This is a genomic window from Streptomyces sp. NPDC033178 (genome assembly GCF_055577685.1).
Genome location: NZ_JBVIPT010000003.1, coordinates 519,045 through 576,715, shown reverse-complemented (window position 1 = coordinate 576,715; position 57,671 = coordinate 519,045). Strand labels below are relative to the sequence as shown.

The following is a 57,671-nucleotide window of genomic DNA, read 5'->3' as shown; positions in this document are numbered from 1 at the left end:
CCTGGCACATGCTCTCCGACGCGCTGCACTCCTTCGGCCCGACGCTCGACGAGCCGACGCTCAAGGTGATCGCACACGGCACGCTGACGCCCGCGCACGCGGTCGCCTTCTGCGGCTACGTGAAGATCGTGCGCAGCCGGTTCGGCATCGAGGCCATCATGAAGGGCGAGGCCCGCTGGCCGAACCGACTGGAGGACCGCGACCTCCTGTACTACCTCGCGGAGTCCTTCCGGGGCCGCCTCGTCAAGGAACTCCCCGCCAGCAGGGAACACGCCTCGGCGAGCGGCCGCCAGACCGCCTACCGCGCCAAGTCCCTGCTCGTGCAGCTCGCCGAGATCTCCGTCGAGGTCGCCCAGAGCGTCATCGCCGCGGACGAGGACGGCAACCCGGTACTGCCCGCCTGGTTCCTGGTGGAGGCGGCCCGCGACATGCCGCGGCTGGTGGAGGCGCGACGGTGAGCGCGCAGAGCGGGACAGCGGGCGCGTCGCGCGGGGCGGTGAGTGCTCCGCGCGGGCCGGGGAGCATGCCGAGCGGGACTGGGACCGGGCGCGCGCCGGCGCCGGGCGGGAAGGCGGTCGCCGGGTCCGGCCCGGCGGTGACGCGGGCAGCGCGTTCGTCCGGCCAGTCACCGCGGCCCGCGCCCCGTCGCCGCATCTCGGCGTCTGCCCCGTCTGCCCCGTCTGCCCCGTCTGCCCCGTCTGCCCGACGGGAGGAGGCCCCGCGATGAGCCGTACGCGCAATCAGGAGCAGCCCAAGAAGAAGGACCTGGCCGCCGAGGCGTTCGCCGAGGGGATGCGGCTCGTGCGGGCCAATCGCGCGCTGGCCGCCATCGGGTTCAGCACCTGCCGCCAGGAGGACTGCGAGGAGGCGCCGGAGGACGGACTCGTGCGCGTCGACTCCGACGGTGTGCTGCACGTCCACCCGGGGCGCCGGGCCGACCCCGTCGAGTGGGCCTGGGCGGTCGCGCACGGCGCGCTGCATCTCGGTTTCGGCCATGTCACGGCGGCGACCGGCCTGCGCGCCCAGCCGGACCGGTTCGACGTCGCCGCCCGCTGCGTCGTCGTCAACCGTTTCCTGCTCGGCTTCCCGATCGGCCGGACCCCCGCGGACCTGCCGATGTCGTATCCCGACGGCGACGAGGAGCAGCTCGCCGCGCGCTGGCGCCGAGACGGCATCCCGCCCATGTACGAGCGCTGCGGCACGGCGGGCGCCGAGCCGGACCAGCTGCTGGTGCCCTGGGACAGCTGGCTCGGCGGCCGGCCGCCGGACTGGCAGCTCGCCTTCGCCCACGCGCTGACCCGCACGGTGGCCACCGCGATGGACATGGCGGGCGGCCGCCGCGACTCGATGCGCGGCGGTCTCACCCCGCTGCAGCCCTGGGAGCGGGCACTGAGCTGGTTCGTCTCCTCCTACCCCCTCCTCGGCGGCATCGCGGCGGGCATCACGATCGTCGCGGACGCCGAACTCGCCCGCGCGCACGGCATCTCCGTCGCCGCGGTCGACGCCGGAGCCGCCGAGATCTACATCAACCCGCTGCGCCAACTCGACGACGAGGAATGGCGGTTCGTCCTCGCCCACGAGATGCTGCACGCCGCGCTGCGCCACGGCGACCGCTGCGGCGCCCGCGACCCGTACCTCTTCAACGTCGCCTGCGACTACGTCATCAACGCCTGGCTGGTCGAGATGCAGGTCGGCACGATGCCCGAAGGGCTGCTGTACGACCAGGAGTTGAAGGACCTCTCCGCCGAGGAGGTCTACGACCGGATCGCCACCGACCTGCGCCGCATGCGACGGCTCGCCACCCTGCGCGGCAAGGGCGTCGGCGACATCCTCGGCGGCCCGCTCGGCTCACCGCGCGACTACGTCGACCTCGACGAGTTCTACCGCCGTGGCCTCGGCAACGGTCTCGACCTGCACCAGCAGCAGAGCCGCGGCTTCCTGCCCGGCGGACTGGTCGAGGAGATCCGCGCGCTCAACCACCCGCCGCTGCCCTGGGACGCCCAACTCGCCCGCTGGTTCGACGAGTTCGTGCCGCGCCCCGAGCCCGTACGGACGTACGCGCGCCCCGCCCGCCGCCAGGCGGCCACCCCCGACATCCCGCGCGCCGGACGCTACTTCCCGCCCGAGGAGATCGCCCGCTGCACCTTCGGCGTCGTCCTCGACACCTCCGGCTCCATGGACCGCACCCTCCTCGGCAAGGCACTGGGCGCCATCGCTTCGTACGCCGAGGCCCGTGACGTTCCGGCCGCCAGGGTCGTCTTCTGCGACGCGGCCCCGCACGACGCGGGCTTCCTCCCCGTCACGGAGATCGCGGGCCGGGTACGGGTCCACGGCCGCGGCGGCACCATCCTCCAGCCCGGCATCGATCTGCTGCAACGCGCCGAGGACTTCCCGCCGGGCGCCCCGATCCTGGTCATCACGGACGGCTGGTGCGACGTCCTGCGCGTCCGGCGCGAGCACGCCTACCTGATCCCGCAGGGTTCGTCCCTGCCGTTCACCGCACGTGGGCCCGTCTTTCGCGTGCGCTGAGCCCGAGTGTGATCGGATAGTGCTACGGACCCCAAAACCGGGACCTGATCGAAAGGGATTCATCGTGGCAACCACGCGCTCCGCACACACCGTCTGGGAAGGCAACCTGCTTGAGGGCAATGGAGTTGTCAGCTTCGACTCCTCCGGCGCCATCGCCGAGCAGCCCGTGACTTGGGCGTCGCGCTCCCAGGACGCGAACGGTAAGACCAGCCCCGAAGAGCTGATCGCCGCCGCGCACTCCAGCTGCTTCTCCATGGCGTTCTCGCACGCCCTGGCCGGGGCCGGCACACCGGCCACCAAGCTCACCACCTCCGCCGACGTCACCTTCCAGCCGGGCGAGGGCATCACGGGCATCCACCTCACGGTGGAGGGCACGGTGCCGGGCATCGAGGAGGACGCGTTCGTCGCGGCCGCCGAGGACGCCAAGAAGAACTGCCCGGTCAGCCAGGCGCTCACCGGCACGACGATCACGCTGTCGGCCAAGCTCGCCTGACCTGTGATTTTCTGCCTGGTCGGTCGTCTGAGGCGACCGGTCGTCCGAGGCGACTCGGATCGGCTGCCGGGCAAGCTGCTTCACCAACAGGAGCTTGCCCGGCGGCCGGACCAGGACCCGGCGCCGGACCAGAACCCAGCGGCCGGACCAGGACCAGACCGACTGCGAGCACGACCTCGAACGGGGATGCCGCCGGGCACCTCAGTGGTCCGCGTCGTCCTGTGTTCGACCGCCCTTCACCCGGGCTCCCTAATGTGCGGGCCATGAAGAGACTTTCGATCACGGCCGGCGTTGTCGCGCTGACCGTCGGACTCGCGTCGCCCGCCGTGGCCGACCGCGACTCCGAGGACCACGGTCGGGCCACCACGGCCTTCGGCCAGGCCGAGCTGACCGGTTTCGCCTCGCTCCCGGCCGAGACGTTCGTCCCGAACAGCGAGCCGTCCGGCTCGGCCATCGGGGCGGGCCCGTTCAACGGCATCACCGGCCCGTTCGCCGACCAGCCGGTCCAGGGCTTCAGCGGCGCCGTCAACCGCCACGACGGCAGCTACGACGTGCTGTCCGACAACGGCTACGGCGGCAAGGCCAACAGCGCCGACTTCCTGCTGCGCGTGCACCGCGTCAAGCCGGACACGAGGACCGGCAAGGTCAAGGTCCTGGGCGGCTTCGACCTCAGCGACCCGTACCGCAAGGTGCCGTTCCCGCTCACCCGGGCCGACCGGGTGCTGACCGGCGCCGACTTCGACGTCGAGTCCATCGTGCGGGCGTACGACGGCTCGTACTGGCTGGGCGACGAGTTCGGCCCGTTCCTGCTGCACTTCTCGCCGACCGGCAAGCTCCTCGAAGCCCCGATCCCGCTCGACGGAGTGCGGGCGCCGGAGAACCCGTACCTGAACGGCGCCCAGCCCACCATCGGTGGCAGCAAGGGCTTCGAGGGCATGGTCCGCTCGGTCGACGGCCGTCGGCTCTACCCGCTCCTCGAAGGCACGGTCAACGGCGACACCCCCGGTGACCTGCGCTTCAGCGAGTTCGACCTGAAGAGCCGCGACTACACCGGGAAGCGTTTCACCTACCGCCTGGAGTCGCCCGCCAACGCCATCGGTGACGCCATCGCCGTCGACAGGAACCGCTTCCTGGTCATCGAGCGCGACGGCGGCCAGGGCGCCGACGCCAAGTTCAAGCGGATCTACCTCGCCGACACCCGAGACCGCAACGGCGACGGGGTCATGGACAAGACCCTCGTGGCCGACCTGATGAACATCGCGAACCCGAAGGGCCTCGGCGGCTTCGGCGAGACCTTCACCTTCCCGTTCACCACGATCGAGGACGTGGTCCTCCTCGACAACCGGACGCTGGCCGTCCTGAACGACAACAACTTCCCGTTCTCCTCCGGCCGTACGCCGGGCAAGGCGGACAACAACGAGTTCATCACCATCCGGCTCTCGCAGAGCCTCAAGGCGGACAAGCGGGCCCTCCGCTAGGGGCGCGGCCCTGCCGCTCCCGCCCGCCGCGGCCCGAATCACTTCGGGCCGCGGCTTCGTCATGTCCGGGAGTCGTTGTCCGGGTCGTCGTCCCGGGTCGTCGTCCGGGCCGTAGTCCGGGATCGTCCGCTTCCGTCCGGGGTACCCGCCCCATTGACAGGGAGGCACTCAAGTTTTGTGATGGTAGGTGTTAGGGCCCGGGCGGAAGGGGACGGACATGGCACGTGCGGTCGGGATCGACCTCGGTACCACCAACTCGGTGGTGGCTGTTCTGGAAGGGGGTGAGCCCACGGTCGTCGCCAACTCCGAGGGCGCGCGCACCACCCCCTCGGTGGTGGCCTTCGCCAAGAACAACGAGGTCCTGGTGGGTGAGGTCGCCAAACGGCAGGCCGTGACGAACGTCGAGCGCACCGCGCGCTCCGTCAAACGCCATATGGGCGACCCGAGTTGGCGGTTCCCCGACAGCGGCACGGTCGACGGCACCCGCTACCGCGCGCAGGAACTGTCCGCGCGCGTGCTCCAGAAACTGAAGCGGGACGCCGAGGCGTATCTCGGCGAGGACGTCACCGACGCGGTGATCACCGTGCCCGCCTACTTCGACGACACCCAGCGCCAGGCCACCAAGGAGGCCGGCGAGATCGCGGGCCTCAAGGTCCTGCGGATCATCAACGAACCGACGGCCGCGGCCCTCGCGTACGGACTCGACCGCGGCGAGGAGCAGACCGTCCTCGTCTTCGACCTGGGCGGCGGCACCTTCGACGTCTCGCTCCTGGAGATCGGCGACGGCGTCATCGAGGTCAAGGCCACCAACGGCGACACCCAGCTGGGCGGCGACGACTGGGACCACCGGATCGTGGAGCACCTCGTCAAACGCTTCAAGGGTTCGTACGGCATCGACCTCGGCCAGGACAAGATGGCGCTCCAGCGGCTGCGCGAGGGTGCGGAGAAGGCCAAGATCGAGCTGTCCTCGTCCACTGAGACGACCATCAACCTGCCCTACATCACGGCCTCCGCCGAGGGCCCGCTGCACCTCGACGAGAAACTGACGCGCGCCCAGTTCCAGGAGCTCACCGCCGACCTGCTCGACCGCTGCAAGAACCCCTTCCACCAGGCGGTCAAGGACGCGGGTGTGAAGCTCTCGGTGGTCGACCACGTCATCCTCGTCGGCGGCTCCACCCGGATGCCCGCGGTGACCGAGCTGGTGAAGGAGCTCACCGGCAAGGACCCGCACAAGGGCGTCAACCCGGACGAGGTCGTGGCCCTCGGCGCGGCCCTCCAGGCGGGTGTCATCCGCGGCGACGTGAAGGACGTCCTGCTCCTCGACGTCACCCCGCTGTCCCTGGGCATCGAGACCAAGGGCGGCATCATGACCAAGCTCATCGAGCGCAACACGACCATTCCCACGAGGCGTTCGGAGATCTTCACCACCGCCACGGACAACCAGCCGTCCGTCGGCATCCAGGTCTTCCAGGGCGAGCGTGAAATCGCCGCCTACAACAAGAAGTTGGGCGTCTTCGACCTCACCGGGCTGCCTCCCTCGCCCCGCGGGGTCCCGCAGATCGAGGTCGCCTTCGACATCGACGCCAACGGCATCATGCACGTCTCGGCGAAGGACCTCGCCACCGGCCGCGAACAGAAGATGACCGTCACGGGCGGCTCGGCGCTGCCCAAGGACGACATCGACCGCATGATGCGCGAGGCCGAGCAGTACGCCGACGAGGACCGAGGGCGCCGGGAGGCCGCGGAGACCCGCAACCAGGCCGAGCAACTCGTGTACCAGACCGAGAAGTTCATCCGCGAGAACGAGGAACGAGTCCCGGCCGACACGAAGACCGAGGTCGAGTCCGCGATCACCGAACTCAAGGCCCTCCTGGAGCAACGGGAGGCCACGGACACGAACACCCTGCGCACCGGCGTCGAGAAACTCGCCACCGTCAGCCAGAAGATGGGCCAGGCCATGTACGCCCAGGCCCAGCAGCCACCCCCACAGGACCAGCCGCCCACCGAACAGCCCCCACCGGGCGACGAGGAGGGCGTGGTCGACGCGGAGATCGTCGACGACGAGAAGGACCCCACGGAGGGCAAGCCCGGCAACACCGCAAAGGACAACCCGACTTGATGGGCCTCCGCCACTGAGGGACACCTCAGTGGCGCCCCTCCAGGGGCGCGGGGAACTGCGCACCCAGCCGACGACGGCCGTCAGCCAACAATCAACAGCAGCCCCCACCCACCCAGGGGCGCGGGGAACTGCGCACTCAACCCACGGCGGCCGTCACCCAACAAACAACAGCAAGTCCCACACCCTAGAAATCAGCCCGCCGCGCCCGGATCAACTCCGCGGTCCGCCGCGCGCCGGCCGCCCCGGTCGTCATATGGTCCAGCACCTCCAGATGCGCGGCCACCTCGTTGCGAGAGTCGAGATACAGCGCCCCGGTCAGATACTCGGTGTAGACCATGTCCGGAAGCTCCGGCTCCGCGAAGCGGAACAGCACGAACGGCGCGTACGTCCCCGGATGCGGACCGGACGCGAACTCGGCGATCTGCAGCGTGACATGGTCGTTCTCGACGGCCTCCAGCAGATGGTCGAGCTGCTCGGCCATCACCTCGGAACGGATGCTGACCGGCCGCCGCAGGACCGTTTCCTCCATGATCACCCAGAGGTGCGGCGGGTTCTCCCCGGTCAGCAGCTTCTGCCGGGCCATCCGCAGGGACACATGGCGCTCGATCTCCTCGGGCCCGGTCTGCCCGACCGTGCCCGCCTCCAGGACCGCGCGCGCATAGTCCTCGGTCTGCAGCAGCCCGGGCACGAAGTGCGGCTCGTACGACCGGATGATCGAGGCCGCGCCCTCCAGGCTCACATGCATGCTGAACCAGTCCGGCAGGACGTCGTGGAAGCGCTGCCACCAGCCTGGCTGGTTCGCCTCCTCGGTCAGCCGGACGAACGCCGCGATCTCGTCGTCGGGCACGCCGTACGTCGACAGGAGCACCTGGACGTACGGGATCTTCAGCGAGACCTCGGCCATCTCCATGCGGCGGATGGTCGCGCCCGTGACCCGCAGGATCCGCGCGGCCTCGTCCCGTCTCAGACCGGACGCCTCGCGCAACTCCTGCAGCCGTCTTCCCAGCACCACCTGCCCCACGGTCGGCGCAGGACGCCTTTCACTCACGCCACGCCTCCCCAAGCGCCGAGCATGGCGAGAAGTGTGCCATGTTCCCGCTCAACCCTCACCCGATCCGGAGCGTTGTCATTACCTCAGCGGTAATCGACCGCCACCCGGGGCGCACGCCATGGTGGGTGTACCGGTTTCCGGGGCGGCGCACTCCGGTCCGGAAACCGGGTCCCACTGTTCCGCCACGACCTCGACGGAGGGTGATCAGCCATGTCCGCAACCCAGTTCGCCGCCCTGGCCCGCACCACCGAGCCGCAGACCATGCTCCGCCGCTTCCTGGCGCTCGACGCGGTGGTGACCAGCGTGAACGGCGTCGCCTACCTCGTCGCGTCCGGACCGCTGGGGCGGCTGCTCGATGTCGGCCCGGGCCTGCTGCTCGCACTCGGCCTGGTTCTCACGGTGTACGCGGCGGGCGTCGCCTGGCTGGCCTCGCGCCGGCAGCCGCCGGTCCTCCCGGTACGGGCCGTGATCGAGATCAACCTCGCCTGGGCGGTGCTGAGTTGCGTCGCGCTCGCCGTGTGGCTGTCGCCGAGCACCGCGGGGGCGGTGTGGATTCCCTTGCAGGCACTGACCGTTGCGGGATTCGCCCTGGCGCAGTACGTGGCGCTGCGAGCGCTGACCGGACCTCAGGACATCAGCGACTGAAGGTACTTGACCGTCGCGGGGTCGGCCGGGAGCAGTGTCTCGATGGCCAGCTCGGCGACGGTCACGTCCATGGGAGTGTTGAACGTCGAGATGGACGAGATGAAGGACAGCACCCGACCGTCGTGCTCGATCTGCATCGGCAGGGCGAAATAGGGGACGGTCTCACCGGGCCCCTCGCCGCTCCCGCTCCCGGAAGAGCCCTCCGAGGAGCCCTCCGCGGGATACGGATACGCCGCCACCTCCTCGTACAGCGCACGCAGCGGCTCGGAACGGCGCAGGGCGATGTCCCGCTCCATCTGGGCCAGCAGATGGCCGCGCCACTCCCGCAGATTGCGGATCCTCGGCGCCAGACCCTCCGGGTGCAGCGTCAGCCGCATCGCGTTCAGCGGCGGGGCGAGCAGGTGCTCGGGAACGGCGTCGAGCAGCATCGCGATGCCCCGGTTGGCGGCGACCACGTTGTACGTCGCGTCCACCACGAACGCCGGATAGGGCTCGTAGCCCTGGATCAGCCGCTCCACGCCCTCGCGCAACGCGTCCAGTGCCGGATCGTCGAGCGGGGTCTCGGGGTAGCGGGGCGCGTAACCGGCTGCCAGCAGAAGGGCGTTGCGGTCCCGCACGGGTACGTCCAGGTGCTCGGCCAGCCGCAGCACCATCTCCTCGCTCGGCCGGGAGCGGCCCGTCTCGACGAAGCTGATGTGCCGCGCCGACGACCCGGCCCGCAGGGCCAGCTCCAGCTGGCTGACCCGGCGCTGCTCCCGCCAGCCGCGCAGCAGCGGGCCCACGCCTTTGTCGACCGCTGCGGCACCGACGGCCGCCGAGGCGGACAGGGCGGTGGACGCGCCCGTGGATGTGACAGCGGAGGCGCCGGTGGACGTGGCAGCGGACGGGGAGGCGGACGCGGCGGCGGTCATGCACCGACCGTAGTCGATTCGCCGCCCGGGAGTCGATGAGCCGCCCGACGGCCGAATGCCCACCCCGCCCTTGCGCCGGACGGGCCTGACCAGGGACGGGACGGCCGGACTGTGGCAGGCTGAAGAGATCCGGACGTCACGGAAGGAGCGCGATCATGCCCCTTGCACCGCTGTCGCAGAAGGAGATCGAGGACCGGCTCGCGGAGCTGCCCGGCTGGTCCCTGGACGGAGATCGGATCGCCCGCTCCTACCAGCTCGGCTCGCACTTCGCGGCCGCCGCGCTGGTCGTGCACATCGCCCAGGTGCAGGACGAGCTGGACCACCACTCCGATCTCACGCTCGGTTACCACACCGTCTCCCTCACCGTGAACACGCACAGCGTGGGCGGAGCCGTCACCGAGCTGGACTTCGACCTGGCCCGACGGGTCGAGGAGCTCTCCGCCGGGCACGGCGCACATTGAGCCCGCTGGTGTTCGACTACGACAAGGAAGCCGAGCGGTACGACGTGTCCCGCGGCGGCGAACCCCGTGCCGCCGCGGCCGCGAGCGCCGTACTCGGACTGATCCCCGAGGGCACGGGCAACCTCCTCGACATCGCCTGCGGCACCGGCATCGTGACGCGACAGTTCGCGGCGGCCGGTCTCGACGTGGCGGGCGTCGACGCGGCGTACGGCATGCTGCGGCGGGCCGCCGAGCGCGTGCCCGGTCGCGTGGTTCTCGCGGACACCCGCCAACTCCCTTTTCCCGACGCCTCGTTCGGCGCGGTCACGGCCGTCTGGCTGCTGCACCTGCTGGACGACGCGGAGCGGGTCGTCGCGGAGGTGGCCCGGGTGCTGCGGCCCGGCGGTGTCTTCGTCACGACCGTCGACAAGGCCGCCTCGCACGACGTTCGCAGCGACATCGACGCCGTGATGGCCCCGCGCCCGCGCCGCGCGGCCCGTGACCGCGACGACCTCGTGGGGTCCTTCGCCGACCGGCACGCCCTGATCCCGGCGGGCCGGGCGTGCTTCCGCGGCCACGGCCAGGGCCGGGCGCCGGCACGGGCGGCCGCCGACGTACGGCGTGGCTGGTACACGTTGCTGCCCCCGGGTGCGCCCCTCACGGAGAAACTCGCGCAACGTCTGGAACAGCTCCCGGACCAGCATGTCCCGCGCCCCGACCCGAAGTTCAAGCTGCGGGCGTTCAGGAAACCGGTTCCGGCGTCGAGCCCGCCCGGTTCCGGCGCGTGAAGTCCATGACCCAGTTGGTCACCCACGTCTTCTCGCCGTCCACGGAGAACGCCTGCTCCCAGCGGGCTGTGGTCGATGAGATCCCCGACCACACGTACCGCACCCGCACGTCCTTGCCGTCGTGCGTGTCGTCGCCGTAGAACTCGCCCCGCCCGTCCGTGAATCGGCCGATCACGGGCGGGAACAGCCGGCCGTTGCGACTGCTGGACCAGTTCAGCGACCACTGCCCGGTCTCCCGGTCACGCAGCCGCAGGGTCAGCCCCTTCCACCCCTGGCCGGGCACGTCCATCTCGTCGATGTTGCCGGCCCCGTCGAACAGGCTCCAGCAACGGTTCGTGGCCGGGAACTCCTCCCAGTCGCTCCCGGCGTCCAGGAAGTCGGTGCGGCGGCGGTGGGCCACGTCCCACTCGCCGACGAAGAAGTCGAAGTCGTGCGGCGTGCTCATGAACGGTCTCCCGTCGTGCCCTCGGGCAGGCAGTCGGCCATGTAGGCGTCGAGGTCGGGGGCGTCGGGCGCGAGCATGTGCCGCACCCAGGCGTCGCGTTCGTGCAGGATCGGCGGCAGCTCCCAGACACAGCCGATCCACGGCAGGTCGGGGGCGATGAAGTGCGTCGGGTCGCGATCCGGGCAGCCGAGCACCGGCTGGCCCGCCGAGGCACCCTTGAAGTGCAGGACGTTGTCCCACACCCAGCTGTACACGTTCAGGTAGGCGCCGTCGTCGGAGCCCCGGTGCAGCACGACGAACGTGGCCGGCGGCGTGCCGTCCGCTTCCGGCAGCAGCTTCGGCAGCATCGCGTACGCCGCCTCCTGGACGTCGGGGGCGATACCCGCCGGGTCGGCGGTCACGTGGTAGCGCTTGATCCGCCGCCCGGCCACCTCGATGGGCGGCGGCACGGTCAGCAGCTTCTCCGCGAAGTTCCCGGAGGTATGCGAGGTACTGGAGGTGTCGGAGGTATTGGAAGTCTCGGAAGCCTTGGAGGTCATGAGAGGACGTTAGGGCCGCTTCACTGACACCTTCTGTCAGTGAAGCCTGACATTCTGGAGAGGTGAAATCAGCCCGACTCGTCTCGATCCTCCTGCTCCTCCAGACCCGGGGCCGGATGACCGCCGCCGACCTCGCCGAGGAGCTGGAGGTCTCGGTGCGCACGGTCTACCGGGACGTCGAGGCACTGAGCGCCGCCGGCATCCCGCTGTACGGCGACGCCGGGCACGCGGGCGGCTACCGCCTGCTCGACGGCTACCGCACCCGCCTCACCGGCCTCACCGCGGGCGAGGCGGAGGCCCTGTTCCTCGCGGGCGCGCCCGGACCCGCCGCCGAGCTCGGGCTCGGCCCGGTCCTCGCCGCCGCCCAGCTCAAGGTGCGCGCCGCCCTCCCACGCGAGCTGCGCGAGCACGCCGACCGCATCAGCGGCCGCTTCCACCTCGACACGCCCGGCTGGTACGCCGACACCGACAGCGAGGGAGCCCCGTACCTCCCCGCCGTCGCGGACGCCGTCTGGAACAGCCGCGTCCTGAACGTCCTGTACCGCCGCTGGCGCGAGCCCACCGACGTGGAGCGCCGCCTCGAACCGTACGGCCTCGTCCTCAAGGCGGGCCGCTGGTACGTCGTCGCGGGCCCCGGACCGCGAACGTTCCGCGTCGACCAGGTCCTCGAACTGGCCGCGTCCGGCGAGGAGTTCACCCGCCCCGACGACTTCGACCTCGCCGCGTACTGGACGTCGTACCAGAGGGACTTCCACGACCGGCTGTACCGGGCCGAGGCGGTGGTCCGGCTCGCCCCGGGTGTCCGTCTCACCGGACCGGGGGGCGAGGCGGTACGGGCCAACGGCCGTACGGACCCGGGGGGTTGGACCGTGGCCACCGTCCCCATCGAGTCCGTCGACCACGCTCACGGCGAGTTCCTCCGCCTCGGTACGGACGTCGAGGTGCTGGAACCGGCCGAGTTGCGTGAACGGATCGCGGGGACGGTGGCCGTACTCACCCTGCGGTACGACAACGAGTGCCGGTGCCGGTCACCGCTCGCCGGGCGTCGCCGTTCAGATCCCGAACCGCAGAACGCGGGACAGCAGGTCGAGCGTCTCGTCCGCCCAGGCGAGGATCTTGAGGCCTGACCTCAGGTTCCCCGGTGGGTGGTTGATCAGTGTGTCGCGGCGCACGAGCCGCTCGAAGTCGACGAGGACGGGGTCCTGGCGTGGTGTCTGACCGTCGGGGCTGAAGAACGGCACTCCCGCGAGGCGCATGACGTTGATGACCTCCTGGGCGATGATGCCGTAACCGACGGTGGTGGGGTGGACGCCGTCCAGGGAGAACAGACCGCCGGCCGTGCGGCGCTCACCGTCGCCGGCGAGGAAGTGCGTGCTGGGCGGCGGCTGGAGCGCCTGCAGTGTGGGCGGCAGCGGGTACGGCGTCCACCAGGACGGGCGAGCCTGCTGGTCCTCGATGTAGCGCTTGGAGCCGAGCCGGTCGAGCAGGCCGGCGGTGTCCAGGAGGTACCAGTCCTTGCCGGCCTTCCTGGCCTTCCGGACAACGTCGGTGATGGCGTAGTTGTAGTGGTCGATCGCCCCGTCGATCTCGCGCGCCTGTTCCCCGGTGAGGTGGGGGTCCCGCGTCGGGTCGAAGTCGCGGTCGCTGATCCACGGGCGGGTGTAGTACGGGTAGTAGGGCGAACCGAGTTCGATCTTCGAGGAGACACCCCGGGTGACCGGCGCGATGGTCACGTGCGGGACCGTGCACCAGATCACGTGGCGTGCCTTGACCTTGCGCATCTGGGCGGCGACTCGGTTCAGTTCGGCCTTGAAGTGCGTGGGCCGCCAGACGGTGAAAGTGCCCTTCTTGGCCAGGTCCCGGTACTCGCCGTCCGTGCTCCAGACCAGTTTCAGATCCACCACCGAGCTCAGCGCGTTGTTGGCGCCGAGGAACACGATCAGCGTCTCGATGCCGTGGCCCGGGTCCGTGTCGCCGGTCTCGTCGCCGAGATGAGCGGCCGCGGTCAACTGGGTGAGCGTGTCGGGAGCCGCGGGCGGGGCGGGCAGTACGCGCAGCGCGGCACGGTCGTCGCCGTGCTCCACGACCTGGCCCAGCAACTGGTCCTTGGGAGCGTCGATTCGCCCGGCGCACACGGCGTGGGACTTCTCGAGTGCGTCCCGCAGGTCCCAGCCGAAGACCGCGAGGTTGTGGTTGACGGCGGTGGCCGCGGGTACGACGCTGCCCGGTCCGCGCTCCCAGTAGTCCTCCGCCTTGTCCATGGAGCGCCGGGCGTGCAGCAGCGCGGGGGCCACCTCCCACCAGTTCACGTCCTGTCCGAAGCGGGCCTCCAGATCGCGCAGGAACAGTTCGATGTTGAACGGGAGCCCGCCGTAACCGGCGTAGGTCGGGTACCGGAATTTGTCCGCCCACCCCAACTCGTGTGCGACAACGGCCGGATACGACAGATCGGTGTTGAAGATCGCGCCGCTCTGGAAACCGTGGGTGAGCGAGTCACCGACGGTGACCAGCCGGTGCCGGGGCTCACCCTCCCATTGGGTGGCTACCTCGATCCCCAGTCCGGGGTCCTTCTCGGGCTCCCGCGGGATCGGTTGCCCGTCGGTCTCGCTCATGCTGTTCCCTCGGTCGGTCGGTACGAGTGGTGTGTGGTGTAACCGAGTCCGACCAGGTGGGAAACGGTCCGAATCACAAATACGCCCGAAATGCGAAGCATTGAGGTGAGCGGCACCAGCTCTTCGCCCTACTCCGGCATCCCGCCGGCCCACCCCCGGCAACTCACCCCGCACCGGTGGCAACTGAGGAAGCAGAACCCGTCTGTCCTCTCAGGAGGTATCCACCGTGCAGAACCCACGCCGGCACCACAGACGCAAGATCCTCACCACTCTGGTGGCCGCCGTTCTCGCCGCCGCAGGTCTCACCGCACTCACTGCCGGCCCGGCGCAGGCCGCCACAGCGCGCCAGGTCGAGAAGCTGGACCGGGGTGTGGTCAGTGTCCACACCGACGCCGGCAACCTCGTCACCTGGCGCTGGCTCGGCACCGACCCGAACGACGTGTCGTTCAACGTCTACCGGGCGGGTACGAAGGTCAACCCGGCCCCGGTCACCGGCTCGACGAACTACTTCCACGCGGGCGCGCCGGCCCAGGCCGACTACACGGTCCGCGCGGTCGTGGGCGGCGTCGAGCAGGGCGACTCGGTGCACGCGATCCAGTTCCGTACCGGATACAAGGACGTGCCCATCACCCCGCCCGCCGGTGGCACCACCCCGGACGGTGTCGCGTACACCTACGAGGCCAACGATGCCTCGGCCGGCGATCTCGACGGCGACGGCGCACTCGACTTCGTCCTGAAGTGGCAGCCGACGAACGCCAAGGACAACTCCCAGTCCGGCTACACCGGCAACACGATCATCGACGGCGTCAAGCTCGACGGCACCCGGCTGTGGCGCATCGACCTGGGCCGGAACATCCGCTCGGGCGCGCACTACACGCAGTTCCAGGTGTACGACTACGACGGCGACGGCAAGGCCGAGGTGGCCGCGAAGACCGCCGACGCCACGGTCGACGGAACGGGCGCGGTCATCGGCAGCTCCTCCGCCGACCACCGCAACTCCAGCGGATACGTCCTCGCCGGGCCCGAGTACCTGACCATGTTCAACGGCCAGACGGGCAGGGCGATGCAGAGCGTCGACTACGTCCCGGCCCGCGGCACGGTCTCGTCGTGGGGTGACTCGTACGGCAACCGTGTGGACCGGTTCCTCGCCGGTACCGCCTATCTGGACGGCGCCCGGCCCTCGCTCATCATGGCCCGGGGCTACTACACGCGTTCGGTGATCGCGGCCTGGGACTGGCGCAACGGGGCGTTCACGCGGCGCTGGACGTTCGACACCAACTCCTCGACCAACAGCGGCAAGGGCTTCGACGGCCAGGGTTCGCACAGTCTGTCCGTCGGGGACGTCGACAACGACGGCAAGGACGAGATCGTCTACGGGGCGATGGCCGTCGACGACAACGGCAACGGCCTGTGGACCACCAGGACCGGGCACGGCGACGCCCAGCACCTGGGCGACCTCGACCCGGGCACGTCAGGACTGGAGTACTTCAAGGTCTCCGAATCCACCTCCCAGCCGGCCGAGTTGTACATCAACCCCGCCAACGGCGCGGTCCGCTGGCAGCTCGCCGCCTGCTGCGACAACGGCCGGGGAGTGGCCGGGGACATCTACGCCGGCAACGACGGCGCCGAGATGTGGTCCGCCTCCGACACGAACATCCGCGACGAGTCCGGCGCCACCAAGGGCCGCGAGCCGTCCTCCGTCAACTTCCTGTCCTGGTGGGATGGGGACACTACCCGCGAACTCCTCGACGGCACCCGCATCGACAAGTACGGCACGTCCGGCGAGACCCGCCTGCTGACCGGCGCCTCGGTCCACTCCAACAACGGCACCAAGGCGACCCCGGCGCTGTCCGGCGACCTCTTCGGCGACTGGCGTGAGGAGGTCGTCTGGGCGACCGGGGACAACACGGCCCTGCGCATCTACTCCACCCCGAACGAGACCACCACGAAGATCACGACCCTCCTCCACGACACGATGTACCGCACGGGCATCGCGTGGCAGAACACCGCCTACAACCAGCCCCCACACCCGAGCTTCTTCATCGGCAACGGCATGCCGACGGCCCCCAGGCCGCCGGTGTACACGCCGTGACCTGCTGAAACGGGTTCCAGGGTGAGACGAAGGGGCGGCCGTCCGAGCTCATGGGACGGCCGCCGAACTCGCGTACGGCCGTCAGCCGACCTTCTTCCACGTCTTGCATCCGGTGGACTGGAACGCCCCGTCGCTGCCGGCGATGGTGATCGTGGTGGGGCCCTCGACGTTGCCGTTGGTGATGATGTCCTCGAAGTCGCCCGACGTGCCCTTCAGCCGCGCCCAGTAGCAGTTCGGGATCACCGAATCCTCGGCGCCCGCCGTCTTGTACGTGCCTGCCTTGATGTCGTCCCCGACGACGAAGGTCCCGTCGCCGGGGATGGTGGCGACCTTCGGCTCGGGCTTCTTCGACGGCTTCGCCGTGACGGTCTTCGTTTCGGTGACCGTTTCGGTGACCGTGACCTCCGGTGCCGGTTCGGCGTCGGCTTTCAGCTCGGCCGCGCCGGCGGTCACGGTGACGGTCGGCCGCGCGGAGACGTTCTTGCCCGAGTCCTCCCCGCCGGACGCTCCGATGCCGGCCCCGACGAGCAACACGACGACTGCCGCGGGGATCACGACGCGCTTGCGCGCCCAGCCCGGACGGGGAGGCACGGGCGGCTGCTGGGGCGGCGGGCCCCACTGCGGCTGCGGAGGCGTGGGCGGCGGCGGTCCGAAAGACATGGTTCCCCCCGGGGTTGTGGAGGAATGACCGTAACGGGATTAGTGAAGAAAGTGTGAGAGATGCGCGTGAATGGTGACTTGGTTGTGATGTGAACAATTCATGTCCCAGGCGTTGAGCACACAAGGAGGGCGCGGGCCTTGTCGGTCCCGCGCCCTCCCGTGCGTCCGGCCCGGGTGGCAGATTCGTCCGGCCCGGTTGTCAGGACACCGTGCAGGACTGGTCGCCGAGCTTGAATGCCGTCGGTTTCCCGTTCGTCCCCGACCAGCTCCCCGTGAATCCGAAGCTCACCGACGAGCCGGATGCCACGTTCGCGTTCCAGCCCAGGTTCTTCATCGTGACCGCCGCCGCGGACTGGGTGTGCTCCGCGTTCCACGCCTGGGTGACGCTCTGGCCGTTGGGGAAGGACCAGCCAAGTGCCCAGCCGTTCCATGGGGTTGAGCCGGTGTTGTCGAGCTGCACGTCTGCCTGGAAACCGCCCGACCACTGATTCGTGATCTTGTACGTCACCGCGCAGGCGCCGGTCGGTGTCGGGTCCGTGCCGCCGCCCCCACCTCCGCCGTCCGCGTCCGACGAGTCGCCGTAGATGACACCCCGGCCGTTCGTCGACACGTACACACGCCCGTAGACGCGCGGATCACCCGTGATGGCCGCGCCTGTCCAACCCCACTGGTGCGCGTCGTCGTTGATGCGTGTCCAGGTCGCGCCCTTGTCCGTGGAGCGGAAGATGCCGCGTACGCCGCCGATCTTCGCGCTCGTGTAGAGCGTCTGGTAGGAGGCGCCGGCCGCAGCCTTGCCGAAGCCGATCGTGTCGGCCTGCTCGACGCCCGACAGCTTGGTGAAGGTCGCGCCGCCGTCCGTGGAGTGCCACAGCCCGTACGCGCCGTCGCTCGCCCCGCCCGCCAGCCACACGTCACCCTTCGTACCGGGCAGCGCCTTGAACCGTACGCTGTCGCCGCTCGGCAGCCCGGTAGCGGACGAGGCCGTGAAGGAGACCCCGCCGTCCGAACTGACGTAGAACCTGCCCGACTTGAAGCCGTAGAAGGTCTTCGGGTCGACGCGGTCCGACTCGACGATCGCACCGGCCGGAATGCCGGTCGACGCCGACCACGAGGTGCCGAAGCCCGTCGCGTGGTGCACGCCCGCGCCCTCCGGACTCCACACGAACCGGCTGCCGTCGGACGCCGCCGCGACCGTGCCGCCGCCGCTCACCCCCGAAGGGTCGGTCCCCGCGAACCAGTTGGCGCCGTTGTCCGTGGAGAACGCCACATGCGGACCCGAGTCGAGATTGCCGGCCCGCACCACCGTGCCCGGGTTGGACTCCGCGAAGTCGAGGCTCGTCGTCGTGGTGAAGTTCGGCGAAGTGAACATCATCGAGGGGACCTTGGTGAGGTCCGTGTGCCGGAAGCCGCCGATGTCGCCCAGTGCGCTGAGGAGTTGGGCCCCGCCGGACGGGGGAGCGGCCAGGTCGTTCACGGCCGTCTCCTCCAGACCCTGCACCATCGGCTTGATGGTGAACTGGCCGCCGCTGTCCCACTGGCCCAGGTTCTCGGTGCCGTAGACCGTCGCGCCCGTCCCGTACATCATCCGGGCCGAGTTGAACGGGTCGATCTCCAACGCCTCGGTCATCCAGCCGAGTTTGGGAGTCTGCTCGGGCGGCGACGGATTGGCGCCCCAGCTCAGCCACGGCGAGGACGAGACGTCCATCGTGTAGCGGTTCGAGCGGTTGGGGTACGAGGTGTAGTCCCAGGCCTTCGTCCAGGTGCCGCCGCTGTCCGTGGAGCGGAAGATTTGTGTGTCGGGCCACCAGGAGCTGTACGCCGTCGCCATGACCGTGCCCGGTTTCTGCCGGTCGACCGTCAGCCCGCTGAAGCCGTAGTAGGTGTCGGCCTCCGCGACCGGGCTGATGTTCGTCCAGGTGCCGGTGGCCGTCGCGTACCGCCACAGCTGCCCCTTGCCGCCGTCGTACGGCCCGCCCTTGTCGCTGTAGGCCAGGTAGAGGTATCCGTTCGTCGCGTCCAGGACCCCCTTGTGGGCCAGGTATCCCGTGGGCTGCCCGGCCAGGCGGGACCAGGTCGCGCCCGCGTCGGTGGAGCGGTAGACGGCGTTGTCCTTGTCGGCGACACCGACGTAGAGGGTCCCGGTGGCATTGGTGCCCGTGCCGGTCGACTCGTCGAAGGTCACCCAGGCGATGCCCTGGTTGTCGGAGGCGTACCCGCTCGTGTCGGTCGGATCCTGCACGTAGTTGCCGACGTTCGGGAAGTTCGTCACCTGCGACCAGGAGGCGCCCGAGTCCGTGGACCGCCACAGTCCCTTGCCACTCGGGGCGCCCAGATACAGCACGCTGTTCCTGTGGGGGTCGACAGCGAGCCGTTCACCCATGCCGCGCCCGGGCATGTTGCCGCCCAGCTTGAACGGCAGATCGGCCTTCTGCCAGGTCGCGCCACGGTCGGACGACCTGAGCACGGCCCCGTTCCCCGGATCCCAGCTGTTCGTGTACGTCCCGACGGCCGCGTACACCTTGCTCGGCTCGACCGCGTCCGAGGCCAGGCTCACGACGCCGGTGTGGCCCCAGCGGTCCCAGCCCACCGAGTCGAGCAGCGGGGTCCAGCTCTTCGACGACTCCTGCCAGCGGTAGGCACCGCCGATGTCGGTCCGGGCGTACGCGAGGTTCTTCTCGGACCGGTTGAAGACGATGCCGGGAACGAACCCGCCGCCGTCGATGCGCGCGTTCTTCCAGGTGTACGTGTCGGCCGCGATGGACGCCGAAGGCGCGGCCTTCTCGACGGGCTGCGCGGCCAGCGCGGGTGGCACACCCGCGAGCAGCCCGGCCGCGAGCCCGAGCACGGCGGTCAGGACGGGGGTTCTTCGCACGGTGACCCTCTCCTTGCACGTGGGGGGATGAGTACGCGAAAGGCGTGCGGACCGGACGGCCCCCGGTGAGCTCGGGGACCGTCCGACCCGGCGCACGCGAAGCTCGACGGGGCTATTCGAGGAGCTCCGCGTACGAGCCCATGGCAAGGGCGATGTCCGCCTGGGCCCAGAACCGGTGATACGTGAACGAGGGCGCGGCCCCGCCCGCCAGATACGCCTCGATCTTCGACCAGGCCGGATCGTCCTCGTAGAACGAGCGGATCGAGTCGAAGGTCGACGACGAGTTGATCGGGTCGCCGTTCGGCATGCTGCCGGTCCAGCCACTCGGGACGTACACGCCGTCGTCGAAGCGGTTGTAGTCGGCGCGGGTCTCCGGGACCGCGATGCCCAGCGCGTCCTGGTTGTTCTTCCACATGCCGTCGAGCAGCGCCTTCGCCGTGGTTCCGGCCTGCGTGTCACCGGAGCGGTCGGCGTAGTACGTCAGGGTCTTGGCGTACGCGGCCGCCACGCCGACGTCGTCCGTGTAGTCGGCGACGGTGACGTGAAGTCCCGTATTTGCACCGGGACTTGACGCGTTCCAGGTGTCGGGCCTGCCTGACCACCGGAGCGTGTTGGGGATGCGGAAGGAGCCGTCCGGGTTGACCGTGGTGTTGGCCAGCGCCCAGTCGACCCACTTGTCGAGGACGACCTTGGCATCGGCGTCACCCGTCTGCTGGTAGTACTCGGCGACCCGCTCCATCGACCATGCCTGGAAGCCGAACCACTGGTTGGACGGCGGGTCGTGGTAGACGGGCTTCTCGTCGTAGAACATGCCGTAGAAGGTCGGCGTACCGGAGGGCGGCGTCGCGTAGCGCCCCTGCCAGCTGTTGGTCGCGCCGCCCGCGATAGCCCCCTCGCTGGACTGCAGCCAGCGGTAGAACTCCAGCTGCCGGTCGAGGGACTTGGCCCAGTCCGCCTGCCCTGTCGCCGACTTGGGCTTCAGGTCGGCGTACGAGCTGAGCGCGTACGCCGCCAGGGGGTTCTGGTAGCCGCCGTGGGTGTGGCTGGAGCCGATGCGCCAGGCCCAGCCCGCTGAGGTGTCGGTGGCGCCGCCCCACGCGTAGTACCAGTTCAGCAGGTAGTGCGAGGCGTCCTTGCCGGTGCCGGCCGGGCAGGTGGACGGTCCCACGCAGTTGCCGATTTTCTTGAAGTACTTGTCGTACATGGAGTAGCGGAGGTAGTCGCCCATCTTCGCGGCCTTGCCGACGGTCGCCGTGACGGCGGAGCCGTTGCCCTGCTGCTTGGCCCAGATGTCGGCCCAGTACGCGGCCTGCACGGCGCGTGCGTCGGCGTCGGGGGCGTTGGTGAACTTCCACTGTTTGGCGTACGAGGCGTCCTTGGTGAACAGGTCCAAGTACCCGTTCGTACCGCCGTACTTGAAGGCGTCGCACGTCGGCTGCGGCACGGTCTCCCACACCGACTCCTGCGATCCGCGCTGGAAGGTGTTGATGTACGAGGGACCGGTGTCCGTCGGACCCGCCTCGCACTTGCCGGGCGAATTGCCGTACCCGTAGACGTTGTCGACGTCCTGCAGCCAGTGCATGCCGTAGATGTCGTCCGTGCCGTACGCGCTCTTCAGTTCGGCGGCGATCGGATCGGAGCCGACCGACACACCGCTGTCGAGCTGCGCCGGATACTCGTTCGGGGTGTCGTGCTCGGGCGCGTACGTCGCCGGCTTTGCAGCGTTGTAGAAGGAGTTCGTCGGCTGGTCGGCCTTCGTGGGGATCATGAACTTCTCCATGATCTCCCAGGCACCGTTGAACCTGGACCAGTCGCCCGTCACCTTGCCGTACATGGCCTGGAGCCAGAGCAGATAGCTGTACGCCTCCGACGTCGTCTCATGGCCGTGGTCGGGCGCCTCGACGATCAGCGTCTCCACCGAGTGGTACGGGATGCCCTCCGGGGAGAAGTAGCCGTTCGCCGGGTTGGTGATCTTCCCGTAGAGCTCAAGGAAACGGGCGTCGTACTCCTTCGACGCGGCGAGCTGGGTGACGGTGACCGCGCCCTTCGCGTGCCCGGTGGCCGTCGACTCGAAGGTCGCCGAACCGGTGCCCGAGGCGGCGGCCGTGACGGTCACCTTCTGGGCGGTGTTCCAGTTCGACGGCGTGAAGGTGAGCGATGCCCCGCCGGTGACGGACAGGCCTGTGTTGCCGCTCGCGCGAGCGGTCGCCACGGTCACGTTCGCCGACGGCTGGGTCGAGAGCTTCACGTCGTACGTGCCCGACTTGCCCTGCTGGACGCCGAGTTGGGTCGGCGAGACCACCACGGCGGGACCCGAGGCGACCGTGATGCCGACCGGTGTGGACTCCGCCGACGCGCCCAGGCTGTCGTACGCCTTCGCGAGCAGCGAATGACTGCCCACGGTCAAGCCAGAGGCCGAGAGCGTGTACGGCGAGCTGGTGTCGGTGCCCAGCAGCGTCGTGTCGTCGTAGAACTCGACCTTGCTGATCGTGGCGTTGTCCGCGGCCGCGGCGGTCGCGGCGAGCGGTACGGCATCGCCCTGGGAGTAGACGGCGCCCGCGGCGGGGCTGGTCAGCACGGTGATCGGCGGCTGGTGGGCGCCGGTGCAGGCCGTGCCGTTGATCGCGAAGGACGTGGGCGCGGCGTTGGTGCCGCTGTACGTGAACTGGGCGCCGGTCGTCACCGCGGCACCCACCCCGATCGTCCCGTTCCAGGACGCGTTCCTCGTGGTGACCGTCCTGCCGGACTGCGACCACGTACCGCTCCAGCCGCTGCTGAGCTGCTGGTTGCCCGCGTAGTCGTACGTCAGGGTCCAGCCGCTGATGGCCTCCGTGCCGCGGTTGGTGAGGGTGAGCTCGGCGGTGAAGCCGGAGCCCCAGTCGTTCGTCTTGTAGTCGACGCTGCACTGGACGGCCGCCGCCTGAGCGGGGGTCACGCCGGTCGCCAGTGTGGTCAACGGAAGGGCGAGGGCCGCCACCACGGCGGTCCACATCCGCCGCGCGAGGCGGCGTCTGGGTCTGGGTGCCATGTTCTGGTTCCTCTCCATGCGGCTCGGAGATGGGGGGAGGGGCAACAAGCCTTGAACCAGTGGGAGCGCTCCCATAGTGGGGATGAGGGTCGAAGGGGTCAAGGTGCTTGAAGAGTCGAAATGATTCGATAGATCAAGAGTGCAACTCCTCTGTCCTTTACCAACACTTGGCGCTACCTTCTTCGGCACCAGTGGGAGCGGTTCCATCAGTCGACACGTCCGTCACGACGTGTCAGAGCTGCAAGGAGTCGCTCATGCGACACCCCCCGCGTTCATCTCTTTTAGTGGCCGGCGCTGCGGATCTCTGTCATGGACACCGCATGCGTGTCGGTCGCTGCACGGCTTCGGGAGTCGCGCCCGCCTGCCCGGTGGAGTGCTCCGAGCTCACCCTCATCCCCCATGACGACGGCATTCCCGCGCCGTCGTACGGCATCGGGCTGCGCGAACGTCCGCGCTCCCTAGACGGATAGGACACCCCGCACATGAGCCGTACCAGAACAGCAATCCTCGCGGCGGTGGCGCTGGTCGCCGGCACCGCGGGCGCCGCCGTCGCGGCGATCCCCCCGGATGCCGGCGTGGCCGCCATTCCCTGCACCGTCGACTACAAGGTGCAGAACCAGTGGGACTCCGGCTACACCGCCGCGGTCACCGTCACCAACAACAGCGCGGCCAAGTCGAGTTGGGCCGTGAAGTGGTCGTACGCCGGAAACCAGAAGGTCACCAGCGGCTGGAACGCGAAGCTCAGCCAGAGCGGCACCGCCGTCACCGCGGCCAACGAGAGCTACAACGGCACGCTGGGGACCGGGAGTTCGGTCAGCTTCGGCTTCAACGGCACCTACAGCGGCACCAACGCGCTGCCCACCACGTTCACCCTGGACGGCGTGACCTGCAACGTCGACGACGGTGGCAGCGGCCCCGGACCCACGGACCCGCCGGCCCCGGGCGCCAAGGTCGACAACCCGTACGCGGGCGCCAAGGTGTACGTGAACCCGGAGTGGAAGGCCAAGGCCACCGCGGAAACCGGAGGCAGCCGGATCGCCAACCAGCCGACCGGCGTGTGGCTCGACCGGATCGCCGCCATCAACGGTGTGAACGGCGGCATGGGCCTGCGCGCCCACCTGGACGCGGCGCTGGCGCAGAAGGGTTCCGACGAGCTGGTCGTCCAGCTGGTCATCTACAACCTGCCGGGCCGTGACTGCGCGGCCCTCGCCTCCAACGGCGAACTCGGCCCGACGGAGATCGACAAGTACAAGACCCAGTACATCGACCCGATCGCGGCCATCCTCAAGGACACCAAGTACGCGGGTCTGCGGATCGTCACGACCGTCGAGATCGACTCGCTGCCGAATCTGGTCACGAACGTCTCGCCGCGCGTCACCGCCACCGCCAACTGCGACACGATGAAGGCGAACGGCAACTACGTGAAGGGCGTCGGCTACGCGCTGAACAAGCTCGGCGACGCGCCCAACGTCTACAACTACGTGGACGCCGGACACCACGGCTGGCTCGGCTGGGACGACAACTTCGCGCCCTCAGCCGCCCTGTTCAAGGAGGCGGCCACCGCCGAGGGCGCGACCGTCGCCGATGTGCACGGCTTCATCGTGAACACCGCCAACTACAGCGCCCTCAAGGAGAACCACTTCACGATCAACGACTCCGTGGGTGGCGCGTCGGTCCGTACGTCGAAGTGGATCGACTGGAACCGGTACGTCGACGAGCAGTCGTACGCGCAGGCCATGCGCAACCAACTGGTCTCGATCGGCTTCCCGTCCGGGATCGGCATGCTGATCGACACCTCCCGCAACGGCTGGGGCGGCACGGCCAGGCCCACCGGTCCCGGGGCGACGACCAACGTCGACACGTACGTCGACGGGGGCCGTTACGACCGGCGTATCCACCTCGGCAACTGGTGCAACCAGTCGGGCGCCGGTCTCGGCGAACGGCCGCAGGCCTCACCGGCGACCGGCATCGACGCGTACGTGTGGATGAAGCCGCCGGGTGAGTCGGACGGGTCGAGCACCGCCATTCCCAACGACGAGGGCAAGGGCTTCGACCGGATGTGCGACCCGACGTACACCGGCAACCCGCGGAACAACAACAACATGTCGGGCGCGCTGCCGAACGCGCCGTTGTCGGGGCACTGGTTCTCGGCGCAGTTCCAGGAGCTCATGAAGAACGCGTATCCGGCGTTGTGACCTTGCGCTGAGCGCGGGGTCGCGTTGCGCGGTTCCCCGCGCCCCTGTCGGGGCGTGGGGAACTCTTTGCTGTTCTGGCAAGGCGAGTGGCTGTTCTGGGGAGGTGGTAGCACGCTGTCCGTATCCCGGACGAGAGGCTTGGAACCATGGCACACGACCACGGGCAGCACGACGAACAGGGTCACGGTCACACGCACACCCACATCGACTTCGCCGAGATGCTTCCGATGCTGGAGCAGGAGGCCGAGCTGTTCACGCCGCTCTACGCGGAGGCGGCGGGCTGGCTGCGGGAGCGGCAGCCGGAACCCGAGATGATCGTCGACGCGGGCAGCGGTCCCGGTGTCATCTCCTGTCTGCTCGCCGATACGTTTCCCAAGGCGCGGGTCGTCGCCGTGGACGGTGCCGGGCCCCTCCTGGAGGCGGCCCGCGCCCGTGCGGCCCGCCTCGGGATCGCTGACCGCTTCGGCACGCTGGAGGCCGAACTCGGCGACGGACTGGGCGACTTGGAATACCCGGCCGACCTTCTCTGGGCCAGCCGGTCCCTGCACCACGTCGGCGACCAGCGGGCCGCCCTCGCCGGGTTCGCCGAGCGGCTCGCGCCCGGCGGGGTCCTCGCGCTGCTGGAGGGCGGCCTGCCCTCGCGCTACCTTCCGCGCGACATCGGTATCGGGCGGCCCGGTCTGCAGTCCCGGCTGGACGCGGTCGAGCAGGAGTGGTTCACACGGATGCGCCGTGAGCTGCCGGGGGCGGCCGAGGAGACCGAGGACTGGGCCGGACTGCTGACGGCCGTCGGGTTGCGGCACGCGGCGACCCGTACGTTCCTGCTCGATCTGCCCGCGCCGCTGTCGGAGGAGGGGCGCGCCTTTGTCGCGACCAGCCTCGGCCATCGCCGGACCGGGCTCGCGGAGGGCCTTGAGGCCGATGACCTCGCCGTGCTCGACCGGCTTCTCGACGCGGACGACAAGGCGAGCGTGTACCACCGGCCGGATGTGTTCCTGCTCGCCGCGATGACCGTGTATGTCGGGGTGAAGGCCTAGCGCTTCGCGCGGCGCGCACTCGCCTGGGTGTGTTGACATCGAGTGCTCTCCAAGTGATGGACTCCGGGCACTTCGTGACGGACACGACACGGACACGGCTTGGGGGAACGTATGAGTGACTCACCAGTGGCGCTGATCACCGGCGGCGGCAGCGGGATCGGTGCGGCGGTGGCGCGTCAGCTGCTCGACGCCGGGCACCGGGTGACGGTGACGGGGCGCGGGGAGGATCGGCTGCGCGGGTTCGCCGAACAACTTGGCAAGCCCGAGGGGCTGTTGACGATCAGGGGTGACGCGGCCGACTACGACCATGTCCAGGCGGCCGTCGAGGCGACGGTGAAGGAGTTCGGCCGGCTCGACACCGTCGTCGCCAACGCCGGGTACGCCACGCACGACACCGTCGCCGAGGGCGATCCGGCCGGGTGGCGGGACATGGTGCTGACCAATGTGCTCGGTCCAGCGCTGCTCATCCGGGCGTCGATCGACCAGTTGAAGGAGACGCGGGGGCGGATCGTGCTCGTCGGCAGCGTCGCGGGCCATATCCACGGGCCCGGCAACATCTACGGGGCGACGAAGTGGGCCGTGACCGGCCTCGCCGAGAACACCCGGCGGCAGGTCACCGAGTACGGCGTGGGGGTGACCCTGATCTCGCCCGGCCGGGTGGAGACACCGTTCTGGGACAGCTACGGCAGCCTGCCGCCCGGGCATCTGCTCACCTCGGACCAGCTCGCCGAGTCGGTCGTCTGGGCGATCCGGCAGCCGAGCGGGGTGGACGTGAACACCGTCGTCGTACGGCCGATCGGCCAGCCGGTCTGAGCAGCGGCTCCACGCCGGTCTGAGCAGTCGCGCCGGGCCGGTCCGAGTCGGGGGGGCATGAGAGGCCGGTCCGGCCGCGGCGGGATTCGCGGTCGGACCGGCCTCCGTCAGCTCACCGGTTCGTCAAGCTCGCCGACCCGCCGACCCGCCGACCCGACGACTGGCCAACCCGCCGACCCGCCGGTTCGTCGCTTCTCGGTCGTGCTCGTCTCAGTTGTCTTCAAGGAACTGCTCCGCGAGCGCCTCGCCGAGGGACGCCGCCGCTTCCTGGTCCTCGATGGGGGAGATCCGGGAGTCGGTGAAGACGATGTACGTGACTCCCGAGGCCGCGCCGCCGGTCGCAGGGTCGGGATTGATACCGAGGGCCCGCGCGGTGGCGTACGAGGCCTCGCCGATGATCTTCGTGGGGCCGGTGTCACCGACGACCGCGTACTGGACCTCGTCGCCGTGGATCACCGCCGCCACGCTGCCGCCCCTGATGCCGGAGCTCGTGTAGTTCCAGATGCCGCTGGGGCCGGGCACCACGATGTAGGGGAGCTCCTCGGAGTTGAGCGGTCTGCCGTCGGACTGGTGGAAGGCCGTCTGGTCCTGGAACCACGGATCGGTGCGCTTGTTGCACTCGGTGGTGACCTGGCCGTCGCAGTCGATGTCCATGTCGGCCTTCCAGAAGACCGCGCCGTTCATGCCGCACACGGGGACGGTGGCCGGTGCCCCCACGTCGAGGCTGTACCTGCCGTTCGAGATCTGCGAGCAGGACGTCATCTCGGCGAGCAGGTCGGAGGCGGTGACCGTACCCCCCGGAGCCTGTACGGGGGCGGCGCCCGCCGGGAGGGCCGCGGCGGCGAGCAGCGCGGTGCCGGCGGCTGCGGCGGCGAGGGTCAGTGTTCGAGTGCGCACTGTGGGAGGACCCTTCTGGGCCTTGGGGACGTCACGCGGCGGGGCGACGTGCATCCGACGTGTAGGGGGACATCGACGGGGACGAGGGGGACATCGACGGGCATATGTGTGTTCGCTGAACGGGTACTCGGGCGAGCCTGACCGATCCCCCTCCCGTCGGCGAGGATGCCGCGCCTTGTCTCACCCGCCCGCCGCATCCACGACACCGTGTCGGCAGAGCCCCCGCCCGCCCGCGGCCCGGCGGCCAGGAGACCGGGATGCAAGGAAGCCCCGACCACACGACGAAGCCGCCGCCCGAGCATGTCGGGCGACGGCTTCCGGTGCCGCGGGTCCTGCGACCGTACGGTCAGTCGTTGACGTTCGCCGGGTCCGAGCCGACCCGGCGGTCCTCGTTGAGCGCGCTGATCGCGGCGATGTCCTCGGTGTCGAGGGAGAAGTCGAAGACGTCGATGTTCTCCTTGATCCGGGACGGGGTCACGGACTTGGGGATCACCACGTTCCCGAGCTGGAGGTGCCAGCGCAGGACGATCTGGGCCGGCGTGCGGTTGTGCTTCTGGGCGATGGCCACGATCGCCGGGACCTCCAGCAGGCCCTTGCCCGAACCGAGCGGGGACCAGGCCTCCGTGGCGATGCCCTGCTCCGCGTGGTACTCGCGGGACGCGTGCTGCTGGAGGTGCGGGTGCAGCTCGATCTGGTTGACCGCCGGAATGACGGACGTCGCCTCGATCAGCTTCTCCAGGTGCTCCGGAAGGAAGTTGGAGACACCGATCGACTTGGCGCGGCCGTCCGCGTAGAGCTTCTCGAAGGCCTTGAACGTGTCGATGTACTTCCCCTTGGCCGGCATCGGCCAGTGGATGAGGTACAGGTCGACGTAGTCGAGGCCGAGCTTCTCCAGGGACGCGTCGAAGGCGCGCAGCGTCGAGTCGTATCCCTGGTCGGCGTTCCAGAGCTTGGTGGTGACGAAGAGGTCCTTGCGGGCGACGCCGGAGGAGGCGAGGCCCCTGCCGGTGCCCTTTTCGTTGCCGTAGATCGCCGCAGTGTCGATGCTGCGGTACCCGGCCTCCAGCGCGGTGGCGACCGCCCGCTCCGCCTCGTCGTCCGGCACCTGCCAGACACCGAAGCCCAGCTGGGGCATCTCGACGCCGTTGTTCAGGATGATCGGGGGGACCTTGCTCACGAGCTCTCGATCCTTCAGTCGTCGGGTGGTACTCCCATCGTCAACGATCACGGGCCGTCGTGCATTCCTGTCCCGCTTTCCGGCCCTGTGCGTGCGCCGAGCGAATCGGAGATTGGCCGGAAACCTACCCGGGTTCGCAGGTCCGAACCATTGACCGCGTCCTGTCGGTACGGGGACTCTTCTGCATGTTGGTGAACGGGGTGCACGTATGTGAACTCAGAAACCCGACGACGAGAATGAGAGACCCATGACCCCCACACGAAGGAACCTGCTCGGCGCGGCACTGGGCGGCGTGGCCGCCGCGGCCGTCGGTCCACCCGCCCTCGCGGCCCCCGCCGCGTCCTGGCAGCTGAAGTGGTCCCCGTCGGCGCGCACCAACGGGCTCGGCGCCTTCGAGACCCTGGAGGACGACCGCGCGGACTCGCACCCGGCGGCCTCCCCGCACATCTTCGCCACGGGCGACAACTGGCGGTTCAACATGCACACCGTCGACCGCGACACGTCGACGGACCGTCAGCGACACGAGGTCACAGGCCTGCGCAACGGCTCCGGCAGCAACTACCTCAAGTGGACCGAGGGCCAGACCTGGCGGGTGACGTACTCGATGTACATCCCCAGCTCCCTGAAGGCGACCACCACCTTCACCCACATCATGCAGATGAAGCAGCCGGGCACCGGCAGCTCGCCGATCGTCGTGCAGTCGCTCCGGCGAGTGGGCGGCGTGCAGACCATCGAGTTGAAGCTGTTCGAGGAGGACATCCTCGTCGGCCGCACGAACCTCGAACCCCTGCACAACAAGTGGATCGACGTCGACTTCCAGATCAAGGTCGGCAACGGCTCGGCCGGTTCCGTCCGCTGGATCCTGAAGAACGGCTCGACGACGGTCGTCGACGCGTCACGTACGGGCGTGGACACGTTTCTGGCCGACCGCGTACGCCCCAAGTGGGGCATCTACCGCTCCCTCGGCGACACCTCCGGCTCCCTCCAGGACTGCTATCTCCTGCTCTCGAACATGCGGGGCTACCAGCTGGTGTGAGCCGCTGGTGTGATCCGCTCGCGCGGGCCGATCGGGTCGGTGGCTCGTGTGGGTGGGTGGCCGGGGGGCGGGTGCGGGCCGTCAGTTCGTGGTCGTGCCCAGGTACGCGTCCCGGACCCGCCGGTCGGCGTGCACTTCGGCGGGGGTGCCCTCGGCGAGGACGTGGCCCAGGTCCAGTACGACGACCCGGGCCGACAGTTCCATGACGAAGGCGACGTTGTGCTCGACGAGGAGGACGGCACAGCCTTCCTCGTCGGAGAGCCGGCGTACGACGGACGACAGTTGACGGCGTTCGTCGGCCGTCATCCCGGACGCGGGCTCGTCCAGCAGCAGCACCCTGGGCGGGTCCGCGACCGCCCGCGCCAGCTCGACCATGCGGGCCCGGCCCACCGGCAGGGCGCCGGCGTAGGCGTCACCGAGGTCGTCGAGCCCGCAGGCGCGCAGGACGGTGGCCGCCCGGGCGCGGCGGTCCCGCTCGTAGGTACGCCGTGTCGGGGACGCCAGCAGATCGGCCGCGAGTCCGCCTCCGCCGCCGCGCCACTCCTGGGCCACGACCAGGTTGTCGGCCACGGTGAGCTGGCCGAACAGCTGCTGCCGCTGGAAGGTGCGGCGCATACCGTGGCGGGCGCGCCATACGGGGGAGCGTCGGGTGACGTCCGATCCGTCTAGATGGACCCGGCCCTCGTCGGGGCGCCGGATGCCGGAGAGCACGTCGAAGAGCGTCGTCTTTCCGGCACCGTTGGGGCCGATGAGCCCGCAGATCTCCCCGGGACGGAGAGTGAGGCTCACGTCGTCGAGCGCCCGGACACCGCCGAAGCGGACGCCGATGCTGGTGGCCTGGAGGGCGGGGGACACGGGGTGCTCGGGGCGTACGGGGGGCACGGGGGTGCTGCTCATGGCCGGACCCCTCCCCGTGTCTGGGACGGGATGGTCGGATTCACGGGGGACGCGGGGCCTGGATCGGAACCGGAACCGGAATCGGGATCGGGGGTGGGGCCGGGGCTGGGTTCGGGGCTGGCCTCGGCTTCGGGACCCGGGGTTGGACCGGCTTCGGGACCCGGGGTTGGACCGGCCTCGGAACCCGGGGCGGGACCGGCTTCGGGACCCGTACCCGCTTCGGGCCCGGCCGCCAGGCCCAGATACGCCTCCGTCAGCCGGGCCGTCTCCACGGATGCCCGAGGGCCGCACCACGTCACCCGCCCCTGCGCGAGGTACGCGACGGTGTCCGCGACCCCCAGCGCCTCGGTCGCCTTCTCCTCGACCAGGAGCAACGCCGTTCCGGTGTCGCGGAGTTCGGTGAGGAGGCGGAACACCTCCTCGACGATGCGCGGGGCGAGGCCCAGGGACGGTTCGTCCGCGATCAGGACCTTCGGGGGGCGTTGGAGGAGCGGCGCGAGGGCGAGCATCTGCTGTTCGCCGCCGGAGAGGGAGCCGGCGGGCACGCCACGTCGTCCGGCGAGGCCGGGGAACCGCTCGTACACGGCCTCACGCTGGTCCTTCTCCCGTAGATACAGGGCGAGGTTCTCCTCGATGGTGAGCGCCGGGAAGATGCCTCGCCCCTCCGGTGCCAGGACCACCCCGGCGCGCGACCGGCGTACGGCTCCCTCGCGGGTGGCGTCGCGCCCGGCCACGTACACCTGGCCGCCGAGCGGACCGACCAGGCCCGCCGCGACACGGCATGTCGTCGATTTCCCGGCACCGTTCGGGCCGAGGAGCGCGACGATCTCGCCGGGGTGTACGGCCAGGTCCACCCCGTGCAGGACGGGCGCGCCGTCGTATCCGGCACGGACGGCGCGGAGTTCGAGGGCGGGCGTCGCTTCGGTGGGGGAGGCGGGCGCCGCCGACGGGGCGCCGGCCTCGGCGACGCCGGCTGGACTCCTCTTCGGCTCCGCCCTCGTACCCATCGATGTCTTCCGCTCCGCCCTCGAACCCATCGATGTCTCTGCACCGGCCTCGGCCGGGCCCCCACGCGCCAACCGCCTCCGATGCACCCGCACCGACACCGCCGCGCAGTACCCGTCCGGGTCGTTCGCCAGTGCCAGGCCCGCGAGGCCGAAGAGGATCACCGGGAGGTGGACGGACTCGGTGACGTAGTCGGAGACGAGGTGCGGTACGAGGGCGTAGACGAGCCCGGCCACGACCGCGAACTGGGGGCGGCGCAGGCCCGCCGCGACGACCACCGCGAGCCAGATCAGTCCCGTCATCGCGGTGAAGTCGGTAGCGGTGACACGGGTGTTGTAGGAGGCGTACATCACGCCTCCGAAGCCCGCGAGCCCGGCCGACAGGGTGAACAGGACCAGTTTGGTCCGGACGACCGACACCCCGGAGGCCACCGCCGCCGCGGGCGCCGAGCGCACCGCGAGCATGGCCCGCCCGGACGGCGAGCCGCGCAGCGCGCTGAGCGCGGCGACGGCGGCGGTGACCAGCACGAGCAGCGCGACACCGAACGCCCGGTCGTCGTTCAGATCCACCGGACCGAAGACCGGCCGGGGGATCGACCACCCCGTGTCGCCGTTCCTCAACCAGCCGATCTGGAACAGGACTTGGTCCGCCAGGAAGGCGAGCGCGAGGGTCGCGAGGGCGAGCGATCGGCCGCCGAGCCGCAGCGCCGGAAGGGCCACCAGGGCACCGAGCACGGCCGCCGCGCACGTCCCCACGGCGGCCGCGGCCACGAAGGGCCAGCCATGACTCATCAGCAGCCCCGCCACCAGCGCCGCCCCGGTCACGAACGTCGCCTGCGCCAGCGACACCATCGCGCCGAGCCCGGTCACCACCGTGAAGGACACGAACACCAGGGACAGGGCGAGCCCTTGGGCGAGGATGCCGCTCCAGAACGGGGTCGTCACCGTGTAGAAGGCCACGGCGATCAGCACGGCGGCCGCCGCCCACGGTCCCCACCGCCGAAGCCGGGAACGGCCCGCCAGATAGTCGACCGGCGGCGCGTCCACGGCCGCCGTCCCCGCCGTACGGCTGCGTCTGGTCAGCAGGAGCAGACCGGCGAAGAGGATCAGGAACGGTACGGCGGTGCGGAAGCCGGTGATCCGCTCGGCGAAGTTCGCGTACCCGGCGACCAGGTTCTGCAGCACCCCGAGCCCGAGCCCGCCCGCGAACGCCAACGGGACGGAGACGAAGCGGCCGAGCACCGCCGCCGTCGCCGAGACGAAGAGGAAGAGCGTGAAGTCGTGGGCCGACAGGCCGAGCAGAGGGGTGGCAAGGACACCCGCCAGGCCCGCGAGCCCCGACGACAGCATCCACGCGATCGACGACAGCCGGTCCGCGCTCAGCCCGCGCAGCTCCACCAGCGAACGGTCGTCGACGGCCGCCCGGAGCTTCAGCCCCAGCGGGGTGTGCCGCATCAGGACCCAGAGTCCGACGGCAACCACCGCGGTCGCGACCCAGGTGATCAACTGGTCCGAGTCGATCCCCACACCGTCCGTCAGCTGCCAGGACTTCGCCGGACTCGGCCCGACACCGGGCAGCCCGAACTGGTTCTCGGCCGGTTTCACCGACGCGCCCGCGTCCTCCAGCAGCTCGACGATCCACAGCCCGAGCGCGGGCAGCGCCACCAACAGCCCGATGGTGGCGACGATCTGGGCCGTCTCGCCCACCCGCGCCAGCTTGCGGAACATCAGCCGGTCGAGTCCCCAGCCCAGCGCGGGTGCCGCCACACAGACCAGCAGCACGGCTGTCGGTACGGCGGGCCAGCCGAAGCCCGAGTGGAGTTCGTAGAAGGCGAGCGCGCAGAGATAGGCGGTCGCGCCGTGGGCGAAGTTGAAGAGGCCAGAGGCCGAGTAGGAGAGCACGAGACCGGTGGCGAGCAGCGCGTACAGCGCACCGGACACCAGTCCGCTCAGTACGAATCCGAGAAGGTCCGCCATGCCGAGTCCCCCAATCCCCAAATCCCCGAGTCGTCAAGTCGCCTTCGGCCGCGCCCACTTGAAGTCGTGCCTACGTGAAGTAGCGCCTACGTGAAGTAGCGCCTACTTGAAGGGGATCGGCGGATAGCACCTGAAGGGCGACGAGACGACGTACTTCCCGTCCTTGAGCTGGACGAGCGCCCCGCAGCCGAACGACTCCCTCTGCCCCTTGGGCTCCGCCCGGTCGCCGACCATCGTGCCGGTGTCCGTGAATCCGTCCGCCGCCTTCTGGAAGGACGCCACCGTCAGGTCCTTGCCGGCCTTCTCGGCGATGGCGAGGAAGAGGTCGGCCGACATGTAGCCGGTCATCATGTGCATGTTCAGAGGCACGTTCTTTCCGGCGGCCTTCCTGATGTCCTCCCTGAACTGCGTCATCGCCGGGCTGTCCTGCTCGAACGGCTGGAACGACAGCAGGACGTGCACCCCGTCGAGCGCCTTCTTCGTCGCGCTCTTCGCGAGCAGCCCGGGGTCGTAGTCGGTCGGATCGGTGAGCAGTCCGGAGTACCCCGTGCGCTTGATCGCCGTGAACAGGCCGATGTTGTACGGGGTCTGCATCACCGAGACGATCGCGTCCGGAGCCTTGCCGCGGTTGCTCCGCAGGATCTCCTTCGTGTACGCCGACCAGTCGTTCGGCACGGAGGTCGCGGGCACCGACGGCTTCGCGAACGCCACCTTGAATCCCGCCGACGCGAAGCTCTGCTTGTACGTGCGGATGGCGAACGTCCCGGCGTCGCTGTCGTTGGCGAGGATCGCCACGCTCTTGCCCGCCGAACCGCCCAGCACCTTCTTCAGGCCCTCGGGCCAGGTCTGCGAGATGGTGCCGCCGGGCATCGGCACCATGCAGCCGCCGAAACCGTAGATGTACGTGGGCCCGCAGAAGGACGGCAGTGTGCCCCAGCCGAAGGTGGGAACCTTCTGCTTCTGCAGGAAGTCCGCGCCGGAGAACGTCGTCGAACTCATCGGCGCGATCGCGAACACCTTGTCCTGCTGGACGAGTTTGCGGGCCGCCGTGAGGTTCTTGGCCGGATCCTGGCCGTCGTCCTCGGCGCCCAGGTAGTCGATCTTCCGCCCGTTCACACCGCCTTCGGCGTTGGCGCGGTCGAAGCGGGCCCTGGCCCCGAGGTCGGTGTCCTTCTTCGAGTACCCGCTGGCAGTGGTCATCGAGACGATGCCGCCCACCTTGACGGAGGTGTCGGAGACTCCGCGTACGGAATCCCCGGCCTCCGAACTCCCTGTGGTGGAAGCGGAGTTGCAGGCACTCGCCAGGAGCAGGGCGGTTGCGGCCGCAGTGGCGGCGATGGTTCGGATCGGTCGCGACACGGTCGGGTCCCCCTCCGTCGGGTGACCGAAATAATCCGTGCGATCTGACGATGCGTCAATATCTGACGCATCGGTATGTGATGAGCCGTCAGGTCTGCTTGCTTGTCGACCGCGGGTTCGTTGTGGCTGGTCGCGCCCCGCGGCGGAGCCGCACGATGTCACAGCCCCGCGCCCCTTCAGGGGCGCGCTACGCGCGGTAGAGCGCCTCGACCTCCGCGCCGTACGCGTTCTCGATCGCCTTGCGCTTCAGCTTCAGGGAGGGTGTCAGCAACCCGTGTTCCTCGGTGAACTGGTGGGCCAGTATCCGGAACGTGCGGATCGACTCGGCCTGGGAGACGAGGGTGTTCGCGGCGACGACGGCACGCCGCACCTCGGTCTCCAGGTCGGGGTCCCGGACCAGCTCCGACGGCGTCAGCTGGGGCTTGTCCCGCATCTGCAGCCAGTGTTCGACGGCCTCTCCGTCGAGCGTGACGAGCGCCGCGATGTACGGGCGGTCGTTGCCGACGACTATGCACTGCGCGACCAGTGGATGGTCGCGCACCCGCTCCTCCAGGATCCCCGGCGAGACGCTCTTGCCGCCGGAGGTAACCAGGATCTCCTTCTTGCGCCCGGTGATGGTGAGATAGCCGTCCTCGTCGAGCGCGCCCAGGTCACCGGTGGCGAGCCAGCCGTCGTGCAGCGCCGCGTCGGTGGCCTTCGGGTCGTTGAGATAGCCCTGGAAGACGTTGGAGCCGCTCAGCCAGATCTCGCCGTCGTCCGCGATGTGCACGGTCGTGCCCGGGATGGGCTGCCCGACGGTGCCGTACCGGGTGCGCTCGGGCGGGTTGGCGGTCGCGGCCGCCGTGGACTCGGTGAGCCCGTATCCCTCGTAGATCTGCACGCCGGCGCCCGCGAAGAACAGGCCGAGCCGCCGGTCCATCGCCGAGCCGCCGGACATCGCGTGCTTGACGCGACCGCCCATCGCGGCACGGATCTTGGAGTAGACGAGCTTGTCGAACAGCTGGTGCTGCATCCGGAGCGCCGCCGAGGGCCCGGGGCCGATGCCCCACGCCTTCGCCTCCGCCGCGTCCGCGTAGCGCACGGCGACCTCGACGGCCTTCTCGAACGGGCCCGCCCTGCCCTCCCGCTCCGCCTTCCTGCGCGCTGCGTTGAAGACCTTCTCGAAGATGTACGGCACCGCGAGGAAGAACGTCGGCTGGAAAGCGGCCAGATCTGGCAGCAGGGCCGCCGCGTTGAGCTGCGGCTGATGGCCGAATTTGACCCGCCCGCGGATCGCCGCGACCTGCACCATGCGCCCGAAGACGTGCGCGAGCGGCAGGAACAGCAGGGTGGCCGCCTGGTCGCCGCGCTTGGAGTGGAACAGCGGCTCCCAGCGCTCGGTGACCGTGTCCGACTCGAACATGAAGTTCGCGTGGGAGAGGACACAGCCCTTGGGGCGGCCGGTCGTTCCGGACGTGTAGATGATCGTCGCCGTCGACTCGGGCGTGACCGCCCGCCGGTGCCGGTGCACCACCTCGTCGTCGATGTGGCCACCGGCCTCGTACAGCTCCTGCACCGCGCCCGTGTCCAGCTGCCACAGCTTGTGCAGTGTCGGCAGCCGGTCGATGACCGTGGCGATGGTCATCGCGTGGTCCTCGTGCTCCACCATCGCGGCCGACACCTGCGCGTCGTGCAGCATCCAGAAGACCTGCTCGGCCGACGAGGTGGGGTAGATGGGCACGACCTGCGCGCCGATCGACCACAGCGCGAAGTCGAAGAGCGTCCACTCGTAGCGGGTACGGGACATGATCGCGACCCGGTCGCCGAACCGGATGCCGTGCGCCAGCAAACCCTTGGCCAGCGCCAGGACCTCGTCGCGGAACTCGGCGGACGTCACATCGCGCCACTGGCCCTGGTCGTCCTTGCGGCCGAGTGCGATGTAGAGCGGATCCTCCTGGGCATGTTCGAACACGGCATCGGCCAGACCGCCCACCGGCGGTGCCGACGCCAGGGGAGGGTTGGTGAACTCGCGCAATCCCCGCTCCTTGTGGTGCTCCACAGCGCCGTGAAAGCTACCCCACCATGCCCCGCGGCGGGAGGGGCGCCGAATCGGTGTGACGGCGGGTGTGTGCACTGGTCAACCGTTGAAATACGGCCACAAGGGGGGAGGCCGGGACAGAATCCTTACTCTTCCGTAAGTTTCGGACCCGTAATCTCCACGGAATCTGTACGACCCACTTACGATGCGCCGGGCCCTTCAGGGGGCCGATCAGCCGCGCGGTGCCGGGACCCTGTCCGTCGGGACGGGGCTGTCCAGCGGCGGCTCCTGGCGCCGGCGAGGTGCGCGCACCAGCATCAGTACCAGCGCACCCGCGAGCGTTCCCGTCACACCTGCGACCACGGCTGCCGTGTTCAGGCCCGATGCGAAGGCCGCGTGGAGGGTGTGCGAGGAGAAGGTGCCCCGCAGGGCCTCCGCGCCCCCGCCCGCGAGGGTGTGTGCGGCGTCGTGCGGAAGGGTGTCCCGCAATCCGGGACGTGACGACCGTGCCGAAGACGGCGACGCCGAGCGCGTACCCGAGCTGCCTAGAGGTGTTGACCGCGCCGCCGCCATGCCCGCGCGTTCGGGCCGCACGGTGGCCGGCGCGGCGCCCGCGAGCGTCGGCGCCACCAGACCCGTACCGAGGCCCACCAGGACCAGCCGCATGATGTGACAGCCCCGCGCCCCTGAAGAGGCGCCCCCCGGGGACTCAGCGAGTTCGGTGAAGTCTGACTCCGCCCGCCAGGATCGACGACGCCAACGCGTCCGCCGCGCCCTTGGCCGCCGTGTGGCGTTTGGCGTGTACGAGGACGAAGTCGACCTCGCCCAGTTCGGGGAGGCCGGCGCGGTCGGGGACGCGGACGAGGCCCGGCGGGATCAGGCCGCGGGAGTGGGCCATCACGCCCAGGCCCGCTCGGGCGGCCGCGATGAGGCCGTTGAGGCTGCCGCTGGTGCAGGCGATGCGCCAGGCGCGGCCCTGGCGTTCCAGGGCCTCCAGGGCCAGGGCGCGGGTGATGCCCGGCGGCGGGTACACGATCAGCGGGACCGGACGCTCGGGGTCCAGGCGGAGCCGCTCCGCGCCGATCCAGACCAGGCGGTCGTGCCAGACCAGTTCGCCGCGCGGGTCCTCGGGGCGGCGCTTGGCCAGCACCAGGTCGAGCTTTCCGTCGGCCAACTGCTCGTGCAGGGTGCCCGAGAGCTCGACCGTCAGTTCCAGGTCGACCTCCGGGTGGTCGTGACGGAAGCCCTCCAGGATCTCGGTGAGGCGGGTGAGGACGAAGTCCTCCGAGGCACCGAAGCGCAGGCGGCCGCGCAGCCGCGTCCCCGTGAAGAACGCCGCCGCCTGCTCGTGCGCCTCCAGGATGCGGCGAGCGAAGCCGAGCATGGCCTCGCCGTCCTCCGTCAACTCCACGGAGTGGGTGTCCCGCGTGAACAGCTGCCGCCCGGCGGTGTCCTCCAGACGCCGCACATGCTGGCTGACCGTGGACTGGCGCAGCCCGAGCCGCCGGGCCGCCTGCGTGAAGCTCAGCGTCTGGGCCACCGCCAGGAACGTACGCAGCTGTGAGGGGTCGTACACACCCCCCAGGCTATCGCGGTTCGTGATGACAGTCAGAGTGGTATGACGGATTCCCGATCAAGGGTCCGAGGAGGACGATGGAGAGGGCACGACCCAGCACTGAACCGCCGAACTGAACCGCCGCACCGAACCGACTGAGCAACGGAGCACCGTGAAACGCCTGAAGTGGCCGTCCTGGCTGCCGATCGACCCGTACATCCTGCTGCTGCTCGGGACGGTGGGGCTCGCCGCCCTTCTGCCCGCCCGGGGGACCGGAGCCGAGGTCGCGTCCGGCGCCTCCACCGCGGCGATCGCCTTCCTCTTCTTCCTCTACGGCGCCCGCCTGTCCACCCGTGAGGCGATGGACGGCGTACGGCACTGGCGGCTCCACATCACGGTCCTGGCCTGTACGTTCGTACTGTTCCCGCTGCTCGGACTGGCGGCCCGCGGCCTCGAACCGGTGATCCTGAACCACTCGCTCTACACCGGACTGCTCTTCCTGACCCTGGTCCCGTCCACGGTCCAGTCCTCGATCGCCTTCACCTCGATGGCGCGCGGAAACGTTCCGGCCGCGATCTGCGCGGGCTCCTTCTCCTCGCTCGTGGGCATTGTGCTCACCCCGCTGCTCGCGGCGGCCCTTCTCGGCGGCAGCGGGAGCGGCTTCTCCGCGGACTCGCTCCTCAAGATCGTGCTCCAGCTGCTGGTGCCGTTCCTGGCCGGGCAGTTGCTGCGGCGCTGGATCGGCGGCTTCATAGCGCGCCACAAGAAGGTCCTCGGGTACGTGGACCGCGGCTCGATCCTGCTCGTCGTCTACACCGCGTTCAGCGAGGGCATGGTGCAGGGCATCTGGCACCAGGTCAGCCCGCTGCGCCTGGGCGGCCTGCTCGCGGTCGAGGCCGTGCTGCTCGCCGTGATGCTGGCGATCACCTGGTACGGCTCCAAGGCGCTGGGCTTCAACCGCGAGGACCGTATCGCCATCCAGTTCGCCGGCTCGAAGAAGTCCCTGGCGTCCGGACTGCCCATGGCGAGCGTGCTGTTCGGTGCCCATGCCTCGCTGGCCGTCCTGCCGCTGATGCTCTTCCACCAGATGCAGCTCATGGTCTGCGCGGTCATCGCCAAACGCCGCTCCCACGACCCCGAGGCCGGACAGCCCGTCACCCCGGCCCCAGCCGCAGAGTCACGAATCGCGGTCGGTACAGGGACACGTTCCGGCTGAGGTTCGCCTGCGCCGAGACCCCGCCGTTCGCGTCCAGCCAGTTGACGTCGTAGCTGAGCACGAGCCGGCCCCGGCTCACCGTCGGATGGACCTGCGGGTTGTACGCCGCCACGCCCGCCCCCTGCTCCGGCAGCGGCGGACTGAAGCCCTTGCCGGGCCCGTGCCAGGGCCCGGTGGGGGAGCACGCCCAGTACGAGGTGACGGTCGTCAGCCCCTCGGCGCCCGCCGCCATCGTGAACAGCACATACGTGCCCCCGTCGCGGGCGACCGTGAAGGCACTGCCCACCCCCTTGCGCCCGCCGTCGCCCAGCACGGGCTTCATGAGCGAGGGAATGGTCCACCGCTCGCCGTCCCAGTACCGCCACGCGCCGGGATCCGCGAGCCGGCCCCGGGGCACGCGCGCGACGTACGCCTTCGACGCCGGCTGGGCGGCCGCCCGCGCGTCGTCGCCGCCGAAGACGTACGTCCAGTCGCCGTCGTCGGTCAGCGCGGTCGTGCCGAACAGCACCCGCTTCGCCGGGTCCTGGACCCGCCGCTGGTCGAGGACCTGCACGATGCCTTCGAGCCGCAGGTCGGGCAGGGAGAGCGTGGCCACCTCGGTGGCCGTCGGCACCCCGTAGATCCAGGGGTACGTGCCGGTCGTACGGGTCCACAGCACGACCCGCACGACCTGCTCGGACGAGCCGGGGGAGCGGGGCTCGACCCGGGCGGCCACCGGCCAGCGCCACTGGCCGGGGGCCGGGTCCGCGAACAGGGGCGCCGGCAGCGTCCGTTGGAGACGGCCGCCGTCCATGACCACGGCCGAGTTGCGCACCAGGGGCGCGGTGGTGTCCCGCCACGCGTAGGACTCGCCCGCCGGGTTGGGCGGGCGGTACACCTGGCCGAGATACGTGTCCGAGAACAGCCACAGCACCCGGCCGTCCGGCAGCCGCACCGAGTGCGTGCCGTCGCCGCCGGTCCAGTCGTCGGCCCGCGAGGCGTCGTCCCCGTACCGCGCGAACTCGCCCGTGAGGTCCCGGTCCGCGGCCCAGGACGTGACCGTACGGGCCTGGCAGGAGCCCTCCCGGTCCTCGTCCTCCGGGAGGGCGGTGAGCAGCACGGCGCCGAGGACCAGGGCCAGGAGCAGGCCGAGCCCGGTCCCCGTGCGCTGTCGTGCTCGTGCGTTGTCGGGCACGCCCGGGACGTTAGTGGCTGCCGCTCACCCGGTCCATGGGCAGCCACAGCACGGTGTCCCGGGTCACAGGCGCGTCGCTCGTGCGGACGCCGGTCAGTTCGGCGTCGCTCAGCGACCGGTCGTAGACCCGGACGTCGTCGATCGCGCCCGTGAAGTGCGCCCGGCTGTCCAGCTTCTGCCCGATGTGCACGCCGAACGGCGCGTTGCGGCTCACGGAACCCGGCACGTCCGCGGTGCTGACCGAGGCCCCGTCGATGAACAGCGTGAGCTGTCCACCGCCGCGGCGCAGCGCCAGATGGTGCCACTGGCCGTCGTTGTACGCGCCGGTCGTGCGCACGGACGCGGACCGCGGGGCGCTCGCGCCGTCCCGCACGGTGATCAGCCCCTGGAGGCGGCCGCTCGCGGGTTCGCCGCGCAGCCACACCTGCGGCTGGGTGCCGCCGACCCCGCCCATCCACAGCAGGGGCTGCTCACCGGTGGTGGCGGTGTAGCGGAACCAGAGGGACGCGGTGAAGTCCTTCGTCCCGAGCGGCAGTTCGTCCCGGTAGGGCAGGCGTACGGCGTCGTCGGTGCCGTCGAACTCAAGGGCGCCGCCGAACACACCGTCCGTCTCCCCGGCCCCGCCGAGGACCGTCGCGCGGGGTGCGCGCGGGGCACGGTCGACGGTGGTCGGGTCCGGGCCGCGGCGGGGCTGCAGCCAGTCCTCGGTGAACCGCGCGAACCGGATCTCGTCGCGCGCGTCTATCGCCCCGCCCTCGTACATCAGGCCGACCGTGCTGCCACCGATGCCCACCATGTCCGAGTAGCCGGACCAGTCCGTCGTGACGACCGTGCCGCGGTCCACACTGTCCCAGGTGCGCCCGCCGTCGTAGGAGGAGCGGACCATCATCGTGCGGCGGCGGTCAGGGTCACCGGGGCAGGCGAGCAGGATCCGGTTGCCAAGCCGCAGCGTGGAACCCTGCACCTGGGGCGTGTAGAGGTCGGGCAGCGCACGGAAGGGCGAGGTGAAGCTGTTGCCGCCGTCGCGGCTGAACGCCTGGGTGCGGTGCCCGAGATCGGTGCCGTCCTGCTCGCGGCCGCTGACGAGGATCGTCCCGTCGGCGCCCTCGGTCATCGTCATCTCGGACGGCTTCTGCCGGAACGTGCCGTCGTCCGCGATCGGCCACGAGTCCGTCGCCCCGATCCGCCAGTGGTCGCCGCCGTCGTCGCTGACGATGAGCGCGGCGTGGTTGGCGCTCACCCGACTGCCGTTCCAGGTCTCGGTGTTGACGCCGAAGACCAGCCGGCCCGCGTGCCTGCCCCGGGTCAGCTGGATGCCGTGGACGGGACCGGTCGCGTACCAGGAGTTCCAGTGGGCGGGCAGGATCTCGTCGCTGAGGTCGCGGGGTTCGGACCAGGTGCGGCCGTCGTCGTCGCTGTGCTGCATGTGCGGGGTGCGGTCGCACGGCACATCGCAGTTGCGGCCGTCCGTACGGCCCGTGTTGTAGGTCTCCGCCAGTACGACACGGCCGGTCTCGCGGTCCACGATCGGGGCGGGGTTGCCGTGCGTGTCGCCCGCGCCCTCGTTGACGACCTGCAGCGGGCCCCAGGTGCGGCCCCCGTCGGTGGAGCGCTTGAGCACGATGTCTATGTCGCCGGCGTCGCTGCAGTCGTTCACCCGGCCCTCGGCGAACGCGAGCAGTGTGCCCTTCGTGGTCTTCACGACGGCAGGGATGCGGTAGCAGGCGTAACCGGGATCCTGGGAGGCCTTGAAAAGCACCTGCTGCTCGAACCCGGTGGGCGCGGTGGCCGCGGTGGACGCCGGGCTGGCCGCGGTGGACCTCGCGGATTCGGCGGGCCCGTCGGCCGGTTGGGCGTGCGCGGTGCTCGGCAGCCCGAGCAGCGCGGTCGCGGTGAGAACCGCTGTCAGGGTGGAGCCGAGTCGTGCGCGAGCAGTGGATCTGAGACGTGCGCGAATGCTTGACGGCATGGTGCGACCTGCCCTTCATGCGTCTGGACATCTGGATACGTCTGGACATCTGGACATCCCACGTCCAACGTGCGCGCCACAGACGCTACTTGGGCTCTCAGGCACCCCACAAGAAGCGTGCACGGGTCGTGCCGGGGGAAGTTGGCGCACGGCGGACGAGGGCTCGGTGCCGCTTGGTGGTGTGCGCCTCCCCTCGGCGGTCGGGCGGTTCGCGTTCCGGCGGTCGGGCGGGTTCCGTCCCGTGCTCCTCGGAGCCCGCCCGGAGACTGTGGAACACCCGGTGCCGCGGGCGGGTGAGGACGCGGGCCGGGCTAGGTGAGTTCCCTCCGTCGGAGCAGTGGCGGCGGCACCGGGAGGAGCCCCGCGGGCGCGGGGGCGGGGGCGGCCCCGCCGCCTCGGCGGCAGACGAGCGCGTCCGGGTCGCCGGCGGGCGCCTGGAGGCTGTAGCCGTCCGGGCACGCGGGCCCGGGGTCGCCCTCTCGCCCTTGGGGCCGGGATCACCCTTCGGCCCCTGATAGCCCTGCGAGCCGTCGGAACCGGGCGGCCCGACGGGGCCCCCGCTCCGTCCGCGCCGTTCGCCCCGTTCAGGCCGTCGGCGCCCGCGGGACCCGGCTCGCCGGGCTCTCCCGACGGCCCTGCGGGGCCCGGGGAGCCCGACGGTCCGGGCGGCCCGGTCCCCCCCCCGCGAGGACCGCGGTCACCGCCGGGGCCGGGTGCCCCGCCCGCTCCGGTCGCGCCCCGGTCGCCCTTGGCGCCGGGCTCGCCGGGGGCGGCGGCCGGCACGCGCACCCGGTCGAGCAGGTCGTCGACGGCCTCGGACGGATCGGGTGCCGCCGGGGTGCCGCCACCGGCCTCGACCTGGGCACGCAGATCGCGTACGTCCTGCGCCAGCGTCGACACGGCCTCGCCGCGCCGGTCGGCCTCGGCGCGCAGCCCGTCGGCCCTGCGGTCACCGGCGTCGATCCGCGCCCACAGGCTGACCGCGATGCCGCAGAGCGCGATCAGCACGCACCTGACGCCGCGGGGCAGGCGGGAGTTTGACGACAGGGCCTACGGTCGCGCTCGGACTGGAGCTTCTCGGTCAGGCTGGAGTAGCCGTTCAGGGCGTTCTCGCCCCGCTTCCCCAAGTACGCCACGACGGCCGCGCCCAGCACGCCCGCGCAGGCAAGTAACGAGCCGAGCAGGGTGGTGCCGGCATCCAAGTAACTGCCTCCTACCTGGACGACGGGCCGTGTGTACGGGGCCCGTTCGAGGTTGTCCGGAGCAACGAGGCAAGTGCCTCCGGGGTACGCGCCCGCCCCGCCCGTACCTCCGGACGGGTGCTGACGGAGCGTCATTTCCGGCTGTACCACCGGTTGGCGGCGAAGGGGGCCAACCCGAGCAGTTCACGGGCCTGTTGATCCGGATTTCCAGTACGGACGGCTGATGCGGGCTAACGTTCCGTCATGAACGCACCGGACATGGAACCCCGCCTGGCCCTCGACCCCGCACACACCGCTCTCGTGCTGGTCGACCTGATGGACCGCATCGTCAGCCTGCCCCTGGAGCCACACAAGGGGACCGAAGTCCTCGCCGTCGCCGAGGAGTTGGCGTCCGCCTTCCGGCAGGTGGGCGCGCTCGTCGTACTCGTGCGCGTGGAGCGGCCCGGTGTCCACGAGCAGCCGCCCGGAAGTGGTCTGGTCGCGGGGCTCGCGGCGGAGGGCGACGTCGAGATCGTGAAGCGGAGCATCGGCGGCTTCCAGGGCACGGGGCTGCACGAGCGGCTCCGTGAACACGGTGTCTCCACGCTGGTGTTCGGCGGCATCGCCACCAACCTCGGCGTCGAGTCCACGGCCCGCGCCGCAGGTGACCTCGGCTACGACCTCGTCTTCGTCGAGAACGCCATGGCGGCCCTCACCGGCCCCGAACACGAGGCCTCGGTAAAGCTGGACTTCCCACGCCTGGGCACGGTCGTCACGGCTTCCGAGGTGCGGTTCGCCGGGGCGTGAGGGGGTGCAGTCCGGGCTGCTTGTCCGCGAGTGAGCCGAAGGGGCTGTACCGCCCCGGAGGCGAACCGGGCACTCAGAACAGCAGGCCCCCTCCCGGCGCAGGGGGCGCTCCCCGCCGGGTGGGGGCCCCGCCGCCGTGCAGCGGGGAGACCGGTCAGCCCTGGGCGGCCGCGGCCTGCAGAGCGATGCGGTGCTCGCCCGCGTACACGTTCATGGAGGTGCCCCGCAGGAAGCCGACCAGCGTGAGGTTCGACTCGGCGGCCAGGTCCACCGCCAGGGAGGACGGCGCCGAGACCGCCGCGAGGACCGGGATGCCCGCCATCACGGCCTTCTGGGCCAGCTCGAAGGACGCCCGGCCCGAGACCAGCAGGACAGTGCGGGAGAGCGGCAGCGAGCCGTTCTGGAGGGCGCGGCCGACCAGCTTGTCGACCGCGTTGTGCCGGCCCACGTCCTCCCGGATGTCGACGAGTTCGCCCTCCTCCGTGAACAGCGCCGCCGCGTGCAGACCCCCGGTCCGGTCGAACACGCGCTGCGCCGCGCGCAGCCGGTCGGGGAGGCTCGCGAGCAGTTCGGGTCCGAGCCGCACCGGGGGAGCCGTGTCGCCCGCCGTGTCGTCGATCGACCAGCGGGCGGTCGTACGGACCGCGTCCAGGCTCGCCTTGCCGCACAGGCCGCAGGACGAGGTCGTGTACACGTTGCGTTCGAGGGTGATGTCGGGGATGACGACGCCGGGCGCGGTCCGTACGTCGACGATGTTGTACGTGTTCGAGCCGTCCACCGTCGCACCGGCGCAGTACACGATGTTCTGCAACTCGTCGGCCGCGCCCAGCACCCCCTCGCTGACCAGGAAGCCCGCCGCGAGCGCGAAGTCGTCGCCCGGGGTGCGCATCGTGATCGCGAGGGGTTTGCCGTTGAGGCGGATCTCCAGTGGCTCCTCCGCGACGAGCGTGTCCGGGCGGGCGGAGACCACCCCGTCCCGGATGCGGATCACCTTGCGTCGTTCCGTGACTCGTCCCATGTCCTGATCAGTCCCGGTTCTGTACGTGCTGGTAGCCGAAGCGGCCCTTGATGCAGAGGTTGCCGTGGGTCACCGGGTTGTCGTGCGGCGAGGTGACCTTCACGATCTCATTGTCCTGCACGTGCAGGGTGAGATTGCAGCCCACTCCGCAGTAGGCGCACACCGTGGTCGTCTCGGTCTGCGCCGGCTCGTCCCACGTACCCGCCGCGCGCATGTCGAACTCCGACTTGAACGACAGCGCGCCCGTCGGGCACACCTCGATGCAGTTGCCGCAGTACACGCACGCCGAGTCGGTGAGCGGCGCGTCGTGCTCGACGGCGATCCGGGCGTCGAAGCCGCGCCCGGTGACCGAGATCGCGAAGGTGTTCTGCCACTGGTCGCCGCAGGCGTCCACGCACTTGTAGCAGAGGATGCACTTGTCGTAGTCGCGCACGTACAGGTCGTTGTCGACCTTCGGCTCCTCGTTGAGACGGGCCGCGTCCGGGCCGAACCGGTCGGGCTTCGCCTCGTACTCCTTGAGCCAGCCGGCGACCTCCGGTGTGGTCGACAGGTCGACCGAGGACGCGAGGAGTTCGAGGACGATCTTGCGGCTGTGGCGGGCGCGCTCGGTGTCCGTCTGGACCTGCATGCCCGCCTCCGCTTTGCGGGAGCACGCCGGGACGAGGGTGCGCGCGCCCTCGACCTCGACGACGCAGACGCGGCAGGCGTTCTTGGGGGTGAGCGTGTCGCCCTGGCAGAGGGTCGGGACGTCCTTGCCCACCGACCGGCAGGCGTCGAGGATCGTCGACCCCTCCGGGGCCCGCACGGGCTCACCGTCGATCGTGAACTCCAGCAGACGGCGGGGGATCCCCAGCGGTATCAAGGTCATTCGTACGCCCCCAGGCGGTCGATGGCGGATTCCACGGCGTTCCACGCGGTCTGCCCGAGACCGCAGATCGAGGCGTCCTTCATGGCACGGCCCACCTCGCGCAGCAGGGCGATGTCGGGTGCCGCGTCCGCGCCCGTCCGCCCGACGATGCGGTGCAGTGCCTCCTCCTGGCGCACGGTCCCGACCCGGCACGGCACGCACTGTCCGCAGGACTCGTCGCGGAAGAACTCGGCGATCCGCAGCAGCAGGCGGGGCAGCGGCACGGTGTCGTCGAAGGCCAGCACGACCCCGGAGCCGAGCGTGGTGCCCGCCTCCCGCGTGCCCTCGAAGGTGAGCGGGATGTCCAGCTCGTCGGGCCGTACGAAGCCACCGGCCGCGCCGCCCAGCAGTACCGCGCGCAAACGTTTACGTACGCCCGCGAGGTCCAGCAGCTCGCCGAGCGTCGCACCGAACGGCAGCTCGTAGATGCCGGGCCGGTCCACGCTGCCCGACACGCAGAACAGCTTCGGTCCGGTGGACTTGCCGGTGCCGATCGCGGCGTACGCCTGCGCCCCCATCGTGAGGATGGGCAGCACGTTGACCAGCGTCTCGACGTTGTTCTCCGCAGTGGGTTTGCCGAACAAACCCTTCTCTACGGGGAAGGGCGGTTTCGACCGCGGTTCTCCCCTGTACCCCTCTATGGAGTTGAAGAGGGCGGTCTCCTCGCCGCAGATGTACGCGCCCGCGCCGCGCCGGATCTCGATGTCGAAGGCGTACCCCTGGCCGAGGACGTCGTCGCCGAGCAGCCCACGCGCGCGGGCCTGCCCGATGGCATGCTCCATGCGTTCCAGGGCCCGCGGGTACTCGCCGCGCAGATACAGATAGCCCTTGTGCGCCCCGACCGCGTAGCCCGCGATCGTCATCGCCTCCACGAGGGAGTACGGGTCGCCCTCCATGACCACGCGGTCCTTGAAGGTGCCCGGCTCGGACTCGTCGGCGTTGCAGACGAGGTAGTGCGGATGGTCGGGCTGGGACGCCGTGGCCTGCCATTTGCGGCCGGTGGGGAAGGCGGCGCCACCGCGCCCGACCAGGCCCGCGTCGGTGACCTCGCGGATGACCCCGGCGGGGCCGATCGCGAAGGCCTGCCGCAGGGCCGTGTAGCCGCCGTGCGCCCGGTAGTCGTCCAGCGAGGCCGGGTCGACCAGGCCCACGCGGCTCAGCAGCACGAGCTCTTCACGGCCCGCCCGGCCCGCCTGCGGTACCGCCAGGGCCGCCGGCGGCTCCTCTGGCGCCGAGTCGGGTGAGCTCGCCGCGAGCACGGCCCGCTCGACGGTCGCGGGCGCCGACACGGCCGTACGTACCGGATCCCCGGCTTTGATCGCCAGCGCGGCCGGAGCCCGCTCGCACAGGCCCAGGCAGGGGCTGCGCTCGACGCTCACGCCGCTGCCGAGGCCGAGCCGGGCCTCGACGCCCGCGCACAGCTCCGATGCCCCGGCCGCCGCGCACGCGAGGTCCGTGCAGACGTGCAGGACCGTCGCGGGCCGCGGTTTCACCGAGAACATCGCGTAGAAGGTGGCGACCCCGTACGCCTCCGCCGGTGGCACGGTCAGCCGTCGGCAGAGGTAGTCGAGGGCGCCCTCGCTGATCCAGCCGATCCGGTCGTTGACGGCGTGCAGCCCCGGCAACAGCAGGTCACGGCGTTCCCGGGCCTCACGCCCGCCGCGTGCCCACCTGAGGTCGGCGTCGCTGCGGTCGGCGCCCTCCCACGAAGACTCCGGAGGACCGAGCAGTGCGTCGATGGCCGCCCGCTCCTCGTCCGTCGGCTTGCTGTCACCGAAGTGCAGGTCCACCACACATCACCTCACTTGAATCGCAACCGGCAGCTTGTCGATCCGGATCGCCGACGCCTTGAACTCCGCCGTCCCCGCGATCGGGCAATTGGCCTCGATCGTCAGCTGGTTGGTGTCCACCTCGTCGGGAAAGTGCATGGTCATGAACGCGAGCCCGGGCCGCAGCGCGGTGTCGACCCACACCGGCGCCACCACCGCCCCGCGCCGCGAGGAGATCTGGACCTCCTCGCCGACCACCACGCCGTAGCGCTCCGCGTCCTCCGGGCACAGCTCGACGTACTCACCGCGCCGCAGCGGCGAGGCGAAACCGCCGCTCTGCACCCCGGTGTTGTACGAGTCGAGCCGTCGCCCGGTGGTCAGGCGGATCGGGTACTCCTCGTCCGTCAGGTCGACCGGCGGGTCGTGCTGGACCAGCCCGAAGGGCGCGAGCCGGCCGCGCTCGGCCGGGTCGGACGCCCACAACCGCCCGTGCAGATAGGTCGGTTCGAGCCGGTCCGTCTCCGGGCACGGCCACTGGATGCCCTGGTGCTCCTCCAGCCGCTCGTACGTCATCCCGAAGTGGTCCGGGGACACCGACCGCAGCTCGTTCCACACGGCCTCGGAGTCCGCGTACTTCCATTCGTGGCCCATTCGGGAGGCGAGGTCGCAGAGGATGTCGATGTCCTCGCGGGCCTCCCCGGGCGGGATCACCGCCCGGCGCACCCGCTGAACCCGCCGCTCGCTGTTGGTGGTCGTGCCCTCGGTCTCGGCCCAGCCGGCCGTCGCGGGCAGGACGACGTCCGCGAGCTCGGCGGTCTTCGTCAGGAAGATGTCCTGGACGACGAGGAAGTCGAGGGCACGCATACGGCGTACCGCCTGCTCGCTGTCGGCCTCCGACTGCGCCGGGTTCTCGCCGATGCAGTAGACGGCCTTGAGCGTGCCCTCCTCCATGGCCTCGAACATCTCGGTGAGGTTCATCCCGTAGTGGGGCTGGATGACGGTGTCCCAGGCTGACTCGAACTTCAGCCGGGTGTCCGGGTCGAGGATGTCCTGGAAGCCGGGCAGCCGGTTCGGGATGGCGCCCATGTCGCCGCCGCCCTGCACGTTGTTCTGCCCGCGCAGGGGCTGCAAACCCGAGCCGAACCGCCCCACATGGCCCGTCAGGAGCGACAGGTTGATGAGCGCGCGGACGTTGTCCGTGCCGTTGTGGTGCTCGGTGATGCCGAGCGTCCAGCACAGCTGGGCCCGCTCGGCGCGGGCGTAGGCGTGCGCCAACTCCCGTATCGCGGCGGCCGGTACACCCGTCACCTTCTCGGCGAGGGACAAGGTCCAGGGCTCGACGAGTTGCTTGTACTCCTCGAAGCCGGTGGTCGCCCGCTCGATGAACGCGTCGTTGGCCAGCCCCGCCCGGATGATCTCGCGGCCGATTGCGTGCGCCATCGGGATGTCCGTGCCGACGTTCAGCCCGAGCCAGCTCTCCGCCCACTCGGCCGTGGACGTGCGGCGCGGGTCGACCGCGTACATCCGGGCGCCGTTCCTGATCCCCTTCAGGACGTGATGGAAGAAGATCGGGTGCGCGAACCGGGCGTTGGAACCCCACATCACGATGAGGTCGCTGTGCTCGACCTCGGCGTACGAGGAGGTGCCGCCGCCCGAGCCGAAGGCGGCCGACAGGCCCGCCACGCTGGGCGCGTGGCAGGTCCGGTTGCAGGAGTCGACGTTGTTGGTGCCCATGACCACGCGGGCGAACTTCTGCGCCACGTAGTTCATCTCGTTGGTCGCGCGGGCGCAGGAGAACAGGCCGAACGCGTCGCGTGCCGCGCCGAGTCCCCGGGCGGCGCGGTCCAGGGCCTCGTCCCAACTCGCCCTGCGGAAGGGCTCGTCGCGCGAGTCGCGGACCAGCGGATACTCAAGTCGGGTGTACGTCTTGGGAGTTCGGTCGCGCTTCCTCATGCGGTGGTCCTCACGGTCCTCATGCGGGTGCTCATGGCGGTCCTCATGCGGCTGTCCTCAGTGCGAGCAGGTCCGAGATGGCGTGGACGGTGCGGAGCGTGGGCACCGGGACGTCGGTGATCTCCGCGAGTTCGACGACCGCGGCGAGCAGGACGTCGAGTTCGAGCGGTTTGCCGCGCTCCAGGTCCTGGAGCGTCGAGGTGCGGTGGTCGCCGACGCGCTCCGCGCCGGCCAGCCGCCGTTCGATGGAGACGCCCACCTCGCAGCCGAGTGCCTCGGCCACCGCGAGCGTCTCGGTCATCATGATCTCGATGACCCGGCGCGTACCGCCGTGCAGGCACATCTGCCGCATGGTCGCGCGGGCCAGGGCGCTGATGGGGTTGAAGGAGATGTTGCCGAGCAGCTTGAGCCAGATGTCGTTGCGCAGGTCCGGCTCGACGGGGCACTTGAGTCCGCCCGCGATCATGGCCTCGCTGAACGCCGTACAGCGCACCGAGACCGAGCGGTCGGGCTCCCCGACGGAGAACCGCGTGCCTTCCAGATGGCGGACGACTCCCGGTCCTTCCAGCTCGGTCGCCGCGTAGACGACACAGCCGATTGCCCGTTCGGGTGCGATCACCGCACTGACCGCGCCGCCCGGGTCCACGCTTTCCACACGGTGGCCGTCGTGCGGGCCGCCGTGCCGGTGGAAGTACCACCAGGGGATGCCGTTCTGAGCGGCGATCACCGCTGTCGTGTCATTCAGGAGAGGCTCGATGAGCGGCCCGCACGCCGCGTACGAGTTGGCCTTGAGGCCCAGGAAGACGAAGTCGACCGGGCCGACCTCGGCCGGGTCGTCGGTGGCGTGCGTCCGCGCGGTGAAGTCGCCGCGCGGGCTGAGCACTCGCACTCCGTGCTGCCTCATGGCCGCGAGATGCGGTCCACGGGCGATGAGGTGCACATCGGCACCCGCGCGATGCAGCGCGGCACCGACGTAGGCGCCGATAGCACCGGCGCCGAGAACTGCCACTTTCACTTGGGGGCTCCGTTCGGTCGAGGGTACCGAGGAGACGCTGAACAGCGTTGAACCATGTCGACTGAATATTGTCTACAGTATGGGAGTTGGGGCAGCAAGGGTTCGCGCAGCACCTGCGACACGCTTCGGGGATCCACCGAGTGTCGCCGGACACAGCTCAGGAGTTCGCTGAGCGTCGCGCCCCGAACACCCTTGGTGGAGCAGTCGAGTTCGACCGGGCGCGGTCGAGCCTGGCTTCCGAATGCCGTTCGTCGGACCGAACCGACCGTTCGTCGCGCCCTGGATACCGTTCACCGCATATGGCATACGCGTTCGTGTGGCCGTCTTCCCAACCGGCCGACCGGTTCCTATCGTCCGGGATCATGAGTCCCCCTGTAGCCCCACCGGGCTGGAGCCGCTGGCTGGTCCCGCCCGCGGCCCTGTCGGTCCACCTCTCCATCGGACAGGCCTACGCCTGGTCCGTGTTCAAGCCGTCCCTGGAGTCCGCGCTCGACCTCAGCGGCACCCAGAGCGCCCTGCCCTTCCAGCTCGGCATCGTGATGCTCGGCCTGTCCGCCGCGTTCGGCGGCACACTCGTCGAGCGCAACGGGCCGCGCTGGGCGATGACGGTCGCCCTGATCTGCTTCTCGTCGGGCTTCCTGCTCTCCGCGCTCGGCGCCGCCACCGAGCAGTACTGGCTGATCGTCTTCGGCTACGGCTTCGTCGGCGGCATCGGCCTGGGCATCGGCTACATCTCGCCCGTCTCCACGCTCATCAAGTGGTTCCCGGACAGGCCCGGCATGGCCACCGGCATCGCCATCATGGGCTTCGGCGGCGGCGCGCTCATCGCCTCGCCGTGGTCCGCGCAGATGCTGGAGTCCTTCGGCTCCGACAGCTCCGGCATCGCCCAGGCATTCCTCGTGCACGGACTGACGTACGCCGTCTTCATGTCCCTCGGCGTGTTCCTGGTCCGCGTGCCGCGCCCCACGAAGACCGCGGCCGACGGCCGTCCGGCGCCACTCGAAGGCGTACAGGTCTCCGCGAACAGCGCCATCCGAACCCCGCAGTTCTGGTGTCTGTGGGTGGTGCTCTGTATGAACGTGACCGCGGGCATCGGCATCCTGGAGAAGGCCGCCCCGATGATCACGGACTTCTTCTCGGACACCTCCACACCCGTCTCGGTGTCGGCGGCGGCCGGGTTCGTCGCGCTCCTCTCGGCGGCGAACATGGCGGGCCGTATCGGCTGGTCGTCGACGTCCGACCTGATCGGACGCAAGAACATCTACCGCGTCTACCTGGGCGTCGGCGCGTTGATGTACGCCCTCATCGCCTGGGTCGGGGACTCCTCGAAGCCGCTGTTCATCTGCTGCGCCCTGGTGATCCTCTCCTTCTACGGAGGCGGCTTCGCGACCATCCCCGCCTACCTGAAGGACCTCTTCGGGACCTACCAGGTCGGCGCGATCCACGGGCGGCTGCTCACCGCCTGGTCGACCGCCGGAGTCCTCGGACCGCTGATCGTGAACTGGATCGCGGACCGGCAGGAGGAGGCCGGCAAATCCGGAGCGTCCCTCTACGGAATGTCACTGATCATCATGATCGGGCTGCTCGTGATCGGCTTCGTCGCCAACGAACTCGTGCGCCCGGTCAACGCCCGCCATCACATCCCCGCCCAGAGGGAGGCATCCGATGTCACCGAGCGACAGCAGTCCGCCTGAGGCCGGTCCCGACCGCCGCCCACTGATCGCCTTCGCCTGGCTCTGGGTGGGGGCGCCGCTGGCCTATGGCCTGTATGAGCTGGTACAGAAGGCCACCCAACTGTTCACAGGGTAGGTGTTCGGGTGTCCGAGGGCCTGACAGAAGCTGACAAGGGTGGCACACCAATCCTGTGGCATCACGTGCCCTCGTACCCGTGAGTACCTGATCAGACTGGTGAGTCCCGTTACCCAGGCAACAAAGGGGACCGCCCATGAACGGCTCACGCATCGCCGCTGTCGGCCACTACCAGCCCGCCAGGATCCTCACCAACGAGGACCTGGCGGACCTGGTCGACACCAGCGACGAGTGGATCACGAGCCGGGTGGGCATCCGTACGCGGCACATCGCCGGCCCCGACGAACCGGTCGACGAGCTGGCCGCGCACGCGGCGGCCAAGGCCCTGGCGGCCGCCGGCCTCGCCCCCGACGACATCGACTTCGTCCTGGTGGCCACCTCCACAGCCGTCGACAAGTCGCCGAACATGGCCGCCCGGGTCGCCGCCCGCCTCGGTATCCCGTCGCCCGCAGCCATGGACGTCAACGTCGTCTGCGCGGGCTTCACGCACGCCCTGGCCACCGCCGACCACGCCGTCCGCGCGGGTGCCGCGACCCGGGTGCTGGTCATCGGCGCCGACAAGATGTCCGACGTGGCCGACTGGACGGACCGTACGACCTGTGTGCTTGTCGGGGACGGGGCGGGCGCCGCGGTCGTCGAGGCCGCCGAGGAGCCCGCCATCGGGCCCGTGCTGTGGGGCTCGGTGCCAGAGATGGGGCACGCGGTCCGCATCGAGGGCACCCCGTCGCGGTTCGCGCAGGAGGGCCAGAGCGTCTACCGCTGGGCGACCACCAAGCTCCCGTCCCTCGCGCGCGCGGCCTGCGAGCGCGCGGGTCTGACCCCCGAGGACCTCGCCGCGGTCGTGCTGCACCAGGCCAACCTGCGGATCATCGAGCCCCTCGCCGCGAAGATCGGCGCCGTGAACGCCGTCGTCGCGCGCGATGTCACCGAGTCGGGCAACACCTCCGCCGCCAGCATCCCGATCGCCCTCTCCAAGCTCGTCGAACGCGGTGAGATCTCCACCGGCGACCCGGTCCTGCTCTTCGGCTTCGGCGGCAACCTCTCCTACGCGGGACAGGTCATCCGCTGCCCGTGACGTGCGGGTATTCCGGCGAGCGAGCCCTTCCAAAGGGTCGTGTGACGAGGCCAACTCCCCTCCGGCCTGGCCATTGTGCGCCGTAGACTGTAGACGAAAGACAATTGATACTGGCTCTGAGGCTGCCGTGCTGCCGGCGCGCACGCCGCCACTGCCCAGGAGGGGGACCGCGATGTTGTCGACCGGACTGCCGCAGGGGTCGGTGCCCAAGCTCGAACGGCCGGGACCACTCCGGGACCGTGTCTACGAAGCGCTGCTCGAACTGATCACGACCCGTGCCCTGCAGCCCGGCCAGCATCTGGTCGAGAGCGAGTTGGCGGGGCACCTCGGGGTCTCCCGGCAGCCCGTGCGCGAGGCGCTGCAGCGGCTGAACACCGAGGGCTGGGTCGATCTGCGGCCCGCCCAGGGCGCCTTCGTACACGAACCGACAGAGGCCGAGGCGGACCAACTCCTCACGGTGCGCACGCTGTTGGAGGCCGAGGCCGCCCGGCTGGCGGCGGCCAACACGGGCACGGCCGGAATCGCCGCCCTTGAGGAGCTGTGCGCCCAGGGCGAGGAGGCGGTCGGCGCCGACGACGTGGACGGGGCGGTCGCGATGAACGCCCGTTTCCACGCGAAGGTCATGGAGCTCGCGGGCAACACGGTCCTCGCCGAACTGGCCGCCCAGGTCGACCGGCGGGTCCGCTGGTACTACACACCCGTCGCCAGGCAGCGCGGCCACCAGTCCTGGATCGAGCACCGCGACCTGATCGCCGCGATCGCCGCCCGCGACGAGCAGCGGGCGACCGAGGTCATGCGCGCCCACACGGAGCACACCCGCCGGACTTACCACGCCCGCCCTCGCGACTGAGTGCCCGCTGGAGGTGAGCTTGCGCAGCCGCGGGTCCGTTGTGGCTGGGCGCGCAGTTACCCGCGCCCCTTACGGGGGCCGCTCGTGTTCGCCCGAGTCGGAGGTAGGGGCTGTCAGAACGCGTTCGCGTGTTCCGTCGCCCACTGGCGGAACGTGCGCGGCGGTCGTCCCGTGACCTCCTCGACCGTGGGCAGGACCTGGGACTCGTCCAGGATCCCGTCGGCGAAGAAGCGCAGGAACGCCTCGGCGTACGGGGCCGGGAAGGCGGCCCCCAGCGCCTCGCGGGCCTCCTCGTCGGTGAGCCCGACGGTACGCAGCTCGCGGCCGAGCACCTCGCCGAGGACGGCGATCTTGTCGGCGGGCAGCAGTGACTGAGGGCCCGTCAGGGTGTAGGCGTGGCCCGCGTGTTCGGGCGAGAGGAGGGCCCGGGCGGCGACCTGGGCTATGTCGTACGGATCGATGTCCGCCGTACGGACACCGGGGAACGGCACCCGCACCTCGTCGCCCTTGCGTATCTGGTCCGCGAGCGACACCGCGTTCGACATGAAGCTCACTGGCCGCAGTAAGGTCCAGGCGAGCCCGGACTCGCGCACCCCGTCCTCCGCCGCCCGCAGATAGCGGGTGACCGCGTTGCCGTCGTCGACCGCCGCCGACTTGCCGGAGAGCATCACGACCCGCTCGACACCGGCCGCCCGCGCGTCGGCGAGGACGGCCCGCTGCCCCTCGTACCCGGGCATCAGGAACAGGGCCCGCACCCCGTCGAGTGCCTCCCGTACGGTCTCCGGGCGGTTCAGATCGCCGGCCACGCCCTCGGCACCCTGCGGCAGCCCGGCCCCCTCGCCCGATCGGCTCATCGCGCGCACCGGCTCGCCCGCGGCGGCCACCGCGCGCACCACACCGGCGCCGACGTTCCCCGTGGCACCCGTCACCAGGATCATCAGTTCCCCCCTCTCCCGCCCGGGCCACGGCAGCCCGGAGCACAGGGTGCCCATCCTGCTGTGTCCTTCCGTGCGGGGCCACCGCCCCAACTCGCTTTGTCCTCTGAGTGGAAGAAGTCGTCAGCAATTCGTGCTCAACTTCTTCCCAGCCTGGGCAGCCGCTGCTACGTTCCACTCGAAAGCCAACGACGGCGGTGCCGATGAGGCGGGGAGGGGCTCGTGAGACGCATGACGGCGCGACCCGGAAACGCCCACCAGGCGCGGCTGCTCAGGCTGTTGCGTGACGGGGGTCCCAACTCACGGGCCCAGCTGGGCGATCAGGTGGACCTCTCGCGGTCCAAACTGGCCGTCGAGGTCGAACGGCTGCTGGAAACGGGCCTCGCCGTGGCCGACGGACTCGCCGCCTCGCGCGGTGGCCGCCGTTCCCACAACATCCGGCTCGCTCCCGCGCTGCGCTTCCTCGGGGTCGACATCGGCGCCACCTCGGTCGATGTCGCCGTCACCAACGCGGAGTTGGAGGTGCTGGGGCACATCAACCAGCCCATGGACGTACGCGAGGGCCCGGTCGCGGTCTTCGAGCAGGTCCTGTCCATGGCGGCGAAGTTGAAGGCCTCGGGGCTCGCGGAGGGGTTCGACGGCGCCGGCATCGGCGTACCCGGCCCGGTCCGTTTCCCCGAGGGTGTCCCGGTCGCCCCGCCGATCATGCCGGGCTGGGACGGGTTCCCGGTCCGCGAGGCACTGAGTCAGGACCTCGGCTGCCCCGTCATGGTCGACAACGACGTGAACCTGATGGCGATGGGGGAGCAGCACGCGGGCGTGGCCCGTTCCGTGGGCGACTTCCTCTGCGTCAAGATCGGTACCGGTATCGGCTGCGGGATCGTCGTCGGCGGTGAGGTCTACCGCGGTACGACGGGCAGCGCGGGCGACATCGGCCACATCCAGGCCGTGCCGGACGGCCGCCCGTGCGCGTGCGGCAACCGGGGCTGCCTGGAGGCCCATTTCAGCGGCGCCGCGCTCGCCCGCGACGCCACGGAGGCCGCCCAGCAGGGGCTTTCCCAGGAACTGGCGGCACGACTGGAGGCGGCGGGCGCCCTGAGCGCCGTCGACGTCGCCGCCGCGGCCGCCGCGGGTGACGCCACCGCGCTCGATCTGATCCGCGAGGGCGGCAACCGCACCGGCCAGGTCATCGCCGGACTCGTCAGCTTCTTCAATCCGGGCCTGGTGGTGATCGGCGGCGGTGTGACCGGACTCGGCCACACCCTGCTCGCCGCGATCCGCACCCAGGTCTACCGCCAGTCGCTGCCTCTGGCGACCGGCAACCTCC

Annotated in this window: 45 protein-coding genes and 1 pseudogene (2 of these 46 cut by a window edge); 22 read left to right on the top strand and 24 right to left on the bottom strand. The window is 70.3% G+C overall.

All coding sequences use genetic code 11. The annotated features are described in order from the left end of the window. The 5 genes from ACZ5VQ_RS09800 to dnaK form a co-directional block, all read left to right on the top strand. A protein-coding gene (locus ACZ5VQ_RS09800) for an ATP-binding protein (RefSeq protein ID WP_469104444.1) crosses the window boundary here: on the top strand, positions 1–458 show its 3' end. The gene continues 604 nt to the left of window position 1, outside the view; 458 of the gene's 1,062 nt are visible here — the last part of the coding sequence; its start codon lies off the left edge, out of view; it ends in the stop codon at positions 456–458. 265 nt (positions 459–723) lie between these two features. Beyond that, positions 724–2,529, top strand: coding sequence for a vWA domain-containing protein (locus ACZ5VQ_RS09795; RefSeq protein WP_469104443.1), 1,806 nt, complete (start codon positions 724–726; stop codon positions 2,527–2,529). 64 nt (positions 2,530–2,593) lie between these two features. Further along, positions 2,594–3,022 (top strand): OsmC family protein, encoded by a 429-nt coding sequence (locus tag ACZ5VQ_RS09790; RefSeq protein ID WP_361892608.1) that lies wholly within the window; start codon positions 2,594–2,596, stop codon positions 3,020–3,022. Positions 3,023–3,285: 263 nt separating this feature from the next. Further along, positions 3,286–4,500: an esterase-like activity of phytase family protein gene (locus ACZ5VQ_RS09785; protein ID WP_469104442.1), complete on the top strand. Its 1,215-nt coding sequence runs from the start codon at positions 3,286–3,288 to the stop codon at positions 4,498–4,500. Positions 4,501–4,717: 217 nt separating this feature from the next. Further along, complete coding sequence (gene dnaK / locus ACZ5VQ_RS09780) at positions 4,718–6,619, top strand: molecular chaperone DnaK (protein ID WP_469104441.1); 1,902 nt, start codon at positions 4,718–4,720, stop codon at positions 6,617–6,619. Positions 6,620–6,803: 184 nt separating this feature from the next. Here dnaK and ACZ5VQ_RS09775 read toward each other — a convergent pair whose 3' ends face one another. Next, on the bottom strand, positions 6,804–7,667 hold the full coding sequence (locus ACZ5VQ_RS09775; protein WP_469104440.1) for a helix-turn-helix domain-containing protein: 864 nt from the start codon (positions 7,665–7,667) through the stop codon (positions 6,804–6,806). 213 nt (positions 7,668–7,880) lie between these two features. Between ACZ5VQ_RS09775 and ACZ5VQ_RS09770 the strand changes: the two genes are divergently transcribed. Further along, positions 7,881–8,315 carry a hypothetical protein gene (locus ACZ5VQ_RS09770; RefSeq protein ID WP_469104439.1) on the top strand — a complete coding sequence of 145 codons (435 nt, stop codon included), beginning with the start codon at positions 7,881–7,883 and terminating at the stop codon, positions 8,313–8,315. Here the strand turns inward: ACZ5VQ_RS09770 and ACZ5VQ_RS09765 are convergent. Continuing rightward, on the bottom strand, positions 8,297–9,226 hold the full coding sequence (locus ACZ5VQ_RS09765) for a helix-turn-helix domain-containing protein (protein ID WP_469104438.1): 930 nt from the start codon (positions 9,224–9,226) through the stop codon (positions 8,297–8,299). The genes ACZ5VQ_RS09770 and ACZ5VQ_RS09765 overlap by 19 nt on opposite strands. 155 nt (positions 9,227–9,381) lie before the next feature. Between ACZ5VQ_RS09765 and ACZ5VQ_RS09760 the strand changes: the two genes are divergently transcribed. Both ACZ5VQ_RS09760 and ACZ5VQ_RS09755 read left to right on the top strand, forming a co-directional pair. Then, positions 9,382–9,687, top strand: a complete 306-nt coding sequence (locus ACZ5VQ_RS09760; RefSeq protein ID WP_362076790.1) for a 4a-hydroxytetrahydrobiopterin dehydratase — start codon at positions 9,382–9,384, stop codon at positions 9,685–9,687. A gap of 8 nt (positions 9,688–9,695) precedes the next feature. Further along, positions 9,696–10,454, top strand: a complete 759-nt coding sequence (locus tag ACZ5VQ_RS09755; protein WP_469104437.1) for a class I SAM-dependent methyltransferase — start codon at positions 9,696–9,698, stop codon at positions 10,452–10,454. Here ACZ5VQ_RS09755 and ACZ5VQ_RS09750 read toward each other — a convergent pair. Together ACZ5VQ_RS09750 and ACZ5VQ_RS09745 are read right to left on the bottom strand one after the other, a co-directional pair. Continuing rightward, on the bottom strand, positions 10,408–10,899 hold the full coding sequence (locus ACZ5VQ_RS09750) for a hypothetical protein (RefSeq protein WP_469104436.1): 492 nt from the start codon (positions 10,897–10,899) through the stop codon (positions 10,408–10,410). The two genes, ACZ5VQ_RS09755 and ACZ5VQ_RS09750, sit on opposite strands and share 47 nt — an antisense overlap. Then, positions 10,896–11,438, bottom strand: a complete 543-nt coding sequence (locus ACZ5VQ_RS09745) for a hypothetical protein (protein ID WP_469104435.1) — start codon at positions 11,436–11,438, stop codon at positions 10,896–10,898. Before ACZ5VQ_RS09745 ends, ACZ5VQ_RS09750 begins: the two co-directional genes overlap by 4 nt. A gap of 62 nt (positions 11,439–11,500) precedes the next feature. On the opposite strand from ACZ5VQ_RS09745, the gene ACZ5VQ_RS09740 reads away from it, so the two are divergent. Continuing rightward, positions 11,501–12,565, top strand: coding sequence for a helix-turn-helix transcriptional regulator (locus ACZ5VQ_RS09740; RefSeq protein WP_469104434.1), 1,065 nt, complete (start codon positions 11,501–11,503; stop codon positions 12,563–12,565). Here ACZ5VQ_RS09740 and ACZ5VQ_RS09735 read toward each other — a convergent pair. After that, entirely contained in the window at positions 12,491–14,050 is a 1,560-nt protein-coding gene (locus tag ACZ5VQ_RS09735) for a hypothetical protein (RefSeq protein WP_469104433.1), read from the bottom strand. The genes ACZ5VQ_RS09740 and ACZ5VQ_RS09735 overlap by 75 nt on opposite strands. A gap of 226 nt (positions 14,051–14,276) precedes the next feature. On the opposite strand from ACZ5VQ_RS09735, the gene ACZ5VQ_RS09730 reads away from it, so the two are divergent. Beyond that, positions 14,277–16,142, top strand: a complete 1,866-nt coding sequence (locus tag ACZ5VQ_RS09730) for a rhamnogalacturonan lyase (protein ID WP_469104432.1) — start codon at positions 14,277–14,279, stop codon at positions 16,140–16,142. 81 nt (positions 16,143–16,223) lie between these two features. On the opposite strand, the gene ACZ5VQ_RS09725 is transcribed toward ACZ5VQ_RS09730, so the two are convergent. The 3 genes from ACZ5VQ_RS09725 to ACZ5VQ_RS09715 all read right to left on the bottom strand — a co-directional run bounded on the left by ACZ5VQ_RS09725 (position 16,224) and on the right by ACZ5VQ_RS09715 (position 22,702). Next, positions 16,224–16,802: a hypothetical protein gene (locus ACZ5VQ_RS09725; protein ID WP_469104431.1), complete on the bottom strand. Its 579-nt coding sequence runs from the start codon at positions 16,800–16,802 to the stop codon at positions 16,224–16,226. Positions 16,803–17,001: 199 nt separating this feature from the next. Beyond that, positions 17,002–19,674 (bottom strand): cellulose binding domain-containing protein, encoded by a 2,673-nt coding sequence (locus tag ACZ5VQ_RS09720; protein WP_469104430.1) that lies wholly within the window; start codon positions 19,672–19,674, stop codon positions 17,002–17,004. Between the two features lie 112 nt (positions 19,675–19,786). After that, complete coding sequence (locus tag ACZ5VQ_RS09715) at positions 19,787–22,702, bottom strand: glycoside hydrolase family 48 protein (protein WP_469104429.1); 2,916 nt, start codon at positions 22,700–22,702, stop codon at positions 19,787–19,789. Positions 22,703–23,022: 320 nt separating this feature from the next. Here ACZ5VQ_RS09715 and ACZ5VQ_RS09710 point away from each other — a divergent pair, with 320 nt between their 5' ends. From ACZ5VQ_RS09710 to ACZ5VQ_RS09695, 4 genes are all read left to right on the top strand, one after another. Further along, on the top strand, positions 23,023–23,172 hold the full coding sequence (locus tag ACZ5VQ_RS09710) for a hypothetical protein (protein ID WP_469104428.1): 150 nt from the start codon (positions 23,023–23,025) through the stop codon (positions 23,170–23,172). 12 nt (positions 23,173–23,184) lie between these two features. Continuing rightward, entirely contained in the window at positions 23,185–24,897 is a 1,713-nt protein-coding gene (locus ACZ5VQ_RS09705) for a glycoside hydrolase family 6 protein (protein ID WP_469104427.1), read from the top strand. A 146-nt stretch (positions 24,898–25,043) separates the two neighbouring features. Continuing rightward, a complete protein-coding gene (locus ACZ5VQ_RS09700) occupies positions 25,044–25,934 on the top strand; it encodes a class I SAM-dependent methyltransferase (protein WP_469104426.1) in 891 nt (296 codons plus the stop codon). 111 nt (positions 25,935–26,045) lie between these two features. Next, positions 26,046–26,747: an SDR family oxidoreductase gene (locus ACZ5VQ_RS09695; protein ID WP_469104425.1), complete on the top strand. Its 702-nt coding sequence runs from the start codon at positions 26,046–26,048 to the stop codon at positions 26,745–26,747. A 210-nt stretch (positions 26,748–26,957) separates the two neighbouring features. Here the strand turns inward: ACZ5VQ_RS09695 and ACZ5VQ_RS09690 are convergent, their stop codons facing one another. Together ACZ5VQ_RS09690 and ACZ5VQ_RS09685 are read right to left on the bottom strand one after the other, a co-directional pair. Next, positions 26,958–27,644 (bottom strand): glycoside hydrolase family 75 protein, encoded by a 687-nt coding sequence (locus ACZ5VQ_RS09690; RefSeq protein ID WP_469104424.1) that lies wholly within the window; start codon positions 27,642–27,644, stop codon positions 26,958–26,960. A gap of 346 nt (positions 27,645–27,990) precedes the next feature. Beyond that, a complete protein-coding gene (locus ACZ5VQ_RS09685) occupies positions 27,991–28,779 on the bottom strand; it encodes an aldo/keto reductase (RefSeq protein ID WP_469104588.1) in 789 nt (262 codons plus the stop codon). A gap of 289 nt (positions 28,780–29,068) precedes the next feature. Between ACZ5VQ_RS09685 and ACZ5VQ_RS09680 the strand changes: the two genes are divergently transcribed. Beyond that, complete coding sequence (locus ACZ5VQ_RS09680) at positions 29,069–29,857, top strand: polysaccharide lyase family protein (protein WP_362076745.1); 789 nt, start codon at positions 29,069–29,071, stop codon at positions 29,855–29,857. Between the two features lie 81 nt (positions 29,858–29,938). Here the strand turns inward: ACZ5VQ_RS09680 and ACZ5VQ_RS09675 are convergent, their stop codons facing one another. The 6 genes and pseudogenes from ACZ5VQ_RS09675 to ACZ5VQ_RS09650 form a co-directional block, all read right to left on the bottom strand. After that, complete coding sequence (locus ACZ5VQ_RS09675) at positions 29,939–30,754, bottom strand: ABC transporter ATP-binding protein (protein ID WP_469104423.1); 816 nt, start codon at positions 30,752–30,754, stop codon at positions 29,939–29,941. Further along, positions 30,751–33,735, bottom strand: a complete 2,985-nt coding sequence (locus ACZ5VQ_RS09670; protein ID WP_469104422.1) for an ABC transporter permease subunit — start codon at positions 33,733–33,735, stop codon at positions 30,751–30,753. The genes ACZ5VQ_RS09675 and ACZ5VQ_RS09670 overlap by 4 nt, the downstream gene beginning before the upstream one ends. A gap of 102 nt (positions 33,736–33,837) precedes the next feature. Continuing rightward, positions 33,838–35,094, bottom strand: coding sequence for an ABC transporter substrate-binding protein (locus tag ACZ5VQ_RS09665; protein WP_469104421.1), 1,257 nt, complete (start codon positions 35,092–35,094; stop codon positions 33,838–33,840). Between the two features lie 187 nt (positions 35,095–35,281). After that, positions 35,282–37,108: an AMP-dependent synthetase/ligase gene (locus ACZ5VQ_RS09660; RefSeq protein WP_469104420.1), complete on the bottom strand. Its 1,827-nt coding sequence runs from the start codon at positions 37,106–37,108 to the stop codon at positions 35,282–35,284. Positions 37,109–37,342: 234 nt separating this feature from the next. Continuing rightward, positions 37,343–37,771, bottom strand: a pseudogene (locus ACZ5VQ_RS09655) (MFS transporter); the annotation flags it as partial. 49 nt (positions 37,772–37,820) lie between these two features. Next, complete coding sequence (locus tag ACZ5VQ_RS09650) at positions 37,821–38,687, bottom strand: LysR substrate-binding domain-containing protein (RefSeq protein ID WP_469104419.1); 867 nt, start codon at positions 38,685–38,687, stop codon at positions 37,821–37,823. A gap of 151 nt (positions 38,688–38,838) precedes the next feature. On the opposite strand from ACZ5VQ_RS09650, the gene ACZ5VQ_RS09645 reads away from it, so the two are divergent. Beyond that, positions 38,839–39,882, top strand: coding sequence for a bile acid:sodium symporter family protein (locus ACZ5VQ_RS09645; RefSeq protein WP_469104418.1), 1,044 nt, complete (start codon positions 38,839–38,841; stop codon positions 39,880–39,882). Here the strand turns inward: ACZ5VQ_RS09645 and ACZ5VQ_RS09640 are convergent. After that, positions 39,821–41,056 carry a DUF4185 domain-containing protein gene (locus tag ACZ5VQ_RS09640; RefSeq protein WP_469104417.1) on the bottom strand — a complete coding sequence of 412 codons (1,236 nt, stop codon included), beginning with the start codon at positions 41,054–41,056 and terminating at the stop codon, positions 39,821–39,823. The genes ACZ5VQ_RS09645 and ACZ5VQ_RS09640 overlap by 62 nt on opposite strands. A 10-nt stretch (positions 41,057–41,066) precedes the next feature. Further along, positions 41,067–43,025: an exo-alpha-sialidase gene (locus tag ACZ5VQ_RS09635; RefSeq protein WP_469104416.1), complete on the bottom strand. Its 1,959-nt coding sequence runs from the start codon at positions 43,023–43,025 to the stop codon at positions 41,067–41,069. A gap of 1,460 nt (positions 43,026–44,485) precedes the next feature. Between ACZ5VQ_RS09635 and ACZ5VQ_RS09630 the strand changes: the two genes are divergently transcribed. Further along, positions 44,486–45,013, top strand: a complete 528-nt coding sequence (locus ACZ5VQ_RS09630) for an isochorismatase family protein (RefSeq protein ID WP_469104587.1) — start codon at positions 44,486–44,488, stop codon at positions 45,011–45,013. 154 nt (positions 45,014–45,167) lie between these two features. Here ACZ5VQ_RS09630 and fdhD read toward each other — a convergent pair whose 3' ends face one another. The 5 genes from fdhD to ACZ5VQ_RS09605 are packed head-to-tail and all read right to left on the bottom strand — an operon-like array spanning position 45,168 to position 51,675. Next, positions 45,168–46,031 (bottom strand): formate dehydrogenase accessory sulfurtransferase FdhD, encoded by an 864-nt coding sequence (fdhD, locus tag ACZ5VQ_RS09625; protein WP_469104415.1) that lies wholly within the window; start codon positions 46,029–46,031, stop codon positions 45,168–45,170. A gap of 7 nt (positions 46,032–46,038) precedes the next feature. Further along, positions 46,039–46,899: a 2Fe-2S iron-sulfur cluster-binding protein gene (locus ACZ5VQ_RS09620; RefSeq protein ID WP_469104414.1), complete on the bottom strand. Its 861-nt coding sequence runs from the start codon at positions 46,897–46,899 to the stop codon at positions 46,039–46,041. After that, complete coding sequence (locus tag ACZ5VQ_RS09615; protein WP_469104413.1) at positions 46,896–48,728, bottom strand: NAD(P)H-dependent oxidoreductase subunit E; 1,833 nt, start codon at positions 48,726–48,728, stop codon at positions 46,896–46,898. The genes ACZ5VQ_RS09620 and ACZ5VQ_RS09615 overlap by 4 nt, the downstream gene beginning before the upstream one ends. Positions 48,729–48,734: 6 nt before the next feature. Then, on the bottom strand, positions 48,735–50,660 hold the full coding sequence (locus ACZ5VQ_RS09610) for a molybdopterin oxidoreductase family protein (protein WP_469104412.1): 1,926 nt from the start codon (positions 50,658–50,660) through the stop codon (positions 48,735–48,737). A 43-nt stretch (positions 50,661–50,703) separates the two neighbouring features. After that, positions 50,704–51,675, bottom strand: coding sequence for a 2-dehydropantoate 2-reductase (locus ACZ5VQ_RS09605; protein WP_200394918.1), 972 nt, complete (start codon positions 51,673–51,675; stop codon positions 50,704–50,706). 362 nt (positions 51,676–52,037) lie between these two features. Between ACZ5VQ_RS09605 and ACZ5VQ_RS09600 the strand changes: the two genes are divergently transcribed. The 4 genes from ACZ5VQ_RS09600 (at position 52,038) to ACZ5VQ_RS09585 (ending at position 55,409) form a co-directional block, all read left to right on the top strand. Continuing rightward, positions 52,038–53,369 carry an OFA family MFS transporter gene (locus tag ACZ5VQ_RS09600; RefSeq protein ID WP_469104411.1) on the top strand — a complete coding sequence of 444 codons (1,332 nt, stop codon included), beginning with the start codon at positions 52,038–52,040 and terminating at the stop codon, positions 53,367–53,369. After that, positions 53,341–53,484 (top strand): MFS transporter small subunit, encoded by a 144-nt coding sequence (locus tag ACZ5VQ_RS09595; RefSeq protein WP_469104410.1) that lies wholly within the window; start codon positions 53,341–53,343, stop codon positions 53,482–53,484. Before ACZ5VQ_RS09600 ends, ACZ5VQ_RS09595 begins: the two co-directional genes overlap by 29 nt. Before the next feature lie 136 nt (positions 53,485–53,620). Next, positions 53,621–54,559 carry a beta-ketoacyl-ACP synthase III gene (locus tag ACZ5VQ_RS09590; protein ID WP_450551653.1) on the top strand — a complete coding sequence of 313 codons (939 nt, stop codon included), beginning with the start codon at positions 53,621–53,623 and terminating at the stop codon, positions 54,557–54,559. Positions 54,560–54,731: 172 nt separating this feature from the next. After that, positions 54,732–55,409 carry a GntR family transcriptional regulator gene (locus tag ACZ5VQ_RS09585; RefSeq protein ID WP_055616771.1) on the top strand — a complete coding sequence of 226 codons (678 nt, stop codon included), beginning with the start codon at positions 54,732–54,734 and terminating at the stop codon, positions 55,407–55,409. A 113-nt stretch (positions 55,410–55,522) separates the two neighbouring features. On the opposite strand, the gene ACZ5VQ_RS09580 is transcribed toward ACZ5VQ_RS09585, so the two are convergent. Further along, positions 55,523–56,401 (bottom strand): NAD(P)H-binding protein, encoded by an 879-nt coding sequence (locus tag ACZ5VQ_RS09580; protein WP_469104409.1) that lies wholly within the window; start codon positions 56,399–56,401, stop codon positions 55,523–55,525. A 174-nt stretch (positions 56,402–56,575) separates the two neighbouring features. On the opposite strand from ACZ5VQ_RS09580, the gene ACZ5VQ_RS09575 reads away from it, so the two are divergent. Next, on the top strand, positions 56,576–57,671 hold the 5' portion of the coding sequence (locus tag ACZ5VQ_RS09575) for an ROK family protein (RefSeq protein ID WP_469104586.1). The gene runs 86 nt beyond the window's last position; only the first 1,096 of its 1,182 coding nucleotides appear in the window; it begins with the start codon at positions 56,576–56,578; its stop codon lies off the right edge, out of view.

Excerpts from the sequence above, each read along its gene's own strand:
- ACZ5VQ_RS09760 (WP_362076790.1), top strand. The coding sequence starts at position 9,382 with ATGCCCCTTGCACCGCTGTCGCAGAAGGAGATCGAGGACCGGCTCGCG.
- ACZ5VQ_RS09620 (WP_469104414.1), bottom strand. The coding sequence starts at position 46,899 with ATGACCTTGATACCGCTGGGGATCCCCCGCCGTCTGCTGGAGTTCACG.
- ACZ5VQ_RS09610 (WP_469104412.1), bottom strand. The coding sequence starts at position 50,660 with ATGAGGAAGCGCGACCGAACTCCCAAGACGTACACCCGACTTGAGTAT.
- ACZ5VQ_RS09715 (WP_469104429.1), bottom strand. The coding sequence starts at position 22,702 with ATGGCACCCAGACCCAGACGCCGCCTCGCGCGGCGGATGTGGACCGCC.
- ACZ5VQ_RS09585 (WP_055616771.1), top strand. The coding sequence starts at position 54,732 with ATGTTGTCGACCGGACTGCCGCAGGGGTCGGTGCCCAAGCTCGAACGG.
- ACZ5VQ_RS09710 (WP_469104428.1), top strand. The coding sequence starts at position 23,023 with ATGCGTGTCGGTCGCTGCACGGCTTCGGGAGTCGCGCCCGCCTGCCCG.
- ACZ5VQ_RS09590 (WP_450551653.1), top strand. The coding sequence starts at position 53,621 with ATGAACGGCTCACGCATCGCCGCTGTCGGCCACTACCAGCCCGCCAGG.
- fdhD (WP_469104415.1), bottom strand. The coding sequence starts at position 46,031 with ATGGGACGAGTCACGGAACGACGCAAGGTGATCCGCATCCGGGACGGG.
- ACZ5VQ_RS09595 (WP_469104410.1), top strand. The coding sequence starts at position 53,341 with ATGTCACCGAGCGACAGCAGTCCGCCTGAGGCCGGTCCCGACCGCCGC.
- ACZ5VQ_RS09750 (WP_469104436.1), bottom strand. The coding sequence starts at position 10,899 with ATGAGCACGCCGCACGACTTCGACTTCTTCGTCGGCGAGTGGGACGTG.
- ACZ5VQ_RS09670 (WP_469104422.1), bottom strand. The coding sequence starts at position 33,735 with ATGGCGGACCTTCTCGGATTCGTACTGAGCGGACTGGTGTCCGGTGCG.
- ACZ5VQ_RS09785 (WP_469104442.1), top strand. The coding sequence starts at position 3,286 with ATGAAGAGACTTTCGATCACGGCCGGCGTTGTCGCGCTGACCGTCGGA.
- ACZ5VQ_RS09705 (WP_469104427.1), top strand. The coding sequence starts at position 23,185 with ATGAGCCGTACCAGAACAGCAATCCTCGCGGCGGTGGCGCTGGTCGCC.
- ACZ5VQ_RS09635 (WP_469104416.1), bottom strand. The coding sequence starts at position 43,025 with ATGCCGTCAAGCATTCGCGCACGTCTCAGATCCACTGCTCGCGCACGA.
- ACZ5VQ_RS09765 (WP_469104438.1), bottom strand. The coding sequence starts at position 9,226 with ATGACCGCCGCCGCGTCCGCCTCCCCGTCCGCTGCCACGTCCACCGGC.
- ACZ5VQ_RS09795 (WP_469104443.1), top strand. The coding sequence starts at position 724 with ATGAGCCGTACGCGCAATCAGGAGCAGCCCAAGAAGAAGGACCTGGCC.
- ACZ5VQ_RS09630 (WP_469104587.1), top strand. The coding sequence starts at position 44,486 with ATGGAACCCCGCCTGGCCCTCGACCCCGCACACACCGCTCTCGTGCTG.
- ACZ5VQ_RS09725 (WP_469104431.1), bottom strand. The coding sequence starts at position 16,802 with ATGTCTTTCGGACCGCCGCCGCCCACGCCTCCGCAGCCGCAGTGGGGC.
- ACZ5VQ_RS09700 (WP_469104426.1), top strand. The coding sequence starts at position 25,044 with ATGGCACACGACCACGGGCAGCACGACGAACAGGGTCACGGTCACACG.
- ACZ5VQ_RS09745 (WP_469104435.1), bottom strand. The coding sequence starts at position 11,438 with ATGACCTCCAAGGCTTCCGAGACTTCCAATACCTCCGACACCTCCAGT.
- dnaK (WP_469104441.1), top strand. The coding sequence starts at position 4,718 with ATGGCACGTGCGGTCGGGATCGACCTCGGTACCACCAACTCGGTGGTG.
- ACZ5VQ_RS09580 (WP_469104409.1), bottom strand. The coding sequence starts at position 56,401 with ATGGGCACCCTGTGCTCCGGGCTGCCGTGGCCCGGGCGGGAGAGGGGG.
- ACZ5VQ_RS09695 (WP_469104425.1), top strand. The coding sequence starts at position 26,046 with ATGAGTGACTCACCAGTGGCGCTGATCACCGGCGGCGGCAGCGGGATC.
- ACZ5VQ_RS09680 (WP_362076745.1), top strand. The coding sequence starts at position 29,069 with ATGACCCCCACACGAAGGAACCTGCTCGGCGCGGCACTGGGCGGCGTG.
- ACZ5VQ_RS09685 (WP_469104588.1), bottom strand. The coding sequence starts at position 28,779 with ATGCCCCAGCTGGGCTTCGGTGTCTGGCAGGTGCCGGACGACGAGGCG.
- ACZ5VQ_RS09675 (WP_469104423.1), bottom strand. The coding sequence starts at position 30,754 with ATGAGCAGCACCCCCGTGCCCCCCGTACGCCCCGAGCACCCCGTGTCC.
- ACZ5VQ_RS09600 (WP_469104411.1), top strand. The coding sequence starts at position 52,038 with ATGAGTCCCCCTGTAGCCCCACCGGGCTGGAGCCGCTGGCTGGTCCCG.
- ACZ5VQ_RS09770 (WP_469104439.1), top strand. The coding sequence starts at position 7,881 with ATGTCCGCAACCCAGTTCGCCGCCCTGGCCCGCACCACCGAGCCGCAG.
- ACZ5VQ_RS09735 (WP_469104433.1), bottom strand. The coding sequence starts at position 14,050 with ATGAGCGAGACCGACGGGCAACCGATCCCGCGGGAGCCCGAGAAGGAC.